The organism is Variovorax sp. Varisp85, from assembly GCF_047304045.1.
Classification (GTDB): domain Bacteria; phylum Pseudomonadota; class Gammaproteobacteria; order Burkholderiales; family Burkholderiaceae_C; genus Variovorax.
Genome location: NZ_JBGLYN010000057.1, coordinates 1 through 40,985 on the forward strand (window position 1 = coordinate 1; position 40,985 = coordinate 40,985).

At 67.4% G+C, this 40,985-nt stretch carries 39 protein-coding genes; 30 read left to right on the forward strand and 9 right to left on the reverse strand.

From position 1 onward, the window contains the following. Positions 1-26: 26 nt before the first annotated feature. Together egtD and egtB are read right to left on the reverse strand one after the other, a co-directional pair. Positions 27-923: an L-histidine N(alpha)-methyltransferase gene (gene egtD / locus ACCC97_RS20655; RefSeq protein WP_413334804.1), complete on the reverse strand. Its 897-nt coding sequence runs from the start codon at positions 921-923 to the stop codon at positions 27-29. A gap of 113 nt (positions 924-1,036) precedes the next feature. Beyond that, on the reverse strand, positions 1,037-2,290 hold the full coding sequence (gene egtB, locus ACCC97_RS20660) for an ergothioneine biosynthesis protein EgtB (protein ID WP_413334768.1): 1,254 nt from the start codon (positions 2,288-2,290) through the stop codon (positions 1,037-1,039). 160 nt (positions 2,291-2,450) lie between these two features. On the opposite strand from egtB, the gene ACCC97_RS20665 reads away from it, so the two are divergent. After that, positions 2,451-3,797, forward strand: a complete 1,347-nt coding sequence (locus tag ACCC97_RS20665; RefSeq protein WP_413314126.1) for an NAD(P)/FAD-dependent oxidoreductase — start codon at positions 2,451-2,453, stop codon at positions 3,795-3,797. A gap of 46 nt (positions 3,798-3,843) precedes the next feature. Here ACCC97_RS20665 and ACCC97_RS20670 read toward each other — a convergent pair whose 3' ends face one another. Next, entirely contained in the window at positions 3,844-4,362 is a 519-nt protein-coding gene (locus ACCC97_RS20670) for a thermonuclease family protein (RefSeq protein WP_007833944.1), read from the reverse strand. Positions 4,363-4,484: 122 nt separating this feature from the next. Between ACCC97_RS20670 and ACCC97_RS20675 the strand changes: the two genes are divergently transcribed. Both ACCC97_RS20675 and ACCC97_RS20680 read left to right on the forward strand, forming a co-directional pair. Next, positions 4,485-4,964, forward strand: coding sequence for a tetratricopeptide repeat protein (locus ACCC97_RS20675; protein WP_007833946.1), 480 nt, complete (start codon positions 4,485-4,487; stop codon positions 4,962-4,964). A gap of 119 nt (positions 4,965-5,083) precedes the next feature. Then, entirely contained in the window at positions 5,084-8,086 is a 3,003-nt protein-coding gene (locus ACCC97_RS20680; RefSeq protein WP_413334770.1) for a transglycosylase domain-containing protein, read from the forward strand. A gap of 37 nt (positions 8,087-8,123) precedes the next feature. Here ACCC97_RS20680 and ACCC97_RS20685 read toward each other — a convergent pair whose 3' ends face one another. Then, positions 8,124-9,101, reverse strand: coding sequence for a TRAP transporter substrate-binding protein (locus ACCC97_RS20685; RefSeq protein WP_042673454.1), 978 nt, complete (start codon positions 9,099-9,101; stop codon positions 8,124-8,126). Positions 9,102-9,317: 216 nt separating this feature from the next. On the opposite strand from ACCC97_RS20685, the gene ACCC97_RS20690 reads away from it, so the two are divergent. Then, positions 9,318-10,322, forward strand: coding sequence for a hypothetical protein (locus tag ACCC97_RS20690; RefSeq protein WP_193386552.1), 1,005 nt, complete (start codon positions 9,318-9,320; stop codon positions 10,320-10,322). 118 nt (positions 10,323-10,440) lie between these two features. Here the strand turns inward: ACCC97_RS20690 and ACCC97_RS20695 are convergent, their stop codons facing one another. Together ACCC97_RS20695 and ACCC97_RS20700 are read right to left on the reverse strand one after the other, a co-directional pair. Continuing rightward, positions 10,441-11,346, reverse strand: coding sequence for an SMEK domain-containing protein (locus ACCC97_RS20695; protein WP_007833955.1), 906 nt, complete (start codon positions 11,344-11,346; stop codon positions 10,441-10,443). A gap of 609 nt (positions 11,347-11,955) precedes the next feature. Then, positions 11,956-13,647: a long-chain fatty acid--CoA ligase gene (locus tag ACCC97_RS20700; RefSeq protein WP_007833957.1), complete on the reverse strand. Its 1,692-nt coding sequence runs from the start codon at positions 13,645-13,647 to the stop codon at positions 11,956-11,958. Positions 13,648-13,874: 227 nt separating this feature from the next. On the opposite strand from ACCC97_RS20700, the gene ACCC97_RS20705 reads away from it, so the two are divergent. Continuing rightward, entirely contained in the window at positions 13,875-14,315 is a 441-nt protein-coding gene (locus ACCC97_RS20705) for an OsmC family protein (protein ID WP_007833959.1), read from the forward strand. Positions 14,316-14,358: 43 nt separating this feature from the next. Continuing rightward, complete coding sequence (locus tag ACCC97_RS20710; RefSeq protein ID WP_413334773.1) at positions 14,359-15,327, forward strand: Bug family tripartite tricarboxylate transporter substrate binding protein; 969 nt, start codon at positions 14,359-14,361, stop codon at positions 15,325-15,327. Between the two features lie 20 nt (positions 15,328-15,347). Here ACCC97_RS20710 and ACCC97_RS20715 read toward each other — a convergent pair whose 3' ends face one another. Continuing rightward, a complete protein-coding gene (locus ACCC97_RS20715; RefSeq protein WP_413334775.1) occupies positions 15,348-16,064 on the reverse strand; it encodes a Crp/Fnr family transcriptional regulator in 717 nt (238 codons plus the stop codon). Between the two features lie 143 nt (positions 16,065-16,207). Between ACCC97_RS20715 and ACCC97_RS20720 the strand changes: the two genes are divergently transcribed. The 18 genes from ACCC97_RS20720 (at position 16,208) to ACCC97_RS20805 (ending at position 30,687) form a co-directional block, all read left to right on the forward strand. Continuing rightward, positions 16,208-16,717 (forward strand): ester cyclase, encoded by a 510-nt coding sequence (locus ACCC97_RS20720; protein WP_007833966.1) that lies wholly within the window; start codon positions 16,208-16,210, stop codon positions 16,715-16,717. After that, complete coding sequence (locus ACCC97_RS20725; protein WP_413314118.1) at positions 16,714-17,487, forward strand: SDR family NAD(P)-dependent oxidoreductase; 774 nt, start codon at positions 16,714-16,716, stop codon at positions 17,485-17,487. Before ACCC97_RS20720 ends, ACCC97_RS20725 begins: the two co-directional genes overlap by 4 nt. A gap of 205 nt (positions 17,488-17,692) precedes the next feature. Then, complete coding sequence (locus ACCC97_RS20730; RefSeq protein WP_413334777.1) at positions 17,693-18,766, forward strand: hypothetical protein; 1,074 nt, start codon at positions 17,693-17,695, stop codon at positions 18,764-18,766. A 36-nt stretch (positions 18,767-18,802) separates the two neighbouring features. Then, positions 18,803-20,146, forward strand: coding sequence for an MFS transporter (locus ACCC97_RS20735; protein ID WP_413334779.1), 1,344 nt, complete (start codon positions 18,803-18,805; stop codon positions 20,144-20,146). A 96-nt stretch (positions 20,147-20,242) separates the two neighbouring features. After that, on the forward strand, positions 20,243-21,022 hold the full coding sequence (locus tag ACCC97_RS20740; RefSeq protein ID WP_413314114.1) for a GntR family transcriptional regulator: 780 nt from the start codon (positions 20,243-20,245) through the stop codon (positions 21,020-21,022). Continuing rightward, complete coding sequence (locus ACCC97_RS20745; protein ID WP_007829577.1) at positions 21,019-21,822, forward strand: transporter substrate-binding domain-containing protein; 804 nt, start codon at positions 21,019-21,021, stop codon at positions 21,820-21,822. The genes ACCC97_RS20740 and ACCC97_RS20745 overlap by 4 nt, the downstream gene beginning before the upstream one ends. A 119-nt stretch (positions 21,823-21,941) precedes the next feature. Continuing rightward, on the forward strand, positions 21,942-22,604 hold the full coding sequence (locus tag ACCC97_RS20750; RefSeq protein WP_007829576.1) for an amino acid ABC transporter permease: 663 nt from the start codon (positions 21,942-21,944) through the stop codon (positions 22,602-22,604). A 22-nt stretch (positions 22,605-22,626) separates the two neighbouring features. Next, complete coding sequence (locus ACCC97_RS20755) at positions 22,627-23,280, forward strand: amino acid ABC transporter permease (RefSeq protein ID WP_007829575.1); 654 nt, start codon at positions 22,627-22,629, stop codon at positions 23,278-23,280. Next, positions 23,264-24,049: an amino acid ABC transporter ATP-binding protein gene (locus ACCC97_RS20760; RefSeq protein WP_413334781.1), complete on the forward strand. Its 786-nt coding sequence runs from the start codon at positions 23,264-23,266 to the stop codon at positions 24,047-24,049. The genes ACCC97_RS20755 and ACCC97_RS20760 overlap by 17 nt, the downstream gene beginning before the upstream one ends. Before the next feature lie 70 nt (positions 24,050-24,119). Beyond that, positions 24,120-24,701 carry a DUF1439 domain-containing protein gene (locus ACCC97_RS20765; protein ID WP_007829573.1) on the forward strand — a complete coding sequence of 194 codons (582 nt, stop codon included), beginning with the start codon at positions 24,120-24,122 and terminating at the stop codon, positions 24,699-24,701. Then, positions 24,698-25,690: a glycerophosphodiester phosphodiesterase gene (locus tag ACCC97_RS20770; protein WP_413334783.1), complete on the forward strand. Its 993-nt coding sequence runs from the start codon at positions 24,698-24,700 to the stop codon at positions 25,688-25,690. Before ACCC97_RS20765 ends, ACCC97_RS20770 begins: the two co-directional genes overlap by 4 nt. Further along, entirely contained in the window at positions 25,687-25,965 is a 279-nt protein-coding gene (locus tag ACCC97_RS20775) for a hypothetical protein (protein WP_413334785.1), read from the forward strand. The genes ACCC97_RS20770 and ACCC97_RS20775 overlap by 4 nt, the downstream gene beginning before the upstream one ends. A 24-nt stretch (positions 25,966-25,989) precedes the next feature. After that, the gene (locus ACCC97_RS20780) at positions 25,990-26,409 is read left to right on the forward strand and encodes a hypothetical protein (RefSeq protein WP_413334787.1); all 420 of its coding nucleotides are present in this window, start codon (positions 25,990-25,992) and stop codon (positions 26,407-26,409) included. 77 nt (positions 26,410-26,486) lie between these two features. Beyond that, complete coding sequence (locus ACCC97_RS20785) at positions 26,487-27,962, forward strand: TolC family protein (RefSeq protein ID WP_007829569.1); 1,476 nt, start codon at positions 26,487-26,489, stop codon at positions 27,960-27,962. Position 27,963: 1 nt separating this feature from the next. Further along, complete coding sequence (locus tag ACCC97_RS20790; RefSeq protein ID WP_413334789.1) at positions 27,964-29,355, forward strand: multicopper oxidase family protein; 1,392 nt, start codon at positions 27,964-27,966, stop codon at positions 29,353-29,355. A 33-nt stretch (positions 29,356-29,388) separates the two neighbouring features. Continuing rightward, positions 29,389-29,907 (forward strand): plastocyanin/azurin family copper-binding protein, encoded by a 519-nt coding sequence (locus ACCC97_RS20795; protein ID WP_093078798.1) that lies wholly within the window; start codon positions 29,389-29,391, stop codon positions 29,905-29,907. 10 nt (positions 29,908-29,917) lie between these two features. Further along, positions 29,918-30,364 (forward strand): DUF411 domain-containing protein, encoded by a 447-nt coding sequence (locus ACCC97_RS20800; protein ID WP_093058287.1) that lies wholly within the window; start codon positions 29,918-29,920, stop codon positions 30,362-30,364. 32 nt (positions 30,365-30,396) lie between these two features. After that, positions 30,397-30,687 (forward strand): copper-binding protein, encoded by a 291-nt coding sequence (locus tag ACCC97_RS20805; protein WP_413334792.1) that lies wholly within the window; start codon positions 30,397-30,399, stop codon positions 30,685-30,687. A gap of 23 nt (positions 30,688-30,710) precedes the next feature. Here ACCC97_RS20805 and ACCC97_RS20810 read toward each other — a convergent pair whose 3' ends face one another. After that, positions 30,711-32,003, reverse strand: a complete 1,293-nt coding sequence (locus ACCC97_RS20810; protein ID WP_413334794.1) for an NAD(P)/FAD-dependent oxidoreductase — start codon at positions 32,001-32,003, stop codon at positions 30,711-30,713. 40 nt (positions 32,004-32,043) lie between these two features. Between ACCC97_RS20810 and ACCC97_RS20815 the strand changes: the two genes are divergently transcribed. The 5 genes from ACCC97_RS20815 to ACCC97_RS20835 are packed head-to-tail and all read left to right on the forward strand — an operon-like array spanning position 32,044 to position 37,146. Then, positions 32,044-33,072: a P1 family peptidase gene (locus tag ACCC97_RS20815; protein ID WP_007829542.1), complete on the forward strand. Its 1,029-nt coding sequence runs from the start codon at positions 32,044-32,046 to the stop codon at positions 33,070-33,072. A 16-nt stretch (positions 33,073-33,088) separates the two neighbouring features. Continuing rightward, on the forward strand, positions 33,089-34,468 hold the full coding sequence (locus tag ACCC97_RS20820) for a TAXI family TRAP transporter solute-binding subunit (RefSeq protein WP_007829541.1): 1,380 nt from the start codon (positions 33,089-33,091) through the stop codon (positions 34,466-34,468). Then, complete coding sequence (gene pabB, locus ACCC97_RS20825; RefSeq protein WP_413334796.1) at positions 34,458-36,227, forward strand: aminodeoxychorismate synthase component I; 1,770 nt, start codon at positions 34,458-34,460, stop codon at positions 36,225-36,227. The genes ACCC97_RS20820 and pabB overlap by 11 nt, the downstream gene beginning before the upstream one ends. A 51-nt stretch (positions 36,228-36,278) precedes the next feature. Continuing rightward, positions 36,279-36,776, forward strand: coding sequence for a MerR family transcriptional regulator (locus ACCC97_RS20830; protein ID WP_413334798.1), 498 nt, complete (start codon positions 36,279-36,281; stop codon positions 36,774-36,776). Next, on the forward strand, positions 36,694-37,146 hold the full coding sequence (locus ACCC97_RS20835; RefSeq protein WP_413334800.1) for a carboxymuconolactone decarboxylase family protein: 453 nt from the start codon (positions 36,694-36,696) through the stop codon (positions 37,144-37,146). The genes ACCC97_RS20830 and ACCC97_RS20835 overlap by 83 nt, the downstream gene beginning before the upstream one ends. Before the next feature lie 162 nt (positions 37,147-37,308). Here the strand turns inward: ACCC97_RS20835 and ettA are convergent, their stop codons facing one another. Continuing rightward, positions 37,309-38,970 carry an energy-dependent translational throttle protein EttA gene (gene ettA, locus ACCC97_RS20840; protein ID WP_056587499.1) on the reverse strand — a complete coding sequence of 554 codons (1,662 nt, stop codon included), beginning with the start codon at positions 38,968-38,970 and terminating at the stop codon, positions 37,309-37,311. Between the two features lie 311 nt (positions 38,971-39,281). Between ettA and ACCC97_RS20845 the strand changes: the two genes are divergently transcribed. Continuing rightward, positions 39,282-40,985: DEAD/DEAH box helicase (locus tag ACCC97_RS20845; RefSeq protein ID WP_413334802.1), on the forward strand; the 1,704-nt coding region annotated here is incomplete at its 3' end.

Here is a 40,985-nt window from a genome sequence, read left to right on the forward strand (position 1 = left end):
CCCCCCCCCGGGCCCCGGAAGCAAACCTAGGCAACCAGCCAGTGAACACTAAAAAGCTTCTCCGGATCCGTCCAGACAGCCCCAGGTCGAAACCCGGCCCGAACAGCCAAGGCACGAAGCCCTTCAACAGTGAACTTGTGCGAGTACTCCGTATGAATGGTCTCGCCCTCCTCGAACCCGAACGTCTCCCCATTCAGCGAAACGCTCTGAGCCACCCGGCTCACAAGATGCATCTCGATCCTCTGCCGAGGCGCGTTATAGAACGCCGCATGCGCAAACCCGTCAAGATCGAAGTCCGCATCGAGCTCGGCATTGGCGCGCCGCAGGAGATTCAGATTGAAGTCCGCAGTCACCCCTTGCGCATCGTTGTAAGCCGCATGCAGCCGCCCCGGATCCTTGACCAGGTCCACGCCAATCAAGAGCCCTCCGCCACGCAACATCCGGGCAGCCAGTTGCAGGAAGGCCAGTGCCTCTTCAGGCTCGAAATTCCCGATCGTCGACCCCGGGAAAAAACCGACGCGCCGCCCGGCACCCGCCACGGGCGCGGGCAGCACCAAGGGCATCGTGTAGTCAGCGGCAATGGGCTGCACCACCAGCTCCGGATAGTCGGCCTTCAGCCGCTGCGCAGCAGCCTCCAGATGCTCGCCGGAAATATCGATGGGCAGATAGCGCTTGGGCGAGTCGAGCGCATCGAGCAGCAGCCGCACCTTCGTCAACGACCCCGCACCGAACTCCACGATCTCCGCATTCGGCCCGATCTGCCCGGCGATCTCCCCTGCGCACTCGCCAAGAATGCGCAGCTCGGTGCGCGTCGGGTAGTACTCGGGCAGTTCGCAGATCCGGTCGAACAGCCGCGAACCCGCCGCGTCGTAAAAAAACTTCGGCGAAATGCGGCGTGGCGACCGCGCGAGCCCGGCCTGCATCTCGCGTCCGAACTCGGACAACGGCGCGGCGGCTGCGGGCGCAGACGAAGCGCGCGGCTTCGCGGCAGGCACGAACGACAGCGATGAGGACGAGGAAGTTGGATTGCGCATGATCAAAGGTCTTTCGCGAGCCGCAGCCCCGAGAACTGCCAGCGCGCCGCCGGCGGAAAGAAGTTGCGGTAGCTGGGCCGCGTGTGCCCCGCCGGCGTGGCCACGCTGCCACCGCGCAACACCAGTTGCCCCACCATGAACTTGCCGTTGTATTCGGCAGCGATGCCGGGCATCGGCCGGAAGCCGGGGTACGGGTCGTATGAGGAACGCGTCCACTGCCAGACATGGCCGGCCATCTGCGCGATGCCGGGCGCATCGAACGCGGCCTCCCATTCGAATTCGGTCGGCAGCCGCGCGCCGGCCCATTCGGCATACGCGGCGGCTTCATAGAAACTGAGCTGCGAGACGGGTGCATCGGCCTCCATCGGCCGCACACCATGCAGGCCGAACACATGCCAGCCCGCAGCACCCTGCGGCTGCGAACCGAAGCCCAGCCGCGGATCGTCGGACGCGAGCCAGTACGCCGGATGCCGCCACCCGTTCGCCTGCACGGCGGCCCAGCCGTCGGACAGCCAGAGCTCGGGCCGCTGGTAGCCGCCATCCGCGATGAACTGCGCGTAGTCGCCGCAGTTCACCAGCCGGTCGGCAATCGCATGGGGCTGCAGCAGGGCCTTGTGGCGCGGCGTCTCGTTGTCGAATGAGAAGCCCTGCCCCGCATGCCCCACCTCGGCCACGCCACCGGGCTGCGCGAGCCAGCGCGCAGCCGGCGGTACCGCGGCCAGCCGCAGCGCAGGCCCGCCGGCCGGCTTGTAGGCCGGCAGCAGCGGATTGCATGACAGCGCGTGCAGGATATCGGTGAGCAGCAGTTCCTGGTGCTGCTGCTCGTGGTTCAGCCCGAGCGTGACGATGGGCTCGACGGTGGCCCAGTCGAGCCCGCCCTCTTCCAGCAGCGCGACCACCGCCTCGTCCACGTGCCGGCGATAGGCATGCACCTCGTCCACCGACGGCCGCGTCAGCAGGCCCCGCTGCGGGCGCGGGTGGCGCGGCCCCAGCGCCTCGTAGTACGAGTTGAAGAGATAGTGAAAGCGCACATCGAAAGGCTGGTAGCCCGCCGCATGCGGCTGCAGCAGCACGGTCTCGAAGAACCACGTGGTGTGCGCGAGGTGCCACTTGGTCGGACTCGCGTCGGGCATGGACTGGATGCACTGGTCTTCGGCGGAAAGCGGGGCGGCAAGCGCCAGGCTCGCTGCACGCACCTCGCGAAACCTGTCGCGCAGTGCGCTCGCCGCCTGTGTGATCGGCCGGGAAAGCGTCATGGAATCTCCAGTCGGGTCAGCCGCAAGTTGTAGCCCATCCGGGCCGCGGCGGCGCGTAGGACAAAACGCCGCCGGCCCGCCGCGAGCACATCGGCAAAAAGGGCAGCCACTGTGGCACAAGATGGAAGCACGTGCAGGGCGGCTGCGTATCATTCGCCGCATGCAAACGACCAACCCCTCGGGCAGGCCCCAAGTCGTCATCGTCGGCTGCGGCTTCGGCGGGCTCGAAGCCGCGCGCAAGCTGCAGAACGCCGACGTGGACGTGACGGTGATCGACAAGACCAACCACCACCTGTTCCAGCCGCTGCTGTACCAGGTGGCGACCGCGGGGCTGGCGGCGCCGTCGATCGCGGCGCCGGTGCGCGCGCTGTTCCGCAAGCAGCCGAACATCACGACGCTGCTCGGCGAAGTGGCCGGCATCGACCCGGCGACGCGGTCCGTGCACCTGGCCAACGGCGACCGGGTGCCGTACGACCACCTGATCGTCGCGGCGGGCGCCACGCACAGCTACTTCGGGCACGACGAATGGGCGCCCGTGGCGCCGGGACTGAAGACGCTGGCCGATGCCTTCGAGATCCGCCGCCGCGTTCTGCTGTCGTTCGAAAGCGCCGAAATCACGGCCGACCTGGAACACCGCCGAGCCCTGCTCACCTTCGTGGTGATCGGCGCGGGCCCCACGGGCGTCGAGATGGCCGGCACGCTGGCCGAGATCGCCAAGCACACGCTGTCGGGCGAGTTCCGCCACATCGACCCTGGCAGTGCCCAGGTGCTGCTGGTCGAAGGCGGTCCGCGCGTGCTGCAGGCCATGCCCGAATCGCTGAGCCGGAAGGCGCTCGAACAGCTGGAGAAGCTGGGTGTCGAAGTGCGGCTCAATGCGCGCGTGACCTCCATCGACGCCACCGGGCTTGAAGTGCAGACCGGCGGCGGCGCGGACGGTGCACCCGTCGAGAGCTACCGGATCGATAGCAGCTGCGTGGTGTGGGCGGCCGGCGTGGCAGCATCGCCGCTGGGCCGCATGCTGGGCACGGCCACCGGCGTCGAGTGCGACCGCGCGGGCCGCATCAAGGTCGAGCCCGACCTGAGCCTGGCGGGCCGTCCCGAGATCAGCGTGGTCGGCGACCTCGCGGCCGCCATGAGCCACGCGCCCGGCAAGCCGCCCAAGCCGGTGCCCGGGGTGTCGCCCGGCGCCAAGCAGATGGGCCGTGCAGCCGCCGCCAACATCCTGCGCCGCATCGCGGGCCAGCCGACGGTGCCGTTCCGCTATGCCGACTACGGCAACCTCGCCACCATCGGCCGCAACTCGGCCGTGGTCGACCTGGGCACGCCCTTCGGCCCGCTGCGCTTCAGCGGCCGGCTCGCGTGGCTGTTCTGGCTGTTCGCGCACGCGTACTTCCTGATCGGCTTTCGCAATCGCATCGTCGTGATGATGGATTGGGCCGGCGCCTACTGGAGTTTCCAGCGCAACGCGCGCGTGGTGGCGGAAGTGCAAGGCAAGAGCGAATCCTGAGCGATGCCCTCCTCGCCAGCGGCCTCAGGCTCCGATCACACCGCCGTCAGAAGAAGCTGCCCCAGTGCGGCTGCTCGTCGCGCTGCTGCCTGCGCCATTCCCAGGGCGGGGTGGGCTTCGAGTCGGCCCACAGGCCCAGGCGCCGGGCGCGCGCGCTGTCCTGCAGCCTGAACAGCCCGCCGCCGCGCCGGGTGGCCAGGTGGTTGTAGTCGTACACCCAGGCCCAGCCTTCGGCCACCATGCGGCTGCCGGCGTCCTCGCCGTTGCAGCTCACGTCGGCCACCGTGCGGCCGTAGCGGTCGGTGTCGATCTCGGTGATGAGCGCCTGCTCCCGAAAGCAGATGTTGCTCAGCGCCTGCCTGCTGCGCTGGCCGTAGGGCTGGGCTTTCTCGGGCGCGTCGATGGCGGCGATGCGCACCTTCACGCGCTCGTAGGCGCCGATTCGGCCGCAGCGGGCCGTGAGCGTGTCGCCGTCGCTGATGCCGACGACGAGGCAGGTGCGCGGAGCGGCCTGGGTGAGAAGAGGAAAGGCAAGAAGAACGATGGGCAGCGCGCGAAAGTGCATGGAAGAGCCGGATGTGGGCAGAATGGCCGGACCGATCGAGGCTAAGTGATCCGTGCGCAGGGAGGGGTCGGGACACAGATTTTTTCTTTCTTCTGAACCGCGCTTCGAAGGAGACCCCTCACATGCAGGAACCCACCCGGGACGACTGGTTTTTCGCGGCGAACGACGCGTGGGACGCCGGCGCGCACAAGAAGGCGCTGTCGCTGTTTCTCAAGGCGGCGGCCGCGGGCGAGGCCCACGCGCTCAACAGCGTCGGCTACTTCCTCGACCACGGCATCGGCGTGAAGCAGGACAGCGCCGCTGCGCGCGACTGGTACCGCAAGGCCGCCAGGGCCGGCGATATCGCGGGCTGCGCCAATCTCGCCATCTGCTATCGCGACGAAGGCAACTTCCGCTGGGCCCGCTTCTGGTTCGAGCGCGCCTATGCGCAAGGCGACGGCGACGCGGCGCTGGAACTGGGACGGCTCTTTCTCTGGGAAGGACCGAACCAGAATCACCGCAAGGTGGTCGACTACCTGACGAAGGCGATGGCCTCCTCGTATGTCAGCGTGGACGGGAAGAAGGAAGCCGGCAGGCTGCTGAAGTCGCTGGGCCGGAAGTAGGAAAGGCAAGGACGCCCGGGCCAGTTGGCTGGCGCGATCTTACCCATGCCAAATCGACGCGAAAAAGAGCATCATCGTCACTGACGAACCCACGGTGCAGACTGTTCGCGAGGCAGAGCATGACATGGTTCAAGAAGCTTTTCTGGGTCGGCGCCGGGGTCGCCGTGGGGGGCACGCTTGCCGTATTCGCGGTAGACGAACTGAAGACTTCCCGGCTGCAATCGGCCCTGTGGCGCGACCTCGGCAACGGTGCCAGCTTCAGCGTCGGCAACGGTGCCAGCGATGCCATCCGCTTTCCCCACACCGGACCTTACGACGAGCGGCTGGGCTATCACGATCTTCCCGACTTCATCCAGCGCCTGGACTCCCAGGGCTACGCCATCACCCGCCAGGCCCGCCTGTCGCCTCGGCTGATCGAACTGCAGGAGCGCGGGCTCTTCATCCCGTACCGAGAGAAGAACCAGGCCGGCCTGGCCGTGCGCGACTGCCGCAATGCGGCACTGCTGCACACGCGTGTGCCTCAGCGCGCATACGAGCGCTTCGAGGACGTGCCGCCGCTGCTGGTGAGCGCCCTGCTGTTCGTCGAAGACCGCCACCTGCTGGACGCGGAGCCGGCGCAGCGCAACCCCGCGATCGATCCGGAACGCTTCGCGAAGGCCGCGCTCGAGCAGGCGCTGCGGGCGGTCAGCCTGAGCCCTACGGCGACGGGCGGCAGCACGCTGGCGACCCAGATCGAGAAGTACCGCCACTCGCCGCAAGGCCGCACCGGGTCGGTCCGCGACAAGCTGCGCCAGATGGCATCGGCCTCGCTGCGTGCCTACCAGGACGGTGAGGACACGCAGGCGCGGCGCCGCCAGATCGTCGTCGACTACCTCGACACGGTGCCGCTGGCCGCACGCCCGGGCATGGGCGAGGTGCACGGCCTGGGCGACGGCCTGTGGGCCTGGTATGGACGCGACTTCGGCGAAGTGAACCGCCTGCTCGCCGACAACGCCGAGGGGACGGCGCTCACCGACGAAGCGCTGCGGCAGCAGGCCGAGGCCTTCAAGCAGGCACTGTCGCTGATGATCGCGCAGCGCCGACCGTCGCAGCACCTGCTCGGCGACGGCACAGGCCTTGGCCGGCTGACCGACAGCTACCTGCGGCTGATGGCCGAGGCAGGCCTGATTTCGCCCGAGCTGCGCGATGCGGCCCTGCCACTGCCCCTGCGGCTGCGGCCCGAACTGCCGCCAACGCCCCGGCCGGACTTCGTGCAGCGCAAAGCCGCGACTGCACTGCGCACCCACATCTCCACGCTGCTCGGCGTGCCGCGCGCCTACGACCTGGAGCGGCTGGACCTCGAGGCCGAGACCAGCCTGGACGGCGAGGCGCAGGCGATGGTGGCGCGGGTGCTGGCCGGCCTGCGGACGCCCGCCGCGGCCAAGGCTGCGGGATTGTTCGGCTTCCACCTGCTCGATCCGGGTGCGGACCCGGGCCCGCTGGTCTACAGCTTCACGCTGTTCGAGCGGGGCGCGCAGGAGAACCTGCTGCGCGTTCAGGCCGACAACATCGACCAGCCCTTTGACGTGAACCAGGGCGCGCGGCTGGACCTCGGCTCGACCGCCAAGCTGCGCACCCTGGTGAGCTACCTGGAGCTCGTGGCCGAGTTGCACGCCCGCTGGGCCGACCTCTCCCCCGCCCAGCTCTCGGCGCTGGAGAACAATCCGCGCGACCCGCTGGGCGCGTGGGCGCGGCAGTACCTCCTGCGCGCCAAGGATCGCCGCCTCGCGCCGATGCTCGAGGCGGCCATGGAGCGGAAGTACTCGGCCAACCCCGGCGAGGCCTTCTTCACCGGCGGCGGCCTGCATCAGTTCGCGAACTTCGAGCGCTCGAGCGACAGCGAAACGATGACGGTGCGCGAGGGCTTCAAGCATTCGGTCAACCTGGTGTTCATCCGCCTGATGCGCGACCTGGTGCGCCACCACATGTTCGGCGGCGCGTCGGACGCCGAGCGCCTGCTGAACGACCCTGCCGACCCGCGCCGGCGCGAGTTGCTCGCGCGCTTTGCCGATCGCGAAGGCTCGGCCTTCCTCGTCCGCTTCTATCGCAAGTACCAGCACCGGTCGGCTGCGGAGGCCGAAGCCCTGCTGCTGCAGGGCCTGAGGCCATCGGCGCCGCGCCTGGCGAGCGTGCTGTTCACGATCGAGCCCGAGGCCAGCGACGCGCGGCTCGACGAGCTTCTCGTGCAGCGGCTGGGCCGCGGCGCCGGCTCGCCGCGCGCATTGCGGGCGCTGCGCAGTACCTACGCCGGCTTGTCGCTCGCCGATCGCGGCTACGTCGCGCGCGTGCATCCGCTGGAGCTCTGGCTTGTCGGTTTCCTGCAGCGCCAACCCGGCGCCTCGCTGACCCAGGTGCTGGAGGCGAGCGCGCGTGAACGCCAGGAAACCTACGCCTGGCTCTTCAAGACGCGCCACAAGAGCGCGCAGGACAAGCGCCTGCGCGAGCTGATCGAGCTCGACGCCTTCGCGCAGGTTCATCGCTCGTGGCAGCGCCTGGGCTACCCCTTCGCATCGCTGACGCCGTCCTACGCGAGCGCGATCGGCGCGTCGGGCGACCGGCCGGCTGCCCTGGCGGAACTGATGGGCATCCTCGTCAACGACGGTGTACGGCTGCCCACGCAACGAATCGGTGCACTGCACTTCGGGCGCGACACGCCCTACGAGACACGGCTGGAACCGCGCAACGCGAGCGCCGAACGGCTGCTGCCCGCGGAGGTGGTCGCGACGGTACGGCGCGCGCTGGTCGAGGTGGTGAACGACGGCACGGCACGGCGCCTGAAGGGCTCGCTCGTGGACACGCATGGCCGCGCGATCGAGATCGGTGGCAAGACCGGCACCGGAGACCATCGCTACGAGAAGACCGACCGGAACGGACGGGTGATCTCGGAGCGCAAGATCGATCGATCGGCCACCTTCGTGTTCATGATCGGAGACCGCTACTTCGGCACCATCATGGCTTATGTGCACGAGCCCTATGCCGCTCGCTATCGGTTCACGAGCGCGCTGCCGACCCAGTTGCTGAAGTCGCTGGGTCCGCAGCTACTGCCTGTGCTCCAGCGCAACGGGTGCGGGGGAGATCGATAAGACCGACGCGGGATCTATCGCCGCCCTGCTGCTTTCCTCACTGCTTGCCGACGATGGCAAATAGCGCGGCCCGGGTTGTGGGATCAGCCATGTACTTGGCGTAGAGCGGCGACATTCTCCGGATGTATGAAGAAAAGTCCTGCACGTTGGAAAACTGGGCGCCTTCTTTCGTCACGGCAGCACGTGCGGAGACGACTCGTTTCTCCCAGAGCTCCCGCATCAGGTTCGCCGATTTTTTCCCGGCCTTCTGGAACACCGCTTTTTCGTCCGCACTGAGCCGGTTCCACAGTTTGGTGGAGACGACCAATGCTTCGGGAGAAATCATGTGGCTGTCCAGCAATGTGTATTTGGCCGCCTTGTAGTGTCCGGTGGCTTCGTAGGAGACCATGTTGCCTTCGGCGCAATCGATCGTTCCCTTCTGGAACCCATCGAGCACGTCCTTGTAGGGCACCACCACCGGAATGGCGCCCAGCAGCTTGACCATCTCGATGTAGACCTCGGACTGTTGCACCCGAACTTTCTGGCCAACAAGATCTTCTCGCGTGGTCAATGGTTTGTTGGCGCAATAGAACGACCGAGCGCCCCCGTCATACCAGCCGAGCACCACGTAACCCGAAGCCTGCAGTGTCTGCGCCAGTCGCGCCCCTATTTCGCCATCCAGGTAGCGAAACATGTGGGCCGAGTCCGTGAACAGGAACGGGAGATTGAATGCCTTGAGTTCCGGCGCCGCTTCGGACAGTGGCGCCGAATTGAACTCGGCGACATCGATCTCGCCGGCCTTGAGCATCGCTACAGCCTTGCCCTGGTCTCCCAGAACAGCGTTGGAAAACAGCTCGATCTTGTATTTCCCCTTGGTTGCCGCATCCACTTCCTGAATGAAGCTTTTCATCGCCTCCGTCACCGGGTAGCCATCGGGGTGGGTGTTCCAGGCTCGCAACGATGTTTGAGCGTTGGCGGCAACGCCCCCCAAACAGAGGGCCGAGAGGACAAGACTGCAAAGCCGAGAGGAGCGCATAGATAACTTTTTTACAACGAATGTGTTGCAAAGAATAACGGAGAGGATCTTCTGAATCCTGACCATCGAAGTCAGCTTGCGCCCTGCTTTTGAATATGTTTGTACTCATTGCAGTGCAGCTTCAAATAGGGTAGCGCCTGTGAAGCCAGTAATTTCCCCGGCCGATCATGCGATGAAGCGCAAGCACGGCCGCGGGCTCGATCTCGAGAAGATAGTTTGCCTACCCGTCCAGGCAAAGTCGAGCGAGTAGATATTGGGCTGTACTGCGTGCGGCGCAGCAACCTTCAGCGCGCCCGTTGTTTCGAGGCGCTGCGGATCACCTCGATCGAGGTTTGGCTGCTCACGCCGGTTTCGTCGCGCAAGCTGTTGGACAACGGTCTGAACATTGAGCGACTGCGGTGCGCGTTGTTGGAGTCTTGTCACTGCGGAAATCGCCCGATTGCCCCACTGGCGCGCCATGGCGATCTCTCATATGCTGCCGACGTGTACCAGCCACACCCCAGCCAGAGTCTCACCGCGATGTTCCGCGACAAGCCCTACCAAGGTGCCCGGCCGGAAAGTGCGGAGTTCGTCTTCGTGGGGCTAGATGCGAACTACGACGCTCAGATCGAAAGCAGTCCTGCCTACCCCCGTGTGTGGGAGTATCACGACGATGGCGTTGCCTTCTGGTGGCGCCAGAAGGTGCACCACCCGTTTCTTCTGACCGATTACAGGGGTGACGGCCAACACTATCACCGCAACTTCGCACGGACGGGTTTCGAGCCGGAGGACGCGTGCCGCGTGTCGTTTGTCGAACTACTGCACATCCCGACTGTCGGTCGCAGTAAGTTAGTGGCGAAGGACCTGGACCTCGCGCACTTGAAATGGCTGGATGGGATCATCTGGCGTGGTGCCAAGCGGAACGTCTTTCTGTCGGATAAGGTGATCAGGCTCATGCTCGACAGCAGGCGCTTGCTCGACAGCAGGCTCTTCTTCGATCTGCCCGAACCTATTGCGAACCACGTGCTCCCTACGCTGCACAAGATTAAAGAGACGACGATCTACCAGCACCTGCACTTCTCCAACTGGGGACGACGCCTGATGCTTGAGGCGGCCGCCATCGCTCGTCTGCGTACTGACTCGCCGCACCTCTTGCCGTGCTCACTCTGCGCTGAACATAAGGACGCGGCGCATCCGGATGATTGGCTTGGACGCATTGGCCCGGATCGAGAACTGCACTGACCTCACCGGCCGCCGCCACCAAGGTTCAGCAGCAAGCGATCACCAGTCGATTGAAGCGGAGGCAGAGTTGATCGCGCAGCTGCTTTGCCCGATCGCCGTGGTGCGCTACTGCCGGATGCTAGTCGACCCCGTGCATGTCTAACGGCGTGGCGATACCGTGCCTTGCGGCAATGCGCTGCGCCGATGTGGCGATCGACCGCTTCTGCTCATCGATGGCTCTCATGTCCTGCTGGTTCAAGTAGACGAAACCGTTGCGGTTCGCACGGTTCATGATCGCTGCGATACCGCCAATTTGGCTCAGCACGTGCCGCAGAAATTCGCCGATCTCTTGATCTTCGAATTCATGGTGGGCCTTTGATTTCTGCTTGCCGTCGACGGTGCCCTTTCCGATGAGCTCCGAGATTTCTTTAAGGCCCCTCGTCATGTCGTCGAGGTTACCCTCGCAGGACATGTAGTGCCTGACGGCATTGCGCCCCACATAGCCCAACACGATCTTGAGACACTCAATATCGCCATAAGGGTGGATCGAAGAATAGTCCCCGAGACGACGGACCGAGTCGATGATCGTCTGCAGCTTTTCTTCATCACCGAGGTCGACGAGCTTGCCAACGAAGAAGGCGGGATCGACCACCCGGCAGTAGTTGGGAACGGTCGCAGTTCTTGACGCTTTGCAGAAGCCGAAGATGTAGAGCGCCGCGTAGCCGTCCTTCAAGCACTTCCCTGCAGCGTCCTTCTTCTCGAAGGTTGTGATCGTTTTACTGATCTTCTTGGCGTCCGCGACCGAGGTGACCTGCACGGCAATCCCACCATCCTTGTCGTCGTCCGCGGCATCAATAGCCGGGAAGTTCACTCGAATCTGATTCTTGCTTTTGAGGTTCGCAATGCCCACGGCTTTGAAGAACTGGATCGACATCGACTCCAGCAGCCGCGCCATGTCGTTAAAGCCGGCATCCTTGTCCCTCTCAATACGAAGTTGAAGGAGCGCAATATCCTGGTTCAGGTTCTTGATCAGCGATTCAATCAAAACAGCCTCCCTGCTTCCTTTTGTTCGTGTCCTTTTGAGCTTCCCTGCTAACTATGCCGCCTTCGGGTTGCGCTGGGAAGCCGCCGGCGTACTGGAAGACCCTGCCTGACTGGTATGGCAATGCCGCCGCCGGCTCCATCCTGCTGGTGCTCTTGGCCATGGAAGCCACCAGCCCCCTGCAGGCGGCGCAGCGCCTCCTCGACGACCCGCTCCTGCGTCTGGTCAAGCTGGCGGCGGCGCGCTTCGGCCACCGTCAAGGTCCGTCAAGAGGGAGGCGGTCCTCACGTGCATCGCCATGTTGAGTTGTGCGCTCACGCTGCCCAGCAAATGGCTCGGCCCGCCTCCAGGAGGCCCGCTGGCAGGTTTTTCCACCTAGGCGGGCGCGAGGCCCCATCCCAGAGCGAAATCGCGCTGTAAGGCCCTGGCCCCTGAAGGCGAGAAAGGGCACATTGCGCGGTTCCAGCAGCCCCAGCAAATCTCGTGGGGGCCAGCTTAGGCTCGGCGTGTCCTTAGCGCCCCGCACGAAAACTGTCGTTTTCCGTACATTTTTCGTACTCAACCCGTGCACCTGGCTATTGCTATCTATTTAATAGCATTAAATACACGTATCTACTTGCTCTCCACCTCCTGCAGCAGCCGCCACATCACCTTGCCGCTGCCGCTCTTGGGCAGCGCATCGACGAACTGCACCTTGCGCGGGATCTTGTAGACCGCCATGTTCTCGCGGCACCAGTCGATGATCTCCTGCTCGGTGGTGTCCTTGTGCGTGGCGCGCAGCACCACCACGGCCTTGACCGACTCGCCGCGGTAGGCGTCCTTGGTCGAGATGACGCAGGCCTCCTGGATCGCCGGGTGGCGGAACATCAGCAGCTCGACCTCGGCCGGCCACACCTTGAAGCCGCTCGCGTTGATCATGCGCTTCAAGCGGTCGGTGATGAAGAAGTAGCCGTCCTCGTCCATACGGCCCATGTCGCCCGAGCGGAAGAAGCGCTTGCCCTCGAACTCGACGAAGGCGGCGGCCGTGGCGTCGGGGCGCTTCCAGTAGCCCTGGAACACCTCGGGGCCATGGATGATGATCTCGCCCGATTCGCCGATCGGCATTTCGGCCAGCGTGTCAGGGTCGACCACGCGCGCGTCGGTACTCATGAACGGGATGCCCAGGCACTGCTGCTTGGGATGGTCCGACGGGTTGGTGTGCGACGGCGCGGCGGTCTCGGTGAGGCCGTAGCCCTCCTGGTACTTCAGGCCGTACTGCTCGAGCAGGCGCTGCGCCACGGCCTGCGGCATGGCCGCGCCGCCGCCGCCGATGTAGGTCATGCTCGACAGGTCGTAGCTCGCGAAGTTGGGGCTGGCCATGAGGTCGATGACCATGGTCGGGATGTTGGTCCAGGCCGTGACCTTCCAGCGCGAGATGAGCCGGCCGGCCACGTCGCGGTCCCAGCGCGGCATGATGATCAGCGTGGCCGCCGCCAGGATCGCCGTGTGCATCATGCTCACCACGCCCGTGATGTGGAACATGGGCACCACGGCCAGCACCACCGTCTCGGAAGTCGACCCGCCCCACAGCTGCCCGGCCACCGCGTTGTGCATCAGGCTCGAATGGTGGTGCACGCAGCCCTTGGGCAGGCCGGTGGTGCCGCTGGTGTAGGGCAGCAGCGCCATGTCGTTGGCGCCCACCACGTGCTCGGGCGGCGGGTGGTTGGCTTCGAGCGTGTCGGTCCACGCGATGGTCTTGCCGCCGTCCAGCGCGGGCAGCGGGTGGCGGGTGGTGAGCCAGTCTTTCCAGGCGGGTGCCGGAGCGTCGTCGCCCGATGCGTCGGCGTCGAAGGCATCGGTGAACTGGGTCACGACCATGTGGTCGAGCCGCTGCTCCACGGGCAGCGCATTGCTGGCCTTGGCCAGCTCGCCCGCCAGGTCGCCGGTGATGATGGCCACCTTGGCGTCGGAGTCGGTGATGTAGTGCTTGAGCTCCTCGGCCCGGTTCATCGGGTTGACCGGCACCACGACGGCATTGGCGCGCAGTATCGCGAAATGCGCGATCACCAGTTGCGGGCAGTTCTGCATGTCGAGGATCACACGGTCGCCGCGCTTCACGCCCAGCGCATGCAGCGCGCCTGCCAGGCGCTCGGCCTGGGCGGCGAAGTCGCGGTAGGTGGTCACGCGGCCGAAGAACACGAGCGCGGGCTTGTCGGGATAGCGTGCGGCCGAGGTGGCCAGGTTGTGCCAGAGCGAGGTGGCGGGGACGGTGATCGAGTGAGGGAGGCGTTTGGGCCAGAACTTGTAATGCGGGCGTTGTTGCATGGTGGGTACAGGCGGGGAAAAGAAAAAGCGACAGCCCGCCAGACTAAGCCGCCACGGCCGCCGCTCCCATGGGGGAAGCCCCCCGGAGCGTCGCCTAGGCGACGCCCATTCTTCTGACGCCCCTCCCCCTTTCGAACCTGCGCACGCGCCGTACGACTACAGACAGCCGCCGGTTTCTGGGCGAACCTGCCGTTCCCTCCACACACCACCCAAGCGAAGGAACCGACATGCCAGCAGACAAGCACGCAAGCGTCCACTGGGAAGGCGCCGGCAAGACCGGCAAGGGCCAGGTCAGCACCGAGACCGGCGCCCTGAAAGACTACCCCTACGGCTTCGCGAGCCGCTTCGAGGACGACAAGCGCGGCACCAACCCCGAGGAGATCGTCGGCGCGGCGCATGCCGCCTGCCTCACGATGGCCTTCGCCTTCGCGCTCGAACGGGAAGGCCTGACCGCCACACGCATCGACACCAAGGCCGCCGTGCGGCTGGCCAAGGACGGCGACGGCTTCAAGATCGACCGCATCCAGCTCGAGCTCGACGCGGCCGTGCCGAACCTCGAGGAAGCCAGGTTCCAGCAGATCGCGGCCGCCGCCAAGGCCGGCTGCCCGCTGTCGAAGGCGCTGGCGAGCGTGCCCGAGATCACGCTGAAAGCCACGCTGGCCGGCTGAGCGCGCTGCCTATGATCGTCTCCTCACAAAAAGGAGACGGATCATGAACAACAAGACTGCCCGGATCGCGATCGCGGTCCTTTCCCTTGCCATCGGCACCACGGCGATGGCCGCCTACCCCGACAAGCCGATCAAGGTCGTGATCGGCTTCCCGGCCGGCGGCCCGCTCGACCAACATGCGCGCCTGCTCACCGACAGGCTGCAGGCCGTGCTCGGCCAGCCGCTGATCGTCGACTACAAGCCCGGCGCGGGCGGCTCGGTGGGCGCCGACGCGGTCGCCAAGAGCCCGGCCGACGGCTACACGCTCATGCTGGCCAACACCGGCGTGGCCGTGATCAACGGCGCGCTCTACAGCAAGCTGCCCTACAACACGCAGCGCGACTTCGTGCCCATCGCGCGCACCGCCATGCAGCCGCTGGCGCTGCTGGTCACGCCGAAGCTGCCGGTGCAGAACCTCAGGCAGTTCGTCGACTACGCCAGGGCGCGGCCCGGCCAGGTCAACTACGGTTCGGCCGGCAACGGCGGCATCAGCCACCTCGTGCCCGAGATGTTCAAGACCGCCACGGGCATCTTCATGGTGCACATCCCGTACCGCGGCAGCGCGCCCGCCTTTACCGACCTGATGGGCGGACAGGTGCAGTTCATGGCCGAGTCGATCCCGCAGGCAGCCAACTACCACAAGCAGGGCAAGGTGCGCGCGCTGGCCGTGACCAGCCGCGAGCGCAACCCCGCCCTGCCCGACGTGCCGACCGTGATCGAGTCGGGCTTCAAGGGCTTCGAGGTGGTGGGCTTCTATGGCTTCTTCGCGCCGAAGGACACGCCGAAAGACGTGGTCGCCAAGCTCGGCGAAGCGTTCAAACACGTGCTGACCAGCCCCGAGGTGCGCGAACGCATGGTGAGCCAGGGCGCCGACCCGGCCTTCCTGGGCAGCGAGGAGTTCGCGCGCTTCCTGGCCGCCGAAACGCCGCGCTGGGAGAAAGCAGTGAAGGCCTCCGGCGCGCGGATGGATTGAACCGGAGCCCGCCGGCGCGTTCAGCTCGGCGTGGCCGCGTGCCGCTCCAGCTGCGCGCGGCTGAGCAGCTCGATGCCGCGGTAGCGCACGCGCAGCGTGCCATCTTCCTCCCACAGCTTCAGCTGCCGGTTCACGCTCTGGCGCGACACGCCGAGCATGAACGACAGGTCTTCCTGCGACACGCCGAGCAGCGTGCCGCCGCCCTCGCCCGGGCTCGATGCGCGCGCGTCCAGCGTCAGCAGCCGGTGCGCGAGCCTCACCGGCAGCGGCATCAGGATCACGTCGTCGATCCACGCCAGCGCCTGGCGCAGCCGCAGGCACACCAGCCGGGTGAAGGCCATGTGCACGTCGGGATGCGCGGCCACCAGCCGGTGGAAGTCGGCCGCCGCGACCACCGCCATCTCGGTCGTGTCGACCGCGCAGGTGTCGTAGACGCGCTCTCGCCCGACCAGCAGCGACACCTCGCCGAACCAGTGCCCAGGTTCGAGCATGGCGATCACCGCCTCGCGCCCGCCCGTTGCGACCACGCTCACGCGCAGTGAACCGCTGACCACGCCGAACAGCGCATCGGGCCGCGAACCCTTGTGGAACAGCGACTCGCCGCGCGCCAGCGTGCGCCGGTGCGCCACCGCGAGCAGCCGCTGCTGCACGTCGTCGGCCAGACGCATGTCGCAGTTGTGCGCCGGTGTCGACGGCGCATGCGGCTGGCTGCTGGAAGAGAGGGGCGTGCGTGGCATCGCGGGTTTGTCCGGAGCGGCGATTGCCAACACCGGACAGTCTTGTTTCAAGGGCGTGCCGATAGTACGCAGCGAGCCCGGGCCGGCGCATTCGCAGCAACCCGATGTCACCTGTCGTCCCTGTCACATGGAGCACACCCCCGATGAACACACAACGCACCGAACTTCAAGCCCGCCGCGAGCGCCTCGTGCTCGATCACTTCGCCGACGAAACCCGGCAGGACTTCGACGCCGTGCTCGGCACCTTCCCGCACCCGCACTACGAGCTGATCCCGAGCGGCGAGGTGCACGACGGCATTGCCGACGTGCGCCAGTACTACACCGACACGCGCCGTGCCTTTCCCGACCAGCGCCACGAGATCATCCAGCTGCGGCACGCCGACGATTCGGTGGTCGTCGAGTTCTGGCTGCTGGGCACGCATCGCGGTCCGCTCAAGGGCCTGCCCCCGACGGGCAACAGCTTTCGCTGCCGCATGAATGCCTTCTTCATCTTCGAAGGCGACCGGCTGGTGTGCGAGCGCGTGTACTTCGACACGCTGACGATGCTGCGGCAACTGCTGGCGGGCGTGCCCGCGGAGCACGTGGCCGCGCTGATGGGCGCACTGTTGGGCCAGCCCGCAGCCGCACGCCCGCAAGAAGCGGCAGCCGCATGACTGCGCCGCGCAACGATGCGCTCGCGGGCCGCCACGCCGTCGTGACGGGTGGCGCGCGCGGCATCGGCCGGGCGATTGCGCAGCGCTACCTCGCGGCCGGCGCCAGCGTCGCGCTGTGGGACCTCGATGCGGCCGTGCTGGCGAATGCGCTGCAAACGCTCGCACCGCTCGGCACCGCGACCTCGGCGGTCGTCGATGTGCGCGACGAAGACCAGATTGCTCGCGCGGCCTCGCAGTCGCAGGAGCGCTTCGGCGGCATCGACATCCTCGTCAACAACGCGGGCGTGCTCGGCCCGACCGTGCCGGCCTGGGAGCACACGCCCGCACAGTGGCGCAACGTGCTCGACATCAATCTGACGGGCGCGTGGCTGTGCTGCCGCGCGGTGGCGCCGGTGATGCTCGCGCAGCGGCGCGGGCGCATCGTCAACATCGCCTCGGTCGCCGGCAAGGAGGGCAACGGATTCAATGCCGCGTACTCGGCGTCGAAGGCGGGGCTCATCGCGCTGACCAAGTCGCTGGGCAAGGAGCTGGCTTCTTCGGGCGTGCTGGTGAACTGCATCACGCCGTCTGCGGCCGACACCGAGGTGTTCGCGGCCGTGCCTGTGGAGCACCGCGAACAGCTGCGGACTGCGCTGCTGTCGCGCGTGCCGATGGGGCGCTTTGTCGAGGTCGATGAAGTGGCTGCGATGGCTGCGTGGCTTGCATCGGATGAATGTTCGTTCAGCACTGGCGCGGTGTTCGACATCTCGGGCGGGCGGTCGATGTACTGAAGGGGCATTCGGGGCGTGAGCACAGGCCACCGGGTACTCCCCTGCGCGAATGTCCCCCGGCCTGCGGCCTCCTCCTTTATTTCGCTGCGGGGAGCACCCGGTGCCCTGCGCACGATGAGCGCTCTGCTCATGCCGGCAGTTCAACCGCTCCCCCGAACAACGCACGACGAATCGAAAAGCAAGCATTCATTTCCAGGAGACGACCATGATCCGAGACCCCGAGCCCACCGGCTTCGCACAGCTGCCGGAATTCGACGGCACACGCAACGCCGCCATGCCGCAGGATCGCCTGCGCGCCATCCGCCATGAGGCCGAAGGCCTGCGCGAGCGGCTGCTCGACGCGCCGCCGGTGCGCTTTGCGCGCAGCTTCAACCTGCTGCGCATTCCGTACCCCGCGTGGTTCGCCTTTACCGGCGTGTACTCGCAGCAACTGCTCAAGCCGCACATGGTCCACCTGCTGGCGCGCACCGTGCTGATCCAGTACGACGACTTCGAGGGCCGCCTGCGCACGCTGCTGTTCACGCCGGCCGACTTCGAGGCCGGCAACGAAACGCCCTACTTCAAGCGCCTGAGCGAGCAGACGCCGAAGTTCCTGCACAAGGCGATCGCGCCGGTCTACCAGACCGTGCCGCAGGCGCTGGCGAGCTGCGGCATCGCGCCGGAGCAAGTCGACTACATCACCTACGACCACCTGCACACGCAGGACGTGCGCCGCTGGCTCGGCAACGCCGGCGCGCCGGGCCTGCTGCCGAACGCAAGGCTGCTGGTGCACCGCCAGGAGCTCGCGAACGTGCAGGGCCTGCTGCCGATACAGGCCGAGTGGTACTGCCCGCGCGGCCTCGACGGCGTGCCGGCCGAACGCATCGTCGCCTTCGACGGCAGCATCCAGCTGGGCCGCGGGCTCGCTCTGGTGCACACGCCGGGCCACACCGAGGGCAACCATTCGCTGGTCTACCGCACCGGCGACGGCCTGCGTGTGAGCAGCGAGAACGGCGTGGCAGCCGACAGCTGGGCGCCTTTGCAGTCGCGGCACAACGGCATCCGCCGCTACGCGCAGGCCACTGGCGCGGAGGTGATCCTCAACGGCAACACGCAGGAGGGCAGCAACGACCAGTACCTGTCGATGGTGCTGGAGAAGACCCTCGCCGGCACCTCGTCCTCGCACGGGTTCAGCAACGTGGTGCCGTCGGCCGAATGCTCGCCGCACTGGCTGTTTCCGGGTGCGCCGGCCAGCCACCTGTGGGGCGAGACGAGCTTCGGCACGCCCACGGTCGCCTGAAGCATCTCGGGCAGGAACAACAGAAGGAGACACACGATGAACACCGCCACCCTCGACGCAGCGGATGCGCGCACCCCGGCAGCAGATACCGCCGCGCGCGACGACGCCGCGCTCTTCCGCAGGATCACCTGGCGCCTGATGCCGCTGCTGTGCGCCTGCTACGTGCTGAACTACCTCGACCGCACCAACGTGGGCTACGCGCAGCTGCAGATGAAGGACCAGCTCGGCTTCAGCGACGCGGTGTTCGGCCTGGGCGCGGGCATCTTCTTCATCGGCTATGCGGTGTTCGAGATTCCGAGCAACCTGATGCTCGCGAAGATCGGTGCGCGCGCGACCCTGCTGCGCATCATGGGCCTGTGGGGGCTGGCGTCGGCGGCGATGATGTTCGCGACCACGCCCACGCACTTCTATGTGCTGCGCTTTCTCATCGGCGTGTTCGAGGCCGGCTTCGCGCCGGGGGTGCTGTTCTACCTGACGCTGTGGTTCCCCTCACACCGCCGCGCGCAGGCCACCGCGCTGTTCTTCATGGCCTTCGGCGCCGCGCCCATCGTGGCGGGGCCCATCGCAGGGCTCACGATGACGTATCTCGACGGCGTGCTGTCGCTGCGCGGCTGGCAGTGGCTGTTCCTGCTCGAAGGGATTCCGAGCGTGCTGCTCGGCGTGGCGGCTTTCCGCTGGCTGTCGAACAGCCCGTCGCAGGCGGCCTGGCTGTCGCCGGCGCAGAAGCAGCGCGTGGCGCGCCTGCTGGCCGAAGACCAGGCCGCCAACGGTGCCACCGGGCGCCACACCTTCGGCGCGGCGATGCTCGACGCCCGGGTGTGGCTGATCGGCTTCATGTCGTTCCTGATCATCCTCGGCATCTATGCGCTGTCGTTCTGGCAGCCCACGATCCTGAAGTCGATGGGGCTCAGCGTGCTGCAGATCGGCTTCTATTCGGTCGTTCCGGCGGTGGCGGGCATCGCGGCCAACATCGTCGTCGGGCGGCATTCGGACCGGCACAAGGAGCGCCGCTGGCATTTCGCACTGAGCGCGGTGGTGGGCGCGGCCGGGCTGGCGCTGACCACGCTGTTCATGCACAACGCCTTCGCCGCCGTGCTGTGCCTGGCACTGGCGGCCATGGGCATTTCCGCCGCGTTCACCGTGCTCTGGTCGGTGCCCGGCAATTTCATGTCGAAGAGCGCCGCGGCCGCGGGCATCGCGCTCATCAGCACCATCGGCGGCAGCGCGGGGCTGGTGGCGCCGATGATGGTCGGCGCGCTCAAGACGCTGACGGGCGGGTTCGCCGCCAGCCTGTATGTGCTGAGCGGGGCGCTGGTGCTGTCGGCATTGCTCATGCTTGTGGCACTTCCGGCCAGCGCACTGGGCCGCACCAGGCACTGAGCACGCGCCCGCCGGGGCCCCGGGGCAGGGCCATGTCCCATTTCGGTGCACAGATCTTGCATACCAGTTGGCACAGAAGCTGCTGGTATGCAGGCCATGGCCACTTCCGCATCCCAAATCAGTGCACGCATCATCGAAGCGGTGATGGCGCAGAAGCTCGCGCCGGGTTCGCGCCTGGGCGAGCAGCAGTTGGCGATGCTGTTCGACTGCAGCCGCACCATCGTGCGAGAGGCGCTCACGCGGCTGGCGGCGCGCGGCATCGTCACGGTGAGCGCACGGCGCGGCTGGTTCGTCATCGAGCCCTCGCAGGACGAGGCGCGCGAGGCCTTCGAGGCCCGGCGCGTCATCGAACTGGGGCTGATCCGCAGCGCGGGCAGCGCCGGCAAGATCGACAAGGCCGCCCTGCGCGAGCTGAAAGCGCACCTTCAGCGTGAAAAAGCCGCACTGAAAGAGAGCGACGTCGGCAACCGCAGCTTTCTGCTGGGCGACTTCCATGTATGCCTGGCCGAATGCCTGGGCAACACGCTGCTGGCCGATACGCTGCGCGACTACACCGCGCGCACCACGCTGATCGCCATGCTCTACCAGTCCACGCACGACGCGGTGCAGTCGTGCGAAGACCACGTGCAGATCGTCGCGGCGCTGGAGCGCGGCGACCACGCCGCCGCCGAGGCGCTGATGGCCGCGCACATCGGCACGGTGCAGTCGGCGTTGCGCGTGCAGGCGCCCGCCGATCCGCTCGCGCAGCTGCGCGATGCGCTGGCGCCGCTGCAGAACACGAACACCGCCGCCGCAGCGGCGCCCAAGGGCAAGCGCCGCAAGGCGGCCGCATCCCCTGCTTCCGATTCTTCGACTTACCTAGGAGCCTTGCTATGACCTTCTCTTCTCCGTCCAAACGCCGCTTCGCGCTCGCACTGGCTTCGCTCGCCATGATGGCCGCCACGGGCGCCGCCCAGGCCCAGAACGCACTCGACAACGTGCTCAAGGCCAAGACCATCAAGATCGCCGTGCCGACCGACTACCCCCCCTACGGCTCGGTCGACAGGAACATGAAGCCCCAAGGCCTGGACATCGAGATGGCCGAGCTGATCGCCGCCAAGCTGGGCGTCAAGGTCGAGCTGGTGCCCGTGACCAGCGCCAACCGCATTCCGTACCTGCAGACCCGCAAGGCCGACCTCGTGATCTCCACGCTCGGCAAGAACGCCGAGCGCGAGAAGGTGATCGACTTCACCTCGGCCTACGCGCCCTTCTTCCAGGCCGTGTATGCGGCCAAGAGCATGAAGCTCACGAGCTTCGCCGACATGGCCGGCAAGACCGTCGCCGTGACGCGCGGCGCAATGGAAGACCAGGAACTGAACAAGGTGGCCCCACCGAACGTCGACTACCGCCGCTTCGAGGACAACAACGCGACGATCGCGGCCTTCGTGGCCGGCCAGACGCAAACCATCGCGACCAGCGCGGCGGTCGCCGGCGACATGCTCGCCAAGAATCCGAAGGTGAGCGCCGAGTTCAAGCTGCTGCTGAAAGACAGCCCCTGCTTCGTCGGCGTCGCCAAGGGCGAAACCGCATTGAAGACCAAGGTCAACGAGATCATTGCCGCCGCCAAGAAGGACGGCACGCTGGACGCCATGTCGAAGAAGTGGCTCGGCAAGGCCGCCGGCGAGCTGCCGGTCTGAACAAGCGCTCCCCCATGCTTCGCGCACTTCGTGTCGCTGCGCACACCCCCTCGCCGGGGGCAACGCCTGCGGCCCGGCAAAGCCGGTTCCGCGGCGTTCCACGAAGAGAAGACTGACTTATGAACATCGAGTTTGATTTCGGCGCGGTGCTCTCCGAGTGGCCGCTGCTGCTTCGCGGGGTGGCGTGGACCATCGGCCTCACCGCCGTGGGCACCGTGCTGGGCATGATCGTGGGCACCTTCTGCGCGTGGGCGCGTGCCAATGGCCCTGCATGGCTGCGCGCCATCGTGGGCACCTACGTGGAGCTGATCCGCAACACGCCCTTCATCGTGCAGCTGTTCTTCATCTTCTTCGGGCTGCCCGCGGCGGGCGTCAAGCTCACGCCGGAGACGGCATCGATCATCGCGATGGTGATGAACCTCGGGGCCTACTCCACCGAGATCATCCGCGCCGGCATCGAGGCCACGCCCAAGGGGCAGATCGAAGCGGCCGTGAGCCTGGCACTCAGCAAGGCGCAGGTGTTCACCCGCGTGGTGCTGCCGCCGGCACTCAAGAAGGTGTGGCCCGCCATGGTGAGCCAGATCATCATCGTGATGCTGGGCTCGGCCGTATGCGGGCAGATCTCCACCGAGGAGCTGAGCTATGCGGCCAACCTCATCCAGAGCCGCAACTTCCGCGCCTTCGAGGCCTTCATCGTTGCCACGCTGATCTACCTGGCCCTGGCGGTCGCGCTGCGGCGGCTGCTCAACTGGGCCGGGCCGAAATTCTTCTTCGGCCGCTGAACGCGGGAAAGCCACACACACCATGGTCGATTTTTCCCTCTGGGACATCCTGCGCAACCTGCTGATGGCGCTGCGCTGGACTGTCGTGCTGTCGCTCATCGCCTTCATCGGCGGCGGACTGGTCGGCGCCTTGCTGCTGTTCCTGCGCCTGCGCGGCGGCAGCGCCATGAACCGCGCCGTCGGCCTCTATGTGCAGCTGTTCCAGGGCACGCCGCTGCTGATGCAGCTGTTCCTCGCCTACTTCGGCATCGCGCTGTTCGGCGTCGACGTGTCGGCGTGGACCGCGGCCAGCGTGGCGCTCACGCTGTACACCAGCGCCTTTCTCACCGAGATCTGGCGCGGCTGCGTGGCCTCGATCCCGAAGGGCCAGTGGGAGGCCTCGGGCAGCCTGGCCCTGAGCTTCGCCGAGCAGATGCGCCATGTGATCCTGCCGCAGGCCGTGAAGATCGCGGTCGCGCCGACGGTGGGCTTCCTGGTGCAGGTGATCAAGGGCACGGCGCTCGCCTCGGTGATCGGCTTCGTCGAGCTCACCAAGGCCGGCAGCATGATTTCGAACGCCACCTTCAAGCCCTTCGTGGTGTTCAGCTGCGTGGCCCTGCTTTATTTCGTGCTGTGCTTCCCCGTGAGCCTGTACGCCAAGAACCTCGAGAGGAAGACCCATGGCCGCCGTGCTTGAACCGCAACAACAGCAACCCGCCACCTCGGTGGGCGCCCCCATCGTGCGCATCACCGCGCTGCGCAAGTCCTACGGCACCAACGAAGTGCTGAAGGGCATCGATCTCGACGTGAAACGCGGCGAGGTGATCGCCATCATCGGCAAGAGCGGCTCGGGCAAGAGCACGCTGCTGCGCTGCATCAACGGGCTCGAGGTGTTCCAGGAAGGTTCGCTCACCGTCGACGGCAAGCCGCTGCTGCACGAAAGCACCATGGCCATGCGCGAGCTGCGCCAGCGCGTGGGCATGATCTTCCAGAGCTTCAACCTGTTTCCGCACCTCACGGTCGGCAAGAACGTGATGCTCGCGCCCACGCTGGTGAAGAAGCGTAGCAGCATGGAGGCGGCCTCGCAGGCGCGCAAGCTGCTCGACCGCGTGGGGCTGGCCGAGAAGTTCGACGCCATGCCCGACCAGCTTTCGGGCGGCCAGCAGCAGCGCGTGGCCATCGCGCGCGCACTGGCAATGGAACCGGCCGTGCTGCTGTGCGACGAGATCACCTCGGCGCTCGACCCCGAACTGGTGGGCGAGGTGCTGCGCGTGGTGGAGTCGCTGGCCGACGAGGGAATGACGCTGCTGATGGTGACGCACGAAATGAGCTTCGCGCGCAAGGTCAGCGACCGCGTGATCTTCATGCACCAGGGACGTGTGCACGAGATGGGGCCGCCGGCGGAGCTGTTCGGGAATCCGCAGACGGCGGAGCTGAAGCAGTTTCTTTCTTCGCTGCACGATTGATTCTGGCCTGGGTGCGCTGATCCATCGCACTGGCGGGAACGTTCCCGCCTGTGGCAAGCTCGGAGCCCCCATGAACCTCCGCACCCCGTTTCCCACCTCCCGCCGCCGGGTGCTGCGCGCGCTGCTGGGCGCCGCGGCCCTGCATGCGCCCTTCGCGGCGCTGGCCGGCTTCAATTTTTTCACGAGCGAATACACCGCCACCCGCGACGAGCTGCAGATGCAGATCGCCAAGCGTTTTCCGGTGGCCGAGCGCTACGCCGAGATCTTCATGGTCGGGCTGCGCGATCCTCAGCTGGGCCTCGACGCGCAGGCCAACCGCGCAGCCATCACGGCCACGCTGACCATCGCGAGCCCCCTGCTGGCGGCGTCGCCGGTGCAGGGCGTGGTGTCGGTCAGCAGCGCACTGAAGTACGACGCAGCCGCGCGCGCGCTGCGGCTCGACCAGCCCAAGGCCGAGCGCATCGAACTGCAGGGTATCGAAGGCCGCGATGCCGAGCGGCTGCAAAAAATCGGCGCCCTGGTCGCGCAGGAGCTGCTGCAGGGCCAGGTGCTGCGCAGCTTCACGGCCAACGAACTGACGGTCGGGCGCAAGACCTACGAGATCGGCGACATCACTGTGCAAGACGACGGCATCAAAGTGCAGCTCAAATGAAATACGTCCTCCTCGCCTCTGCCCTGCTCGTCGCCGGCTGCGCCGCCATCGCACCCACGGCCAAGCAGCACTTCGACCTCGAAGCCCACCGCGGCGGACGCGGGCTGGCACCCGAGAACACGCTGGCCGCGTTCTCCAACGCCATCGACCTGGGCGTGACCACGCTCGAACTCGACATCGGGCTCACGGTCGATGGCGTGGTCGTGATCTCGCACGACACCTCGCTCAACCCCGACCACACGCGCGACGCCAGCGGCGCCTGGCTGGCACCGAACAGCGGCGCGTCGATCCGCTCGCTCACGCTGGCGCAGCTGCAGACTTACGACGTGGGCCGCCTCAATCCGGCGAGCAACTACGGCAAGCAGTTCGCGCTGCAGCAGCCGCGCGACGGCGAGCGCATCCCGACGCTGGCCGCGCTGTTCGCGCAGGTGCAGGCGCGCGGCGCCGACGCGGCAACGGTGCGCTTCAACATCGAGACCAAGATCGATCCGACCAGGCCGGAGGAAACCGCCGCGCCCGAGCCGATGGTGCGCGCGCTGCTCGCCGAGATCGACAAGGCGAAGATGGCAGGCCGCGTGACGATCCAGAGCTTCGACTGGCGCACGCTGGCGCTGGTCGGCAAGCTCGCGCCGCAATTGCCCCGCGCCTACCTGACGACGCCCCGCACGCTGAAGGACAACCGCTGGACGGCCGGGATCGACGCGGCGGGCTTCGTCTCGGTGCCGCAGATGGTCAGGGCCGCATCGGCCAACGCACCGGGCCCGGTGATCTGGTCGCCGGCCTTCGCCGACCTGACGCCCACCGTCATCAAGGAAGCGCAGAAGCTCGGCCTGAAGGTGCTGCCCTGGACCGTGAACCAGCGCGCCGACATGCAGCGGCTGATGGACTGGGGCTCGGACGGGATCATCACGGACTACCCGGACATCCTGCGCGACCTGATGCGCGAGCGCGGGTTGTCGCTGCCGCCGCCCGGAAAGAACAAGCAATGAGCGCCGCCCAGCAACTCGACGCCATCGCCGCGCGCATCGCGGCCCTGCGCACCGATGGCGGCGGATCCGTCACCACGCTGTCGAACGAAGCCCGCGCCAGCACCGAGTTGCTCGGTGCCCTGCCACCGCGCTACGGCGAGGTGCTGCTGAGCCTGCTCGACCGGCTGGAGTCGAGCGCGCTCTTCAGCGAGGAAAGCTGCTCCTTCAGCCAGAAGGACCTGCTCGACAACCTGCAGGTATGGGTGGACAAGGCCCGAGGCCAGCTGGTGTCTTAAGAGCGCAGGTTTATCATCCCGCCCATGCGCACCCTGCTGCTCGCCCTCATGATCGCCCTGCTGCCCATCCGCGGCTGGCTCGGCGATGCCATGGCGATCGAGATGGTGCGGCATTCGCTGCCGGCGGCTGAGGCAGCCGTGTCCATGGCGACTGCGGCCACCGAAGCCCACTGCCACGAGGCGATGGAGGCCGGCAACAGCATGGACATGCAGATGGACATGGCGGACCACGCCGGTTCACATGACAACCACAGCAGCAACGACGGCGCCGGCCATCAAGGCTGCGGCACCTGCACCGCCTGCCAGGTCTGCCACACGGTGGCCCTTGGCGGCATGCCCCTCGTCGACATCGTGCACAGCGCGCCCCAGGCGCCGCCTGCGGCACACGCGGCCCGCTTCGCCAGTGCAGAGCCCGTTGCGGGCCTGAAGCCGCCCATTTCCTGATCTCCCTGCCCGTAGTCCGTCCGCGGTGAGCCCTTTCCGGCTCGCGGCGTCCGTCGTATTGCTCATGGAGATCGAGCGTGAACCCCATTGTTCGCCGGCAGCCTGCCGGCCCCCCTTGCTATCGAAGAAGTAGCGCGCTGCTCAAACGCGCCACTGCACTCGCGAGCGTCCTGATACTGGCCGGCTGCGCCAGCCTCTCGCCCGACGGCGGCACCGCCGACGTGCAGGCGCTGGTCAACGGCAACCCGCTGATGGCGGGCACCGCAGCCCAGCGCACGCCCGACGAAGCCTCGCAAAAGAGCGTCGATGCCCTGCTTGCCAAGCCGCTGGACGTCGAAGCCGCGGTACGCATCGCACTCATCAACGGCCCGCGCGTGCAAGACGCCTTCGCCACCCTGCAACTGAGCGATGCCGACCGTGTGCAGGCCGCGAGCCTGCCGAATCCGGTGCTTTCCTTCAGCCGGCTGGCGCAGGGCAGCGAGCGCGAGTTCGAGCGGATGCTCAGCTTCAACGTGGTGGGCCTGGTCACGCTGCCATGGCAGGCCCGATGGGCCGGCCAGCGGCACGAGGCGGCCAAGCTGCAGGCTGCGCAGAGCGTGCTGACGCTCGCCGCTGACACTCGCCGCGCCTGGGTGCGCGCGGTGGCGGCGCAGCAGAGCGTGGTCTACCTGCGCGACGCGAAGGAGGCCGCGGAAGCCGGCGCCGAACTCGCGCATCGCATGGCCCAGGTCGGCAACTGGAGCGCGTTGCAGCGCACCCGCGAACAACTGCTGCTGGCCGACGCGGCCGCGCAGCTCGCGCGTGCCGAGCAGGCGGCTGTCGCTAGCCGCGAGCAGCTCACGCGCCTGATGGGCCTGGGCGGCGCTCGCGCCGGCTACACCCTGCCCGACCGCCTGCCACCGCTGCCGCAAGCCGCGCCCGAACTGGGCGACGTGCAGGCGCTGGCGCTGCGCGACCGCCTCGACGTGCGTTCGGCGCAAGCACAGAACACCGCCGTGGCCGGCTCGCTGGGCCTGACGCATGCCACCAGCGTGATCAACGCGATGGAGCTCGGCGTGGTGCGCAACACCACCTTCGACAACGACGCCGATCGCACGAAAAAGACCAAGCGCGGCTTCGAACTCGACCTGCCCATTCCGATCTTCGACTGGGGACAGGCCCGCAATGGCCGCGCCGAGGCGCAATACCTGCAGTCGGCCGCCCGCGTGCGCGACGTGGGCGTGCTGGCCGCGAGCGAGGCGCGCGAGGCATGGCAGGGCTGGAACACCGCCTACACCCTCGCCCGCCGCTACCGCGACGAGGTGCTGCCGCTGCGCAAGAAGGTCAACGAAGAGATGGTGCTGCGCTACAACGGCATGCTCGCGAGCGTGTGGGAACTGCTCGGCGAGACGCGCGCCAGCATGCTCGCGGTGAACGCGGGCATCGAGGCGCAGCGCGATTTCTGGCTGGCGGACACCGATCTGCAGCTGGTGCTCACGGGGAGTTCGCCCGGTGGCATGACGGCGCTGCAGACCGCTGCGGCCGGTGACGCCCCCGCCAAGGGAGGCCACTGACATGAACCGCCGCAACTTCTTCGCAGGCGCGGCCACAGCCGTCGCCGCAACCACCGTAAGCCGTGTGGCCATGGCCGCGCTGCCCGAACCGGTGTCGCGGGGCTCCACCGCCACCGCGCCGCCACTCGTGCCGCCGAACGGCCGCTCCTACAACCCCGTCGTCACGCTCAACGGCTGGACGCTGCCCTGGCGCATGAACGCCGGCGTCAAGGAATTCCACCTCGTCGCCGAACCCGTCGTGCGCGAGATGGCGCCCGGCTTCAAGGTCAACATGTGGGGCTACAACGGCCAGTCGCCCGGCCCGACCATCGAGGTGGTCGAAGGCGACCGCGTGCGCATCTTCGTGACCAACCGGCTGCCCGAGCACACCACCGTGCACTGGCACGGCCAGCGCCTGCCCAACGGCATGGACGGCGTGGGCGGCATCACGCAGCCGCACATTCCGCCGGGCAAGACCTTCGTCTACGAGTTCACCGCGCGCCGGCCCGGCACCTTCATGTACCACCCGCACGCCGACGAGATGGTGCAGATGGCGATGGGGATGATGGGCTTCTGGGTCACGCACCCGAAGGAGAGTCATCCGCTGATCGAGCCCGTGCAGCGCGACTTCTGCTTCCTGCTCGGCAGCTTCGACGTGGAGCCCGGCAGCGCCACGCCCAAGGTCAACACCATGACCGACTTCAACATCTGGAGCTTCAACAGCCGCGTGTTCCCGGCCATCGACACGCTGAACGTGCGCAAGGGCGACCGCGTGCGCATCCGCGTGGGCAACCTCACGATGACCAACCACCCCATTCACATCCACGGCCACGAGTTCGAGGTGACCGGCACCGACGGCGGCCCCGTGCCGCGCACCGCGCGCTGGCCCGAGGTGTCGGTTGACATCGCGGTGGGCCAGATGCGGCAGATGGAATTCATAGCCGACGAGGAAGGCGACTGGTCGCTGCACTGCCACAAGGCGCACCACACCATGGGGCCGATGGGCCACGACGTGCCGACCATGATCGGCGTGGACCACAAGGGCGTGGCCGAGAAGATCCGCAAGCTCGTGCCCGACTACATGGTGATGGGAGACAAGGGCATGGCGGACATGGGCGAAATGGAAATGCCCATCCCCGACAACACCGTGCCGATGATGACCGGCACCGGCCCCTTCGGATCGGCCGAGATGGGCGGCATGTTTACGCTGCTGAAGGTGCGGCGCGACCAGAAGCCCGGCGACTACCGCGACCCGGGGTGGTTCAAGCACCCGCCCGGCACCGTCGCGCGCGAAGTACCGAACGCGAACTTGCCACCGGCCACGCGCAAGGAAACACCCGCGCCGTCGATGAAGAACAGTAGCCCCGACGCAACCGTGCGCAAGCCCTCCGGGCATGGCGCACACAACCACTGATTCCTTTACCCCTTCCTCTCTGGAGCTCAACTCATGAACAAGACACTCATCAAGTCCATCGCCGCGGGCCTCGTGCTCGCGGCTGCCACTACTGCTTCGTTGGCCCACGAGGCCCACAACGGCCCCAAACCCAAAGGCGCCGCCGCGCTCGCGCCCGAGCAGAAGGCCTGGGGCATCGCAGGCAAAGCCAATGCAGTGAAGCGAACCATCGACATCGCGATGGCCGACGACATGACTTTCACGCCCTCGGTCATCGAAGTGCGCGAAGGCGACACCATCCGCCTGCGCCTGAAGAACCGCGGCAAGGAACTGCACGAACTCGTGCTCGGCACCACCGCCGAGATCGAGGCTCACGCGGCCATGATGAAGAAGTTCCCGGACATGGAACACGACGACCCGTGGATGGTGCACGTGCCCGCCGGCAAGACCGGCGACATGGTCTGGACCTTCAACCGCGCCGGCGACTTCGACTTCGCCTGCCTCGTGAAGGACCACTACGAACTCGGCATGGCCGGCCGCATCCGCGTGCTGGCTGCCGCTGGCAAATCCTGAAGGAGAAACCATGCAACGAAGAAACCTGCTGCTGGCACTGGCTTCCACTGCCGTGCCTTTCACAGCGATGGCCGCGGCACCGATGGTCGAGATCTGGAAAGACCCGAACTGCGGCTGCTGCCAGGACTGGGTCAAGCACCTCAACAAGAGCGGCTTCGCCACGCGCGTGCACGACGAAGGCAACGCAGCCGCGCGCACCCGCCTGGGCGTGCCTGCCAAGCTGGGCTCGTGCCACACGGGCCTCGTCGGCGGCTACGCCATCGAAGGCCACGTGCCCGCACGCGAAGTACAGCGGCTGCTCAAAGAAAAGCCCAAGGCCGTCGGCCTCGCCGTGCCCGGCATGCCGGTCGGCTCGCCGGGCATGGATGGCCCCGCCTACGGCGACCAGCGCGATCCCTACGACGTGCTGCTGGTGCTGGCCGATGGCAGCACGCGCATCTATCAAAGCTATCGCTGAATCAACCGACAACCGAGGAAAGCAAACTCATCATGAAGAAACTGTTCACCGCACTCTGTGCCGCCCTGCTCGCTGCAACCGCCTTCGCGCAAGCTGCATTGCCGTCCGTCGAAGGCGAGGTCCGCAAGATCGACACCGACGCGAAGAAGATCACGCTGAAGCACGGCGACATTCCCAACCTCGAGATGACGGGCATGACGATGGTCTTCCGCGTGAGCGACCCTGCGTTGCTCGCGAAGGTGAAGCCGGGCGACAAGGTGCAGTTCACGGCCGACAAGGTCGATGGCGCGCTCACGGTGCTGTCGATCGCACCGGCGAACTGACGCGCTCGGCATGTCGGCTGGCCCTATGGCTTGAAGCGGCCCGGATCGAACGGGGCCAACGGTATCTCCGCCGCAACGCCCGCGAGCAGTTGCGCCGCCAGACGCCCCGTGCGCGCCGAGCCGCACAGGCCCACGTGACCATGCCCGAAGGCCAGGACGATGTCGGCGCTGGCGGCGGCCGGGCCGATGCAGGGCAGTCCGTCGGGCAGGCTCGGGCGATGGCCGAGCCAGTGCTTCGCCGGCGATGCACCTGCAGCGAGCGCGGGAAACATCGATTGCAGATGCCGGTGCAGGATCCCGGCGCGGCGCCAGTCGGGCGCCGCTTCGAGGCCGGCAATCTCGACCTGCCCCGCCGCGCGCAGGCCGCCGTCCATCCAGTGGGCGATGAGCTTGCCGTCGGCCACCATCGTCGGGGTGCGCGGGCCGGCCGCGGCGTCTTCGATGACCACGTGGTAGCCGCGCTCGGACTCCAACGGCACCGCGGAGCCGGCCGCCGCCGCGAGCGGGCCCGAGCGCGCACCGGCGCAGATGGCGGCGCCGTCGCAGGCGATGTCGCCGGCCTCGGTGCGCACTGCGCGCAGACGGCCGCCCTCGATGCGAAAGCCCGTCGCGCGGGCGGTGATGCGTTCGGCGCCCGCATCGAGCGCATGCCGCGCCAATGCGGCCACGTAGGCGCCCGGATTGCGGCAATGGCCGGCTTCGGGCACGAAGATGCCGAGCGTGTAGCGCGCATCCAGATCGGGCTCGCGGCGGCGCAGCTCGTCTTCGCTCCACTCGTTCCATTGGATGCCCACATGCCGGCGCACGCGCCAGCCCAGCGCGTCGCCATCGAATTCCGCGCGCGAGCGATAGGCATGCAACAGCCCGCGCCGCTCGATGAGCTGCGGCACGCCAGCCTCGGCCGCAAGTTGCGCGTGCAGCGCGGGCGCATCGACCAGCAGCGTGCGCAGCGCGTCGGCCGTGCGCTGCACGCGCGCCTCGGTCCAGCCCGAAGCCAGGTAGCGCAGCAACCACGGCAAGGCGCGCGGCAGATAGCGCCAGCGCAGGGCGAGCGGACCGAGCGGGTCGGCCAGCCAGCCCGGCACCTTGCGCCAGGCGCCCGGCAACGCAGGCGGCACCACGGAGTGCGACGACAGCCAGCCGGCATTGCCGTAGCTCGTGGCCTGCGGGCCGCCCGGTTCGCCGGGCTCCAGCACCGTCACGCGCAGGCCCGCGCGCAGCGCCTCGATGGCGGTGGCGCTGCCCACCGCGCCCGCGCCGATCACCACCACATGGCGGCGTCCGCCACCGGGAGAGAAACTTCTTGCAACTGTCATGACGAGGATCGTAGAGGGTGCGGTCCCATAATCGGCCGCCATGCCAGCCTCAGTTTCTGCTCCCTCCCAATCCGCCGGTTCCATCACCGACGTCGCCGGCATCGAGGTCGGCCATTTCTCCGACACCCGCCGCCCCACCGGCTGCACCGTGGTCATGGCGCGCGACGGCGCGGTGGCCGGCGTGGACGTGCGCGGCGCCGCCCCCGGCACGCGCGAGACCGACCTGCTCGCGCCCGGCAACCTCGTGCAGCAGGTGCACGCGGTGATGCTCGCGGGCGGCAGCGCCTGGGGCCTCGCGGCCGCCGACGGCGCCATGCGATGGATGGAAGAACGCAACATCGGCATGGACGTGCGCTTCGGCATCCTGCCCATCGTGCCGGCCGCCGTGCTGTTCGACCTGCCCATGGGCGATGCGCGCATCCGCCCCGATGCCGCCGCCGGCTACGCCGCCTGCGAGGCCGCGAGCACCGCGGCGCCCGCCGAAGGCAACGTGGGCGCGGGCACCGGCGCGCTGGTGGGCAAGCTCTTCGGTGTGGACCGAGCGATGAAGGGAGGTGTCGGCACCGCGTCGGTCACGGTCGGCGGCGTCACGGTCGGCGCGCTGATCGCGGTCAACTCGCTGGGCGACGTGATCGACCACAACACCGGCCAGCCCGTGGCCGGCGCGCGCACCGAAGACGGCAAGGCGCTGCTCGACACGCGCCGCGCGCTGCTGCGCGGCGACAGCCCCAAGCCGCTGCTGGCGGGCACCAACACCACCATCGGCGTGATCGCCACCGATGCGGTGCTGACCAAGGTGCAGGCCAACCGGCTCGCCATGGTCGCCCACGACGGTCTGGCGCGCGCCATCAACCCGGTGCACACCATGAGCGACGGCGACACGCTGTTCGCGCTGGCTACCGGCCGCGTGCCGCTGGAAGGCAGCGCGCCGGGCATGACGGTGCTCAGCACCATGGCGGCCGAGGCCGTCGCGATCGCCACGCTGCGCGCGGTGCACGCAGCGCGGTCCGTGACCGTGGGCGAGTTGCACATTCCCTGCGCGGCCGATCTCGCCACGCCGCGCGGCTGAACACGGAAGAGACACCATGGCGTTTCCCAGAACCTTGAAACTGATCCTGCTGTCGATCCGCGACCTGATCGCCTCGGCCGGGCCGATCGTGTTCATCGTGATCGGCCTGCTGATCGCCGCCTACTGGTGGCTGCAGCCACAGCCGCCCAAGCACGTCACGCTCGCCACCGGCCCCACGGGCAGCGCCTATGCACAGTTCGGCAAGCACTACGCGGAAGCGCTCAAGCGCGCCGGCATCGAGGTGGAGCTCAAGCCCACGTCGGGCTCCACCGAGAACCTGCAGCTGCTGCGCACCGGCGGCGCCGACGTAGGCTTCGTGCGCGGCGGCAGCGCCGACCCGGTGGCCGACGAAGAAGCCGGCCTGACCTCGCTCGGCAGCCTGTTCTACGAGCCGATCTGGCTGTTCTACCGCGCCGACTCGGCGCAGAAGATCGACCGCAAGACCGGCACGCTGACATCGCTCACGCAACTGCGCGGCCTGCGCGTGAACGTCGACCTGCCGGGCAGCGGCCTGCCCGACATCATGGAGCGGATGCTCAAGGCCAACCATCTGGGCCCCGACGACCTGCTGCTGTCGAACCTCGAGCAGGCGGCGGCGGCCGAAGCGCTGCAGGCCGGGCTGCTCGATGCCATCGTGCTGTCTTCGGCGCCGCAGTCGCCGCAGGTGCAGCGGCTGCTGCGCTCGGACGACATCAAGCTCATGGACTTCGGCCAGGCCGATGCCTACTCGCGGCGCTTTCCGTTCCTCTCGGCAGTGACGCTGCCGCGCGGCGTGGTCGACCTGTCGAAAGACCTGCCGCCGCACGACGTGTCGCTGCTCGCGGCCACCACCTCGCTGCTGTCGCGCGAGGAAACGCACCCCGCCCTGCGCCAGCTGTTCGCGCAGGCGGCGCAGTCGATCCACGGCGGCGCCGGCTGGTTCAACCGGGCGCGCGACTTTCCCAACACCCGCACCAGCGAACTGCCGGTGAGCCCCGAGGGCGACCGCGCCATCAACGGCACGCCGCCGGCCTGGCAGCGCTACCTGCCGTTCTGGGCCAGCAACCTGGTCGAGCGCATGTGGCTGGTGCTGGGCGGCCTGCTGGTGCTGATGCTGCCGCTGAGCCGCGTGGTGCCGCCGCTGTACCAGTTCCGCGTGCGGCGGCGCGTGTTCCGCTGGTATGCACGGCTGCGCGACATCGAGGCCAAGGTCGATGCGAAACAGGGCGAGCAGAAAACGCTGCTGGACGACCTCGACCAGCTCGACCGCACGGTCAACAAGGTGGCGGTGCCTCTGTCTTATGCCGACGAGCTCTACGCACTGCGCAACAACATCTATGCGGTGCGCAAGCGGGTGCTGGCCAGGACGTCGCAAGGCGCTGCCGCACCGACGGCCGCGGCGAACGATGCCGGCTGATGGAGCCCTGCTTCCGGCCTTGCGCACGCTGATCGATTTTGCGCAGCCGCACGGCGACGGTGCGAGCCGGCTGCGCCTGGCCTTCGGCGCGCCGTCGCGCGTGCTGGTGGCGCGGACTGCCAGCGAGGTGCGGCCGGTGCTGGAGGCTGTCGAGGCGCTGGCGCGCGAGGGGCACTGGTGCGTGGGGTACCTGCGCTACGAGGCGGCTGTGGCGTTCGATCCTGCGTTGGCCGGACACGAAGCCGACGGCCCGCTGGCATGGTTCGGCGTGCATGACGAAGTGCTGCCCTGGCCGGAAGATTCGCCCGCAATGCCGCCGGTCGAATGGCAAGGCAGCCTCTCGCGCGAGTCCTTCGACCAGCGCATGCAGGCCATCCACCGCGCAATTGCGGACGGCGAGCTCTACCAGCTCAACTACACCGCCGCGTTGAATGCCGAATTCCACGGCGATGCGCTCGACTGGTTCCTCGCGCTGCGGCAGGCGCAGCCCGGCGGCTACAGCGCCTTCATCGACACCGGCGAAGAACAGGTGCTGTCGGTGTCACCCGAACTCTTCTTCGACTGGCACGGCGACCGCATCCTGGCGCGCCCCATGAAGGGCACGGCCCCGCGCGGCACGACACCGGCCGAGGACGCAGCGCTGGCACGGCGGCTGCGCACCGTGCCGAAGGAGCGGGCCGAGAACGTGATGATCGTGGACCTGATCCGCAACGACCTGTCGCGCGTGGCGCAGCCCTTCTCGGTGCGCGTGCCGCGGCTCTTCCATACCGAGGCTCTGCCGACGGTGTGGCAGATGACGTCGGATGTCGAGGCGCTCCTGCGCGAGGGCATCACGCTGGCCGACGTGTTCGGGGCGCTGTTCCCGTGCGGCTCGATCACCGGCGCGCCCAAGGTCAGCGCGATGCGGCTGATCCGCGAGCTGGAGCCCGAGGCGCGCGGCGTGTACTGCGGCGCGGTCGGCGTGGTGCAGCCCGGCGGCCATGCGACCTTCAATGTACCGATCCGCACCGTGGCGCTGCGCGGCACCGAGGCGCGCTGCGGCATCGGCAGCGGCATCACGGCCGATGCGCGGGCGGACGCCGAATGGGAGGAATGGCGCCACAAGCGGGCCTTCCTGGGCCAGGCGGCGAACCCGCCGTTCGAGCTGCTCGAAACCCTTGCGCTGGTTGGCGGCGAGCTGCGCGATGCGCCCGCACACCTTGCGCGCATGGCGGCCGCGGCAGCGCATTTCGGCCGCGCGTGGAGCGAAGCGCCCGTCACTGCATGCCTCGATCGACTCAAGGCACGGCATGCCACCGGCACATGGCGCGTGCGCCTGCTGCTCGACGCGCAAGGCGCGCCGCGCGCCGAAGCCTTTGCGATGGAGGCGCCACCCGCGCGCGTGCAACTGCAACTGGCCACGCGCGCGTTCGACGAGGCCGACAGCGACTTCACCCGCTTCAAGACCACCCGCCGCGCCCACTACGAGGCCTTCGCGCCCACCGCCGCGGGCGTGTTCGACACGCTCCTGTGGAACCGCGATGGCGAGATCACCGAATGCACGCGCGGCAACATCGCCCTGCTGCTCGACGGCCGCTGGGTCACGCCGCCCTTGCACTGCGGCCTGCTGAACGGCGTCGGCCGCGCCAACCGGCTGCGCAGCGGCCAGCTTGCCGAAGCCGTCGTGCGGGTGAACGATCTGCCACGCGTGCAGGCCCTTGCCTTCGTGAACAGCCTGCGCGGCTGGCTCGATGCCGACCTGCACACTGCGCAAAAATAGTTCGTCAAAGCGCTTGACTTGGAGCGCGCTCTAACTTCGAGAATCAACGCCATGGAAACCAGTCTGACCATCGCGGAAGTCGCGCAGCGAACCGGCCTCACGGCCTACACGCTGCGCTACTACGAACGCATCGGGCTGATTGCCGCGGTGCCGCGTGCACCGGGCGGTCAGCGGCGCTATGCGAGCGCCGACATGGACTTGCTGGATTTCCTGTTGCGCCTGCGCGAGACCGGCATGTCCATCCAGGGCATGCAGGCCTTCGTCAGGCTTCGAAACCAGGGGGACGCCAGCGTCGGCGAACGGCGCGAGATGCTCGAACAGCACCTTGCCGAAGTTCAGGCCCGGGTGGCGGCGCTGCAGCAATCCATGCAGGCGCTGTCGCTCAAGATCGACCACTACCGCGCGGTCGAGAAGACGAAGAAGCGTCCTCCTTCATCGGGCACCGCCCCGGAAGGAAAGACGAGCAATGACGAATACACAGAACCAGGGCCACAACGACAACCTGCGCTACACGCGCGGCCTCGCCAAGCTCCACGAGATCGACGGTGAAGGCGGCGTCAAGGTGGTCGAGAGCCTGGCCGACATCGCGCCCGACTTTGGCCGTCTGGTGATCGAGTTTCCGTTCGGCGACATCTACTCGCGCCCCGGCCTCGACCTGCGCTCCCGCGAGATCGCGACCGTGGCCGCGCTCACAGCCATGGGCAATGGGACGCCGCAGCTGAAGGTGCACATCCAGGGTGCGCTGAACGTCGGCGCGACGCGCACCGAGGTTGTCGAGGTCATCATGCAGATGGCGGTGTACGCGGGCTTCCCGGCGGCGCTCAACGGCCTGTTTGCGGCGCGCGAGGTGTTCGCGGCCGACGATGAAAAAAGCGCGCAGTCCCTTGCGGAACCGCGCGCTCTTGCCGAAACGAACTGAGGGGTTTCTCGCAGGCCGTCGTGCCCCCGCCCCAACCCTCCCCCAGCGGGGGAGGGAGCAAATCCAGGAACACCGAGGAACCGGCTCCGCCGGGCCTCAGGTGTTGCCCCCGGCAGGGGGTAGGCGAAGCGACACGAAGTGCGCGCAGCCTGGGGGCGAGCCCTATTTCAAGGCCTTGTAGCGCATGCGCTTGGGCTTTGCGCCTTCTTCGCCCAGGCGCTTCTTCTTGTCGGCTTCGTACTCCTGGTAGTTGCCGTCGAAGAAAGTCCACTGGCTGTCGCCTTCGGCCGCGAGGATGTGCGTGGCGATGCGGTCGAGGAACCAGCGGTCGTGGCTGATCACCATGACGGTGCCGGCGAATTCGAGCAGCGCGTCTTCGAGTGCGCGCAGGGTTTCCACGTCCAGGTCGTTCGAGGGTTCGTCGAGCAGCAGCACGTTGCCGCCGGCGATCAGCGTCTTGGCCAGGTGCAGGCGGCCGCGTTCACCGCCCGACAGCGTACCGACCTTCTTCTGCTGATCGGCCCCGTTGAAGTTGAAGCGGCCCGCATACGCGCGGCTCGCCATCTGGAACTTGCCGACGTTGATGATGTCCAGGCCGTTCGAGATGTCTTCCCACACGGTCTTCTGGTTGGCCAGCTCGTCGCGGTGCTGGTCGACGAAGGCCATCTTCACGGTCTGGCCGATGACGACCTCGCCCGAATCGGGCTTTTCCTTGCCCGCGAGCAGCTTGAAGAGCGTCGACTTGCCGGCGCCGTTCGGGCCGATGATGCCGACGATCGCGCCCGGCGGCACGGTGAAGCTCAGGTTGTCGATCAGCATGCGGTCGCCGAAGGACTTGCTGACGCCGTGGAACTCGAACACCTGCTGACCCAGCCGCTCCGCCACCGGAATGAAGATTTCCTGGGTCTCGTTGCGCTTCTGGTATTCCATGTCGCTCAGCTCTTCGAAGCGGGCCAGGCGGGATTTGCTCTTGGCCTGGCGTGCCTTCGGGTTCTGGCGCGACCACTCCAGTTCCTTCTTCAGCGCCTTGGCGTGGGCTTCCTCGCTCTTCTGCTCCTGCGCGAGCCGCTCGCCCTTCTGCTCGAGCCAGGTGCTGTAGTTGCCCTTCCAGGGGATGCCGCGACCGCGGTCCATTTCCAGGATCCACTCGGCCGCGTTGTCCAGGAAGTAGCGATCGTGGGTGATGGCCACCACGGTGCCCGTGAAGCGCTGCAGGAACACTTCGAGCCACTCGACCGATTCGGCATCCAGGTGGTTGGTCGGCTCGTCGAGCAGCAGCATGTCGGGCTTGGACAGCAGGAGGCGGCACAGCGCCACGCGGCGCTTTTCACCGCCTGACAGCAGGCCGATCTTCGCGTCCCACGGCGGAAGGCGCAGGGCATCGGCGGCGATTTCCAGCTGATGCTCGGAATCGGTGCCGGCGGTGGCGATGATGGCTTCGAGCTGGGCCTGTTCGGCCGCCAGCGCGTCGAAGTCGGCGTCTTCGGCACCATAGGCGATGTACACCTCTTCGAGGCGCGCCTTGGCCGCAAACACCGCGCCCATGGACTCTTCGACCGATTCGCGCACCGTGTGCTCGGTGTTGAGCTTGGGTTCCTGCTCCAGATAGCCGATCGTCATCCCCGGCATGGGCAGCGCCTCGCCCTCGAACTCCTTGTCCACACCCGCCATGATCTTGAGCAGCGTGGACTTGCCCGAGCCGTTCAGGCCGAGCACGCCGATCTTGGCGCCGGGGAAGAAAGAGAGCGAAATGTCTTTCAAGAGCTGCCGCTTGGGCGGCACGGTCTTGCTGACGCGGTTCATCGAATAGACGTATTGAGCCATCTGGGAATAGTTACCTTGGGTACAAAGATTCGGGGGGAAAGCGCGGTCGCCAGAAAGAAGCCCTTGGGAAGCATTCAGGCGCGGCAAACCACCGATTATCGACTCATGCGACAATAGCCACCGTTGCCGGGTCCAGTTGCCCGCAACACCGGCTCTCTGCCGGGGACGAAGAAAGCTCCATTTCAACCCTTTTGCGAGGGCGGACTTTCCGGCTCCCACCCCTGACCTTCATCTGCCTTGACTGGCTCGGCGTCAACAAGACGCCTGGCGGGCCGATGCCACTGCGCCGTGTATGGCGCTTATTGTTTCCAATGAATTTTGACGAACTGAAGCTGGCCCCCGCCATCTTGAAGGCTGTGCACGAGCACGGCTACGACACCCCCACCCCCATCCAGGCGCAAGCCATTCCCGCGGTTCTCGAAGGCCACGACCTGCTGGGCGGCGCCCAGACCGGCACCGGCAAGACGGCCGCCTTCACGCTGCCGATGCTGCACAAGCTCAGCATGAGCCGCAGCGCCACCAACAAGTTCGGCGGTACCGGCATCCGCGCCCTCGTGCTGACCCCCACGCGCGAACTCGCGGCCCAGGTCGAAGAGTCGGTGCGCACCTACGGCAAGTACCTGCAGCTCGACTCGACCGTGATCTTCGGCGGCGTCGGCATGAACCCGCAGATCAGCAAGCTCAAGAAGGGTGTCGACATCCTCGTGGCCACCCCTGGCCGCCTGCTCGACCTGCAGCAGCAAGGCATGCTCGACCTGAGCCAGGTCCAGATGCTGATCCTGGACGAAGCCGACCGCATGCTCGACATGGGCTTCATCCACGACGTGAAGAAGATCCTGGCCCTGGTGCCCAAGGAAAAGCAGAGCCTGCTGTTCTCGGCCACCTTCAGCGACGAGATCCGCGACCTCGCGGCCACGCTGCTGAAGAACCCGCAAAGCATCCAGGTCACGCCGCGCAACACCACCGTGCAGCGCATCACCCAGGTGATCCACCCCGTGGGCCGCGGCAAGAAGAAGGCGCTGCTCGCGCACATCATCAACGAGAACAAGTGGAGCCAGGTGCTCGTGTTCACGCGCACCAAGTTCGGCGCCAACAGCGTGGCCGAATTCCTCACCAAGAACGGCATCGAGGCGATGGCGCTGCACGGCAACAAGAGCCAGAGCGCCCGCACGCAAGCGCTGGCCGGCTTCAAGACCGGCGACATCCGAGCGCTGGTGGCCACCGACATCGCGGCGCGCGGCATCGACATCGATGAACTGCCGCACGTCGTGAACTACGAGATTCCGAACGTCAGCGAAGACTACGTGCACCGCATCGGCCGCACCGGCCGCGCCGGTTCGAGCGGCGAGGCCGTGAGCTTCGTGTGCCTGGACGAAGAAGGCTTCATGCAGGAAATCGAACGCTTCACCAAGCAGACGATTCCCGTGCAGATCGTCGAGGGCTTCGGCCCCGAAGAAGGTGAACGCGCCGAGCCGATCGCCATGGGCCGCCAGACGATCTGGGGCGGCGCCGGCCGTCCGCCGAGCCGCGACGTGATGCAGGCGGCCGCCAAGGCTGCCCGCACCGAGATGCTGCAGCGCATCCGCGAGAACAAGGCCGGCCAGGGCGGCGGCGAGCGCGCTGGCGGTGGTGGCGGCAATGGCGGCGGTCAACGCCGCGGTGGTGGCGGCCAGGGCGGTGGTCAAGGCCGCAACGCCAACGGCGGCGGCCAAGGCCAGGGTCAAGGTCCGCGCGGCCAGGGTGCTCGCGCACCGCAGGGCCGTGGCCCGCAAGGTCCGGCACGCGCGCCGCACCATGCGCCGCATCAGCAACAGGCCCATCAGCCGCATGACGAGCGCCAGCCGCGCCATCACGGCAACAGCCATAGCCCGACCCAGGCCAACCAGGTTGCGCACCTGCGCGCCGAAGCGGTCGCAGGCGGCGCCGGCCAGCCGGATCCGTTGCGCACGAGCGTCGACCACATGGGTGGCGGACGCGGTCGCGGTCGCCCGGGTGGTGGCGGCGGTGGTGGTGGC

What these genes read in the sequence shown, in the direction of transcription:
- egtD (WP_413334804.1), bottom strand. Translation starts at nt 923, where the DNA reads ATGCAGGCCGGGCTCGCGCGGTCGCCACGCCGCATTTCGCCGAAGTTT.
- egtB (WP_413334768.1), bottom strand. Translation starts at nt 2,290, where the DNA reads ATGACGCTTTCCCGGCCGATCACACAGGCGGCGAGCGCACTGCGCGAC.
- ACCC97_RS20665 (WP_413314126.1), top strand. Translation starts at nt 2,451, where the DNA reads ATGCAAACGACCAACCCCTCGGGCAGGCCCCAAGTCGTCATCGTCGGC.
- ACCC97_RS20670 (WP_007833944.1), bottom strand. Translation starts at nt 4,362, where the DNA reads ATGCACTTTCGCGCGCTGCCCATCGTTCTTCTTGCCTTTCCTCTTCTC.
- ACCC97_RS20675 (WP_007833946.1), top strand. Translation starts at nt 4,485, where the DNA reads ATGCAGGAACCCACCCGGGACGACTGGTTTTTCGCGGCGAACGACGCG.
- ACCC97_RS20680 (WP_413334770.1), top strand. Translation starts at nt 5,084, where the DNA reads ATGACATGGTTCAAGAAGCTTTTCTGGGTCGGCGCCGGGGTCGCCGTG.
- ACCC97_RS20685 (WP_042673454.1), bottom strand. Translation starts at nt 9,101, where the DNA reads ATGCGCTCCTCTCGGCTTTGCAGTCTTGTCCTCTCGGCCCTCTGTTTG.
- ACCC97_RS20700 (WP_007833957.1), bottom strand. Translation starts at nt 13,647, where the DNA reads ATGCAACAACGCCCGCATTACAAGTTCTGGCCCAAACGCCTCCCTCAC.
- ACCC97_RS20705 (WP_007833959.1), top strand. Translation starts at nt 13,875, where the DNA reads ATGCCAGCAGACAAGCACGCAAGCGTCCACTGGGAAGGCGCCGGCAAG.
- ACCC97_RS20710 (WP_413334773.1), top strand. Translation starts at nt 14,359, where the DNA reads ATGAACAACAAGACTGCCCGGATCGCGATCGCGGTCCTTTCCCTTGCC.
- ACCC97_RS20715 (WP_413334775.1), bottom strand. Translation starts at nt 16,064, where the DNA reads ATGCCACGCACGCCCCTCTCTTCCAGCAGCCAGCCGCATGCGCCGTCG.
- ACCC97_RS20720 (WP_007833966.1), top strand. Translation starts at nt 16,208, where the DNA reads ATGAACACACAACGCACCGAACTTCAAGCCCGCCGCGAGCGCCTCGTG.
- ACCC97_RS20725 (WP_413314118.1), top strand. Translation starts at nt 16,714, where the DNA reads ATGACTGCGCCGCGCAACGATGCGCTCGCGGGCCGCCACGCCGTCGTG.
- ACCC97_RS20730 (WP_413334777.1), top strand. Translation starts at nt 17,693, where the DNA reads ATGATCCGAGACCCCGAGCCCACCGGCTTCGCACAGCTGCCGGAATTC.
- ACCC97_RS20735 (WP_413334779.1), top strand. Translation starts at nt 18,803, where the DNA reads ATGAACACCGCCACCCTCGACGCAGCGGATGCGCGCACCCCGGCAGCA.
- ACCC97_RS20740 (WP_413314114.1), top strand. Translation starts at nt 20,243, where the DNA reads ATGGCCACTTCCGCATCCCAAATCAGTGCACGCATCATCGAAGCGGTG.
- ACCC97_RS20745 (WP_007829577.1), top strand. Translation starts at nt 21,019, where the DNA reads ATGACCTTCTCTTCTCCGTCCAAACGCCGCTTCGCGCTCGCACTGGCT.
- ACCC97_RS20750 (WP_007829576.1), top strand. Translation starts at nt 21,942, where the DNA reads ATGAACATCGAGTTTGATTTCGGCGCGGTGCTCTCCGAGTGGCCGCTG.
- ACCC97_RS20755 (WP_007829575.1), top strand. Translation starts at nt 22,627, where the DNA reads ATGGTCGATTTTTCCCTCTGGGACATCCTGCGCAACCTGCTGATGGCG.
- ACCC97_RS20760 (WP_413334781.1), top strand. Translation starts at nt 23,264, where the DNA reads ATGGCCGCCGTGCTTGAACCGCAACAACAGCAACCCGCCACCTCGGTG.
- ACCC97_RS20765 (WP_007829573.1), top strand. Translation starts at nt 24,120, where the DNA reads ATGAACCTCCGCACCCCGTTTCCCACCTCCCGCCGCCGGGTGCTGCGC.
- ACCC97_RS20770 (WP_413334783.1), top strand. Translation starts at nt 24,698, where the DNA reads ATGAAATACGTCCTCCTCGCCTCTGCCCTGCTCGTCGCCGGCTGCGCC.
- ACCC97_RS20775 (WP_413334785.1), top strand. Translation starts at nt 25,687, where the DNA reads ATGAGCGCCGCCCAGCAACTCGACGCCATCGCCGCGCGCATCGCGGCC.
- ACCC97_RS20780 (WP_413334787.1), top strand. Translation starts at nt 25,990, where the DNA reads ATGCGCACCCTGCTGCTCGCCCTCATGATCGCCCTGCTGCCCATCCGC.
- ACCC97_RS20790 (WP_413334789.1), top strand. Translation starts at nt 27,964, where the DNA reads ATGAACCGCCGCAACTTCTTCGCAGGCGCGGCCACAGCCGTCGCCGCA.
- ACCC97_RS20795 (WP_093078798.1), top strand. Translation starts at nt 29,389, where the DNA reads ATGAACAAGACACTCATCAAGTCCATCGCCGCGGGCCTCGTGCTCGCG.
- ACCC97_RS20800 (WP_093058287.1), top strand. Translation starts at nt 29,918, where the DNA reads ATGCAACGAAGAAACCTGCTGCTGGCACTGGCTTCCACTGCCGTGCCT.
- ACCC97_RS20805 (WP_413334792.1), top strand. Translation starts at nt 30,397, where the DNA reads ATGAAGAAACTGTTCACCGCACTCTGTGCCGCCCTGCTCGCTGCAACC.
- ACCC97_RS20810 (WP_413334794.1), bottom strand. Translation starts at nt 32,003, where the DNA reads ATGACAGTTGCAAGAAGTTTCTCTCCCGGTGGCGGACGCCGCCATGTG.
- ACCC97_RS20815 (WP_007829542.1), top strand. Translation starts at nt 32,044, where the DNA reads ATGCCAGCCTCAGTTTCTGCTCCCTCCCAATCCGCCGGTTCCATCACC.
- ACCC97_RS20820 (WP_007829541.1), top strand. Translation starts at nt 33,089, where the DNA reads ATGGCGTTTCCCAGAACCTTGAAACTGATCCTGCTGTCGATCCGCGAC.
- pabB (WP_413334796.1), top strand. Translation starts at nt 34,458, where the DNA reads ATGCCGGCTGATGGAGCCCTGCTTCCGGCCTTGCGCACGCTGATCGAT.
- ACCC97_RS20830 (WP_413334798.1), top strand. Translation starts at nt 36,279, where the DNA reads ATGGAAACCAGTCTGACCATCGCGGAAGTCGCGCAGCGAACCGGCCTC.
- ACCC97_RS20835 (WP_413334800.1), top strand. Translation starts at nt 36,694, where the DNA reads ATGACGAATACACAGAACCAGGGCCACAACGACAACCTGCGCTACACG.
- ettA (WP_056587499.1), bottom strand. Translation starts at nt 38,970, where the DNA reads ATGGCTCAATACGTCTATTCGATGAACCGCGTCAGCAAGACCGTGCCG.